Here is a 57,671-nt window from a genome sequence, read left to right on the forward strand (position 1 = left end):
GCTGAGCATGTCGCGGCCGCCGCTGTAGGCCCAGGCCAAGCGGATCGCCAGATCGTTGGCCTCGCTGCCACTGTTGACCAGGAACACCCGATCCATGCCCTCCGGCGCCAGTTTCAGCAAGCGCTCGGAGAACTCCGCGACTGCCGCATAGTTGAACCGCGAGTTGGTGTTGAGCAGTGACCATTGGCGTGCGGCGACGGCAGCCATGCGCGGATGACCGTGACCGAGCACCGCGACGTTGTTGAGCATGTCGAGGTACGAACGCCCCTGCATGTCGATCAGGTGATTGCGCCAGCCCCGTTCGATGCGCGGCGGATCGACGTAATAGTGTTTTTGCGTGCGGGCGAAACTGGCGTCGCGACGTTCCAGCAGGGTCTGTGCATCCAACTCCGGTGCGGCATCACAGGCCAGCCCCAGTAACACTGCCGGCGACGGACACAAAGCCTGCCAAGCCGGCGCCTGGGTCGGTGTGCAAAACAGCGGCGCATGCAGTTGCGCGCCTCGGCTCAATTGCACGATCAACGGTCCGCTGACCGCGCCCAACACCTGACCTTTGACCAGCGCTGCGCCAGCGTGCAGCGAAGGTGTCACGCCGCGCAGACAAACGCTCAGCTGCGGCCCATCCAGTTGTACCGCGCCGTCCGCCGCCAGATGCAGTACACCGGCAAACGGCGCTTCCACGGCAGTGCCGTTGGGCACGCGCAACTCAACGTGCAGTGGAAAAGTCTCCGGCTCATCGGCGCAATCGGGCCGGGTACGCGACAAACGATACTGACCATAGCGACTCGCCGCCAAACCATGCGCCGCTGCGGCTTCCGTCAGCAGACGCTGATCAATGCCCTCCTGCTCCCAGTTGCCGGCCTCGAAATGTGGACTCAATACGCCGAGGTCGATCAGCGCAAACTCACGTCCGACCAGACTCGGTAACAACGGCGCAAAACCTGCGCCATTGATTGCCGGCAAGCTCTGACCGACAGCGGTAAGAATCGCTGCCTCCATCAGCGCCAAAGGCACCGACGCAGCGACGCGGAATATTTCCCACTCGTGGCTGAGGTTGTCGCGGCTGTACGTATTGTTCGGGTCGATGCTGACCTGCTGCTCGCCACTGAGCACCAACACCGCCGCACGCGCCACGATCAATGGCCACAATGCCTGCAACTCTTCGTGCTGCAACGGATTGACCGCGTGATAAGCCCGCACCGCCGGCAGGATGACAAAGGGATCGCCAGCGGCGTGATGCAGCAACGCCGCGCAGGTGACCGACAGATCGGTGATGCGCCAGGTGCGCACCAGATCGCCGAAATCGATCACGCCTTGCAGTTGCCAACGACGCTGGGCGTCACGCGCCCAAACGGCGTTGTCATCGGTAATGTCCATATGGATCGCCTGCACCGGCAATTTGTCCAGCAATGGCTGCAAACGACGCTCGGCCTGTTCGGCGGTATCAGCGATCAACAGGCGTTGCCGCTCGTCCTTGATCACCGGCAATAAATGGCGGATCAACGCGCTGGCATGCCGAGCATCCCACTGCAACGTGCGCTCAAGGCCCGGATGGTCGAAACCCGCCAGTGCCAGATCCATTTCGCCGCAGAGCCGGCCAAACCCGGCCACCACTTCCTCGCCCAGATGATCGAGATCGGTCAGCGGCTGGCCTTCGATGTAATCGAGCAGGCGCACATGCACCGCTTCGCCGCCCGCTTGCAGCGACAACAGGTCCTGACCATTGTTGGCCGCAATCACCCGAGGCACGGGCACATGGGCATTCTCAGCCAGATATTTAAGCCCGGCGTGTTGGGCTTGCAACTCAACCAGGGCGTAATCGCCGCGGCAGATTTTCAGCACAAAGCGTCCGCGGGCACTGTCGACGCGGTAATTGAGGTCCTGCTGGCTGCCAAGCGCTTGCAAGGTGCCGCTGAGCCCGTAATGTTCTGCCAGCCATTGCAGCGCCTGCTCCTGGGAGACCTGCGGGCTGGGCAAACTGGCGCGATGAATCAACGTGGCGAGCGGCATGAAACGACCCCTGAAATTTTATTAGGCGCCTATATCGCCATTGCTTCCAAGGATGCGCAACCCCTAACCGTCGTGACACGGGTAGCCGCTATTTACATTCGAACACTCGCGCCCTCCGGCACTTTGCGCAAGAATGTCGGCTATTCACACTTATCTTTGGAAATCCTCATGAATGTAATCACCACCGATCTGCCCGGTGTTCTGATCATCGAACCAAAGGTTTTCGGTGACGAGCGCGGTTTCTTCTACGAGAGTTTCAATGCCAAGGCGTTTCAGGACGCGACCGGCCTGGATACGCAATTCGTGCAGGACAACCATTCGCGCTCGCAAAAAGGCGTGCTGCGTGGCCTGCATTACCAACTGGAAAACACTCAGGGCAAACTGGTCCGCGTGACTGTCGGCGAAGTGCTTGATGTTGCCGTGGACATTCGTCGTAGCTCGCCGCATTTCGGCAAATGGGTGGCGGTGCGCCTGTCGGCGGAAAACCACCGTCAACTGTGGGTACCGGAAGGCTTCGCCCACGGTTTCGTGGTGCTGAGCGAATTCGCCGAATTCCTCTACAAGACCACTGATTACTACACGCCGTCGGCGGAGCGCAGCATTCGCTGGGACGATCCGGATCTGGGCATCGACTGGCAGCTGGACGAGGCGCCGAAGCTGTCCGCCAAGGATCAGGTTGCAGCGCTGTTCAAGGACGCTGACGTCTTCGCCTGAGCCTAGGCATAATGCGCCTGTCCCTACAGGCGCATCCGGCTTATGAAACCAACCCTTCCCCGCAGGCCCCGCTGGCGCAGTCTCGCCCTGCTGGCCCTGTGTCTGGCGCCGCTGCTATGGCCGCTGGAACATCTGGCCGAGCGCTATTACCGCAGCGAACTGGCCGGGCAGAATCGCCAGACCCTCGACCTCTACGTCGCCAACCTGCTGGGCACCCTGCACCGCTACGAAGTGCTGCCGCAAATTCTTGGCGACCTGCCGGCCCTGCGTGCGGTGCTCGGCGCGCCTGACGATGGCGTGACCCAAGGCAACGCCAATCGCCTGCTGAAGAACATCGCCGCGCAGACCGGCGCCGAAGTCATGTACCTGATGGACACCAGCGGGCAAACGCTGGCCGCGTCGAACTGGGACAAGCACGACAGTTTCGTCGGCCGTAACTTTTCCTTCCGCCCGTATTTCAGCGAAGCCATGGCCGGTCGCCTCGGGCGCTTTTTCGGGCTTGGCACCACGTCGGCCAAACGCGGTTACTTCTTCGCCGCCGCCGTGCGCAATGGCGAAAAGATCATCGGCGTGCTGGTGATCAAGGTCGACCTCGACCATACCGAAAGCCTGTGGGGCAAAACCCCGGAACAACTGCTGGTGACCGACCACAACGGCGTGGTCATTCTCACCTCGCGCCCGGAATGGCGCTTTCGCTCGACGCGAGTGTTGAGCGATAGCGAACGCTCGGCCATCACCGCGATCCAGCCTTACCCGACCCGTGAGCCACGGCCACTGAACCTCAGCCCAACTGCGTGGCTGATCCAGACCCACGACATCGCCGAAACAGGCTGGAGCGTCAGCATTCTCGCCCCGCGCACCCTGATTGACCGCCCGGTACGCACGGTGGTCGCCATCGGCGGCGCGGCGTTGCTGGTGGTGATGCTGTTGCTCGGCCTGATGATGCAGCGCCGCCGCCACTATCTGGAGCGCATCGCGTTTGAAGCCAAGGCGCGCCGTGAACTGGAAGGCCGGGTCGCCGAACGCACCAGCGATCTTGAAGGCCTCAACCGCCGCTTGAAGCAGGAAGTGCTCGAACGCGAGCAGGCGCAGCAAGAGCTTGTCCGCGCGCAGGACGACCTGGTCCAGGCCGGTAAACTGTCGGCGCTGGGGACGATGTCGGCGAGCATCAGCCACGAACTCAATCAGCCGCTGGCGGCAATCCGCAGTTACGCCGAGAACGCCGAAGTATTGCTCGATCATCAGCGCACCGACGATGCGCGCGGCAATCTCAAGCTGATCAGCGAACTGACCGGACGCATGGCCTCGATCATCGCCCACCTGCGCGCCTTTGCCCGCCGCGACCGCCATGCCCCGGAAAGCGTCGCCCTGCAACCGGCACTGGACGATGCCCTGGCGCTGCTGGCCAAACGTCGGCGCAGCATGGAAGTCGAGCTGATTCGCGACCTGCCGGCCGCCACTCTATGGGTCGAGGCCGGCGAAACCCGCCTGCGCCAGGTGCTCGGCAATCTGTTGGCCAACGCTCTCGATGCGCTGACCGAGAAAGGCCCGCCGCGCAAACTCTGGCTGAGTGCCGAATCCACCACCGAGGGCGTCAATCTGTACATTCGCGACAACGGCCCGGGGTTTTGCATGGAAGCCCTCGGCCGCGCCAGCGAGCCCTTCTACACCACCAAGACCCGCACCCAGGGCCTCGGTCTGGGGCTGGCTATCTGTGAAACGCTGATGCGCGCCTTCGGCGGTGAACTGTCGTTCGCCAACCACAAGCAAGGCGGCGCCTTGATTACCCTGCGGCTGCGCGCCGGTGCGCCCGGGGTCAGCCTGCAACCGTCCGAGGATCGAAGTGCATGACCATCGACAATCGCATTCAGGTGGTGTTGATCGACGACGATCCGCACCTGCGTCAGGCCCTCGGCCAGACGCTGGATCTGGCCGGCCTGAAAATATTGCCGCTGTCCGAAGCCAAGGGTCTGGCCGCACAACTTGAGCGCGATTGGCCGGGCGTAGTGGTCAGCGACATCCGCATGCCGGGCATGGATGGCCTGGAGTTGCTGAGTGAATTGCATGCCCAGGATCCCGAGCTGCCGGTGCTGCTGATCACCGGCCATGGCGACGTGCCGCTGGCAGTGCAGGCGATGCGTGCCGGTGCCTATGACTTTCTCGAAAAACCGTTCGCCAGCGATGCTCTGCTCGACAGCGTGCGCCGCGCTTTGGCCTTGCGCCGATTGGTATTGGATAACCGCAGCCTGCGCCTGGCCTTGAGTGATCGCAACGAACTGAGCGCGCGACTGGTCGGCCATTCAGCGCCGATGCTGCGCCTGCGCGAGCAGATCGGAGCACTGGCGGCGACCAAGGCTGACGTATTGATCCTCGGCGAAACCGGGGCCGGCAAAGAGGTCGTCGCCCGCGCTCTGCATGATCTGTCGAGCCGGCGTAACGGCCCGTTCGTGGCGATCAACGCCGGCGCACTGGCCGAGTCGGTGGTGGAAAGCGAACTGTTCGGCCATGAGCCCGGCGCGTTCACCGGCGCGCAGAAACGCCGAATCGGCAAATTCGAATTCGCCAACGGCGGCACATTGTTTCTCGATGAAATCGAGAGCATGAGCATGGATGTGCAGGTGAAGTTGCTGCGCATGCTGCAAGAACGCGTGGTCGAACGCTTGGGCGGCAATCAGCTGATCCCGCTGGACATCCGCGTCATCGCCGCGACCAAGGAAGACCTGCGCCAAGCCGCCGATCAGGGACGCTTCCGCGCCGACTTGTATTACCGTCTCAATGTCGCGCCGCTGCGCATTCCGCCGCTGCGTGAACGTGGCGAAGATGCGCTGGTGCTGTTCCAGCATTACGCCGATGAAGCCAGTGCCCGCCACGGTTTGCCGCCGCATGAACTGCAACCGGCACAGCGTGCCTTGCTGCTGCGGCACACCTGGCCCGGCAACGTACGCGAATTGCAAAATGCTGCCGAACGTTTCGCTCTCGGTCTGGAGTTGGCGCTGGACAACAATGCCGTCGAAGGCAGCGGCGTGACCACTGTCGAAGTCATTAACGGCGGGCTCAGCGAGCAAGTGGAAAACTTCGAGAAGTCATTGATCGCCGCTGAACTGGCGCGCTCACACAGCTCGGTGCGCAGCCTCGCCGAAGCTCTGGGTGTACCGCGCAAGACCCTGCACGACAAACTGCGCAAGCACGGCCTGAATTTCGGCGACAGCAGTCATGGGGACGAAAACGAATGAGCAACAACCGCGCCTATCTAGAATCGGTCCTGCATCACGACATCCCCCTGACTCGAGACATGGGCCTCAAGGTGCTCGACTGGCGGGAACAACAGCTGAGCCTGTATTTGCCGCTGGATCGCAACGTCAATCACAAGAGCACCATGTTCGGCGGCAGCCTTTACTGCGGCGCGGTGCTGGCCGGTTGGGGCTGGTTGCATTTGCGTCTGAAAGAAGAAGGCATCACCGACGGGCACATTGTGATTCAGGAAGGGCAGATCAGTTATCCACTGCCGGTGACCGGCGATGCCGTGGCGATTTGTCCGGCGCCTGAAGCGAAGGCGTGGAAGAAGTTTCTGGCGATGTATCAGCGTTATGGGCGGGCGCGGTTGACGCTCGATACGCGGATCGTCAATCAGGGCAGCGAAGAAGACGCCGTGACATTTACCGGGCAGTACGTTTTGCACCGCTGAAGATCAACAACCCCTCACCCTAGCCCACTCCCCGAGGGAGAGGGGACTGACCGAGGTGTCTTGCGTTGTACATCGACCTGAAAGATCGCAGCGATTATGGATTCAGCAAACCTCGACCAAGTCAGCGCTGCTTTCCAATATCCCTCGGCTCCCTCTCCTGGGGGAGAGGGCTGGGGTGAGGGCGATTGCCGATCAGCCCACTTAACCCCGGGCCAACTCCAACAACCTTTGCCGCCAGGCCGCCTTCGCCGGCAGCGCCAAAAAGAACTCGTTCAGCAACGATTCCCGCGCCGGATAGCAGAACGCCTCACCGCGCAAATCCAGCACCTCACCGCCCGCCCCTTCCAGCACGCCCTGCGCCGCCGCCGTGTCCCACTGCGACGTCGGCGCCAGGCGCGGATAACAATCCGCCGCGCCTTCCGCCAACAGGCAAAACTTCAGCGAGCTGCCAATGTTCGCCAACTGCAACTCGCCCAGGCTGGCACTCAACCCGGCCAGCAGGCGCTCTTGTTCAGGACTGGAATGCCGACGGCTGGCAACCACGGTAAACGCCTCACCCGGCCCCGGGACATCACGCACCTGAATCGCAACCGGCGTGCCGCCCTGGTCACACCGCCAGGCGCCAAGTCCGGCCCCGCCGACGTAGTAACGACCATTGGTCGGCATCGACACCACGCCAAACACCACGCGTCCATTCTCGATCAACGCAATGTTGACGGTAAATTCTTCACTGCCGCTGATGAACTCCTTGGTGCCATCCAGCGGATCGACCAGCCACCAGCGCTGCCAACCGGCACGTACGCTCTGCGCAATGTTGGCGTCTTCTTCGGACAACACCGGAATGCTCGGATCCAGCGCCGTCAGCCCCGCAACGATAACGTGGTGCGCGGCCAGATCCGCTGCGGTCACCGGCGAGTCATCGGCCTTGGCCGTGACTTCAACGCCAGCGCGCCAGAACGGCAGGATCGCCTCGCCAGCCTGCAATGCCAGTTCAACCACTGGCGCCATCAACGGATGGGGAAAACTCATCGGCATCTCACTCATGACGGGAAGAACCCACGCTGGCTCAGCAGGTCACGGGTCAGATACAGCGCCGCCAGTGCGCGGCCCTCGGAGAATTGCGGGTTCTGCGCCAGCGTCGACAGGTCACGCAGGTTGATCTTGTCGACCCGCATCGGCTCAGGCTCGTCGCCCTCCAGTCGCTCTTCATACAAATCCGTGGCCAACACCACCTGAATTTTCTGGCTCATGTAACCGGGCGACAGCGACAGCTCGGTCAGATGTTCCAATTGCCGCGCGCCAAACCCGGCCTCTTCCTTGAGTTCACGCTCGGCTGCCGCCAGCACGTCTTCACCTGGCTCGATCAAGCCTTTGGGCAGAGACAATTCGTATTCGTCGGTGCCGCCGCAATACTCCTCAATCAACACCGCGTGTTCAGCGTCGAGCATCGCCACGATCATCACCGCGCCATAACCCGCGCCCTTGCCAACCAGACGCTCGTAGGTGCGCTCCACGCCATTGGAAAAACGCAGCTTGAGTTCTTCGACGCAAAACAGGCGACTGGTGGCGACGATTTCGCGGGCAAGTACGGTGGGTTTCTGGCGCATGCAAAGCTCCTTGGCGTGAACGCGCTACTATAACGCGGCTTTCCCGATTGTTTACGTCGGATATCTTTCTACCGCTCGAGACGTTGCCATGCCTTCATTACCGTGGTCCGACATCGATACCGTTCTGCTCGACATGGACGGCACGCTGCTGGATCTGCACTTCGACAATCATTTCTGGCTGGAACACCTGCCCCAGCGCTACGCCGAGCTGCACGGGGTGAGCCGGGCCATGGCCGAGATGGAATTGCAGCCGCTGTTCGAACGCCATGCCGGCCAGTTGCAGTGGTACTGCCTGGATTTCTGGAGCGCCGAGTTGAAGCTGTCGGTACGCGAGTTGAAACAGGAAACCGCGCACCTGATTGCCTTGCGTCCGGATGCTGATACCTTTCTGGAGGCGCTCAAGCGCGCTGGCAAGCGGGTGATCATGATCACCAATGCACATCGCGATTCGCTGTCACTGAAGCTTGAGCGAATTGAACTGGCACCGTATTTCGAGCGGCTGATCAGCTCCCACGATTACGGCTACCCGAAAGAGAACCCGCAGTTCTGGGATGCCTTGCAGGCGGATATCGGCTTTGAACCGGCGCGTAGCCTGTTCATCGACGACACCTTGCCGATTCTGCGCAGTGCGCGAGATTTTGGCGTAGCGCATTTGTTGGCGGTAAAGGAGCCGGACAGTCGCAAGGGACCGAGGGACACCGCCGAGTTTGCCGCCGTCGAAGATTACCGCAGCCTGATCGCCAACCTCTGATCCACTGTAGGAGCTGCCGCAGGCTGCGATCTTTTGATCCTCAAAACGCAAGATCAAAAGATCGCAGCCTGCGGCAGCTCCTATAGGGCGGTTTATTCAGGGATACGCAGTGTCTGGCCTGGATAGATTTTGTTCACATCCTTGAGCAGTGGTTTGTTGGCGTCGAAGATTTTCTGATACTTGTTGGCATCGCCATACACGCGCAGAGAAATCGCGCTGAGGGTGTCGCCCGACTTGACCACGACAAATTGCGCGGCAGTGACAACCGGCCCGCTTACGGTGATCTGATCATCCACACCGCTGACACCTGCAACGTTACCCAGCGCCAAAAGAATTTTTTCCTTCTCTTCCTGGCTCGAGGCTTCACCGGTGGCGATGACTTTTTCGCCTTCGACCTTTACCTGAATCTTCGAGGTATCAATCCCCGACAACGCGTCCTGCACGTGCTTGGTCAGCGCCTCACCGTTTGCCTGGGCCTTGTCAGGCGTCAGTGCATCGAGGATTTTCTCACCGGCATCTTTGATAAAGCTGAATAGGCTCATCGTGTTCTCTCCATGGAATAAAGGGTCAGTCGTCCAAGCCTAGACCACCGCGGACAAACCCGGTTCCAAGCCGACCAATGACCCTGTCCCCGCCCAAGCGGTAGAATCGCGCACCCCGCCAACAACCCTTCGGAGCGAAGATGGACATCAAGCAGCTGAAATTCCTCATCGCCCTCGACGAAACCCGCCACTTCGGCCAGGCCGCCGCGCGTTGCCACATCACTCAGCCAACCCTGTCGATGCGCCTGCGCAATCTCGAAGAAGAGCTCGATCTGCCACTGGTCAACCGTGGCCAGCGCTTCGAAGGTTTTACCGCACCGGGCGAGCGCGTGCTGGCGTGGGCACGGTCGGTGATGGCGGCTTATGACGGCTTGCACGCGGAAGCCGCGGCCTGTCGCGGTAACCTCATCGGCACGCTGCGGCTGGGCGTGGTGCCGCTGTCGAGCTTCGATCCGCTGCCACTGATGCAACGCCTGCATGCTGCGCACCCGAACCTGCGTTTCGAAATGTCGGCTCTAAGCTCCGAGCAAATTCTTGAGCACCTGGCAAACAACCGCATCGACCTTGGCGTGTCCTACCTGGATCGCCTGGACAATGAGCGCTTCGAATCGCTGGCTTTCAGCGAAACGCGCATGGGCCTGCTTTACGACCAGCGCACTTTTACCTTCGGCGAAGCGCCGTTGAGCTGGGAATCGCTGATTGAACTGCCGCTGGGCATGCTCACCAGCGGCATGCATTTTCGGCAGTCCATCGACCATAACTTCCACAGCCGTGGCCTGAGCCCGCAGCCGTTGCTGCAAACCGATGCCGTCCATCAATTGTTACAAGCTGTGCACGGCGGCTTTTGCTGCGCGATCATGCCGCTCGACGGCGGCCTCGAAAAATTAACCGATCACCTGCGCCTGCAACCGCTCGAAAACGCCCGGACCCTTGCCCCGCTTGGCTTGATCATGCGTCGCGGCGCCCCGCGTTCAGCGTTGGCCGAGGCCTGTTTCGCGTTGTATCGGGAATCGCCAATGGCTTCTTGATCGACGGCATCTATCGATAGATCGACAGTAGCGATTAGACGCGACATCTTGCCGCGCCTAGTCTTAACGTTGATCAATCCGTCGGTGATGCCATGAACGCCAAGCGCCCAGCCTGCGCGGCGCCTGCACTCGAAACGCCTGCGCCAGCCGCCAGCCAGACTTACAGTTACAGCGATCTACCCCGCGAAGAATCGGCCAGCACCGCGCTGGCCGAGGAAGTCGCGTTGGCGATTGCCTACAACGGCATCAGTCAGGCAGTGATGCTGGTGACGCCGACCGACCTTGAAGACTTCATCGTCGGCTTCAGCCTCGGCAGCGGCATCATCATCGACGCCACCGACATTTATGACCTGCAATTGACTGGCGCCGGTTCTGCGCAATACGCGCAAGTGACCATCGCCAATCGCGCCTTCTGGAACCTCAAGCAGCAGCGCCGGCAATTGGCGGGCACCAGCGGTTGCGGACTGTGCGGTGTTGAAGCGGTCGAGCAGGCCTTGCCTGATCTGAAAGTCCTGGCCGGTGCGCCGTTGCCACCGATCGCATGGCTCGACGGCCTGCGCCAGCGCATCAGTGCGTTTCAACCTTTAGGCCAGTACTGCGGCGCGGTACACGCCGCCGTGTTCATGGATGCCAGCGGCGAGTTGCTGCTCGGGCGCGAAGACATTGGCCGGCACAACGCCCTCGACAAACTGATCGGCGGGCTGATCCGGCAAAAGATATCCACAGAGGGCGGACTGGCGATTGTCACCAGCCGTTGCAGTCTCGAATTGATCCAGAAAGTCTTGCGCGCCGGCATCCAGACCCTGGTCAGCCTGTCTGCGCCCACGGGCCTTGCCGTGCAATGGGCCCGTCGACACAACCTCAATCTCATCCACCTGCCGCAGAAAAGTGCGCCGCGGGTGTATAGCCCCGCGATGGAGAATCAAGCGTGAGCCAACATCATCAAGCCGACCAGAAACCTGTCCCGCGCTACAAGCCTTACAAAGGCGCCGCCGGCGGCTGGGGTGCCCTGATCAGTGTGGCCCAGGCCTGGTTGACCAGCGACAACGCCCTGAAAAACCTGCGCATGATGCTCAAGACCAACCAGAACGGCGGCTTCGACTGCCCGGGTTGCGCGTGGGGCGATTCGCCGGAAAGCGGCATGGTCAAGTTCTGCGAGAACGGCGCGAAAGCGGTGAACTGGGAGGCGACCAAGCGTCGCGTCGATGCCAAGTTCTTCGCCAAGCACAGCGTGACCTCGCTGCTGGAGCAGAGCGACTACTGGCTGGAATATCAGGGTCGCCTGACCGAGCCGATGGTCTACGACGCCGAAACCGATCGCTACAAACCGATCAGTTGGGAGGATGCCTACGCGTTGATCGCCCGGCACCTGCAAAGCCTGCCGAGCCCGGACCTGGCCGAGTTCTACACCTCGGGTCGCGCCAGTAACGAAGCGGCGTACCTGTACCAACTGTTCGTCCGCGCCTTTGGTACCAACAACTTCCCTGACTGCTCGAACATGTGCCACGAGGCCAGCGGTGTTGCACTGGCGCAAAGCGTTGGTGTCGGTAAAGGCACTGTGACCTTCGACGACTTCGAACACGCCGATGCAATTTTCGTCTGGGGCCAGAACCCCGGCACCAACCACCCGCGGATGCTTGAGCCGCTGCGTGAAGCGGTAAAGCGCGGCGCCCAAGTGGTGTGCGTAAATCCGCTGAAAGAACGCGGCCTGGAGCGCTTCCAGCACCCGCAGCACCCGATCGAAATGCTCACCAACGGCGACAAGCCGACCAACACCGCGTATTTCCGCCCGGCACTTGGCGGCGACATGGCGGTGCTGCGCGGCATGGCCAAGTTCCTCCTGCAATGGGAACGCGATGCGCAGAAGGCTGGCGCGCCGGCGGTGTTTGATCACGACTTCCTCAATGAACACAGCGCCAATGTGCTGGAGTACCTCGGCGTCGTCGACGACACACCGTGGGAGCAGATTGTCGCGCAGTCCGGCCTGACGCTCGTCGAGATCGAGCAAGCCGCGCGGATGTACGCCAAAGGCAAGAACGTGATCATGTGCTGGGCGATGGGCATTACCCAGCATCGCCATTCGGTACCGACCATCCAGGAAATCGCCAACCTGATGTTGCTGCGCGGCAACATCGGCAGACCGGGCGCGGGCCTGTGCCCGGTGCGCGGTCACAGTAACGTGCAGGGCGACCGGACGATGGGCATCAACGAGCGTCCGCCGGTAGCGTTCCTCGATTCGCTGGAGCGTCGCTTCCAGTTCAAGGTGCCGCGCCACAATGGCCACAACGTGGTCGAGGCGATCCATGCGATGGCCGAGGGCCGCGCCAAGGTCTTCATCGGTCTGGGTGGCAACTTTGCCCAGGCCACACCGGACAGCCCGCGCACGTTTGAAGCACTGAGTAATTGCGACCTGACGGTGCAGATCAGCACCAAGCTCAACCGCAGCCACCTGGCTCACGGTAAAGACGCGCTGATCCTGCCGTGCCTCGGTCGTACCGACATCGATATCCAGACTGAAGGCGCGCAAGCCGTCACTGTCGAAGACTCGTTCAGCATGGTTCACGCCTCCAACGGCCAGTTGCAGCCGCTGTCGAACCAGATGCGTTCGGAGCCGTCGATCATCGCCGGCATCGCGGCCGCGACACTGGGCAGCAAACCGGTGGACTGGAACTGGCTGGTAGCCGATTACGGGCGCATTCGCGAGCTGATCGCCGACACCATTCCGGGCTTCAAGGACTTCGCCGAAAAGGTCAAGAACCCGGGTGGGTTCTATCTGGGTAACAGCGCCGGCGCACGCAAGTGGAACACCCCTTCGGGCCGCGCCAATTTCCGTGCGAACCTGCTGCCCAAGGATCTGGTGCACGAACGCACCCGCGCCACCGGGCAACTGCCGGACCTGATCCTGCAATCGATGCGCTCCCACGATCAGTACAACACGACGATTTATGGGCTGGACGATCGCTATCGTGGCGTCAAAGGTCAGCGTGATGTGTTGTTCGCCAACGAGGCCGACATCATTCGCCTGGGTTTCCGTCCGGGGCAGAAGGCTGACATCGTCTCGCTGTGGGACGATGGCCGTGAGCGTCGGGTGAAAGGCTTCACCTTGCTGGCGTTTGATATTCCGGCGGGGCAAGCCGCGGCTTACTACCCGGAAGTGAATCCGCTGGTGCCGTTGGAAAGCACCGGGGATGGCAGCCATACGCCGACATCGAAGTTCATTGCGATTCGGTTGGAAGCGGCGAGCGAGACTGGTTTGATCATGGCCAAGTCTGCTTAAGCCAAGGTCAAAAGATCGCAGCCTTCGGCAGCTCCTGCACCGATCCCGGTAGGAGCTGCCGAAGGCTGCGATCTTTTCGCTTTTGCCTTACAAACGCCCACAAAAAAGGCCGCTTTTTCACAAAAGCGGCCTGTCCGAAGTAGCTAAAGACCGGCGAAAATCGGTTAAGTTCCGCATATAAAACAGCAACTTGCGAAATTGTATACAAGTCGTGCTATTCGTCGGATTTCGATTGTCACGCTTGTTACACAGCCTCAGGATCGGCGCCGTCATCCCTTTGAGGCTCCTCTATGAAGTTCTCCCAGATTCTCTTGTTGTCCCTTGGCCTGGTCAGTGGTTTTGCGTCTGCAGGCGGCACCACCGAAGCAGGTGTGGGCGGCGCATTGGGCGGGGTTCTTGGCTCGGTCGTCGGTCAGTCTTTAGGCGGCAGCACAGGTTCAACCATTGGCGCAGCCTTGGGCGGCGCGGGTGGTAGCGCAGTCGGCGCCAACAAACACAGCCGTGGCGAAGCGGCCATTGGCGGCGCATTGGGCGCAGCCGGCGGTAACGTGGTTGGCCGCAGCATGGGCGGCACCACCGGCAGCCTGATCGGTGCCGCAGCAGGTGGCGGCGCCGGTGGCGCGCTGGGCAACTACATGGGCAACAAGAGCAATGACGATGATCGTCATTACGATCGCGGTCGTGATAACCGTCGCTACTACCGCGACGACCACCGTGGTCGTGGCCACGCCTATGGCCATCGCAAGCATCACAACTACTATCGCCACCGCTGATTGCTGAATCGCGGCAGGTCGATCAAAAGATCGCAGCCTGTGGCAGCTCCTACACAAATCAATGTAGGAGCTGCCGCAGGCTGCGATCTTTTTTGCTTTAAGCCACCACCAGACGCTCCAGAGCCTGCCGTAATTGACCTGGAATCGGCACCGGCTGATTGCTCGCCCGGTCAACGAACACATGCACGAATCGCCCGGCGGCACAGGCTTCGCTTTCGCCGACCTTGAACACCGCCAGCTCATATTGCACCGAACTGTTGCCCAGTTTGCCGACCCGCAAGCCGATCTCGATCAGATCCGGGAAGGCGATCGACGCAAAGTAATCGCACGCCGAACTGACCACAAACCCCACCACCTCACCGTCATGAATATCCAGTCCACCGACCTGGATCAGGTAGGTGTTCACCGCCGTATCGAAGAAGCTGTAATAGGTGACGTTGTTGACGTGACCGTAAGCGTCGTTGTCGTGCCAGCGCGTGGTGATCGGCTGGAAGTGTGGGTAGTCAGTGCGTTGTGGCATCGGGTTGGACATTGATCAGCAATCCCTGAAGGTATTTTTTGCGAGTCTAATTTAAAACCGAGGCGCGACCTTCGCGAGCAAGCCCGCTCCCACATTCGGAACGCATTTCAAGCGTGAGAGTGGGCTTGCTCGCGAAGGCGTCACCACAGGCACCAAATCACTCAGTGCTCGGCAAACCCCTTCCCCTGCGCCGCCAGCTCGCCAATCAACCGCGCCGGTTTCCATTGATCACCCTGCCGCGTCTCCAGCGCCAGCAAGCGCTGATGAATATCCGCCAGCCCCTGCTGATCCGCCCAGGCCATCGGCCCGCCTTTGTCTGCCGGGAAGCCATAACCGTTCAGATACACCAGATCTATGTCATGCGCCGACTCGGCAATACCTTCCTGGAGAATCTTTGCCCCCTCGTTGACCAACGCCAGCAGGCAACGCTCGAGAATTTCCTCCGGGCCGATCTCACGACGCTGGAAGCCCAACTCCTCACTGACGCGCAACACCAGCGCATCGACCTCTGGGTCATGCTCAGCCTGACGGCTGCCCGGCTCGTAATGGTAATAACCGTTGCCGGACTTCTGGCCAAATCGGCCCAGCTCGCACAATCGGTTATCCACTTGAACCTCCGGCGCGTCCTGCCCGATGCCAGCCAGCTCACGAGCCCGCCATTCGAGATCGATGCCGACCACGTCGTACATGCGAAACGGCCCCATGGCGAAACCAAAACCCTGCAACGCCGCATCGACCTGCTGTGGATAGGCGCCTTCGAGCAGCATCTTGCGCGCCTCCAGCACGTACGGATGCAACATTCGATTACCGATAAAGCCGTGACAGTTGCCCGACACCACGCTGACCTTGCCCATGCGCTGGCCGAGCATCAGTGCCGCCTCCAGCGCCGCCGGCGAAGTCTGCGCACCGCGGACGATTTCCAGCAGTTTCATGATGTGCGCCGGGCTGAAGAAATGCAGGCCCAGCACCTGCGCTGGACGCCGGGTAGCCGCAGCAATCGCATCGATATCCAGCGCTGACGTGTTACTCGCCAACAGCGCCTCGGGCTTGAGCAAGCCATCCAGCTCGCGGAAGATTTTCTGCTTGAGTTCAAGATTTTCGTACACCGCTTCGATCACCAGATCGACATCACGAATCGCCGCATAATCCGCCGCCGCACTCACCCGGGCGAGACGTGCATCGGCCTCGGCCTGATCAATCCGGCCCTGCCGCACGTTGTGTGCATATGTGTCGGCAACCGTAGCAAGTGCCTGCTCAAGCATCTGTGGATTGTTATCCACCCATTGCACGCTCACACCGGCGTTGGCCAGGCACATGACGATGCCCCGGCCCATGGTGCCCGCGCCGATCACGGCGGCCTGCTGAATATCGAATGTCTGGCTCATGTTGTTCTCTTATTGGCGATCCGAAGACAGACACCAACCATAGTCAGCCGGCCAGGGTTTTTGAAGTTTATTACCGTGATGATCGACATTCAGCGGATGGATACAACTCGCGATGCTGCGATTTTTTGATCTTGAAAAATCAACGATCAAAAGATCGCAGCCTGCGGCAGCTCCTACACGGATTGCAGGTGTTGTCGGGACCACTCGCGGACTTCGGCGTAGGGGTATTCTTCCAGCGCTGCATAGCCGGAAATTGTCCGCGCCTTGAGCTTGGTGAACAACGGCACGCTGATCCCGCATAGAAATCGCGTCAACCGCTCTGCTGTCGGCACGCTGCCGGTGTGTTGTTCATGCCTGTGGATAAAATCACTGCACAGCGCCGCGAAATTGTTATCCACAAGCGCTGGCAACTCGGGCGGTGCCGGTAATCGCGCGATATGCCCATGACACACGGAACAATGCCCGCAGCGCTCGGGAGCGTTGTGGTCGCCGAAGTATTCGGCCAGGCGATAACCCAGACAACGTTCGGTGGCGAACACCTCGAGCATCGCGTGAATCCGTGCAACTTCGGCCTGCTCATGCCGGGTGAAATAATCGTGCAACTCAGCGCTCAGGACGTCGCTGTCGAAATCACTGTGCAGCAGGCTGTAGACCTCGGTCATCTGCTTGCTTTCAAGCTCGACCCAGCCCTTCTCCTGGAAGTAATCCAGCGCCTTTACCACACGATTGCGTTCCGCCGCGTACTGCGTGTACATCGCCTCGAAACTCACCGTGGCCCACGTACGTGCGCGGCTTGAGGTCTGAATGATCGCAGCGACAAAATCCTTGCGCTCGCCTTCGAAGCGCTCAAGCAAGGCGTCAGGCTCCAGCAAATATTTGAAGCGGTATTCGGCGTAATACGCATAGCGCGGCGCGATCAGGCCACGCAGTTCCAACTGCACCAGCAAGGTCTTCAGCGGCAACGAGCGAATGTTGCTTTGATCCGCCAGCGGTCCGAGCAAAAACTCCCACTGCCCTTCCGGCACCGACGCTTTCAATTCTTCGAGCACATGGCGAATGCCGTCGCGCTCCGGTGTGTCGCCGTAGACGAAGTTTTCCAGCACGTTGAGGCTGTCACGGTTGGCCAGCACCAGACAGTCCGATGGCTGCCCGTCCCGCCCCGCGCGACCGATTTCCTGACTGTAGTTTTCGATGGACTTGGGCAGGTCGAAATGCACCACATTACGGATGTCGCTTTTATCGATGCCCATGCCGAAAGCGATGGTGGCGACGATGCAATTGGACTGCCCGGCCATAAAGCGCTTCTGGATACCCTCGCGCTTTTCGTGAGGCAAACCGGCGTGATAAGCCTCGGCCTGAATGCCGTTGCGCTCGAGGTGTTCGGCGATATGTTCGGCGGTTTTCTGCAAGGTCACGTAGACAATGCTTGGCTGGTTCGCACGCTCGGCCATCCACTCCACCAGGCGCCGACGCTTGTCCGCACCACGCACCGGCTCGACCAGCAGATTGAGGTTGGGCCGGTAGAAACCGGTGGTCACCACATCGTCGGCGGCGATGGCGAATTTGGCCTGCATGTCAGCGATGACTTTCGGTGTCGCCGTGGCCGTCAGCAACAAGGTTTGCGGGATGTTGAACTGACGCTGGTAGTCCGGCAGCTTCAAGTAATCGGGGCGGAAGTTATGGCCCCACTCCGAGATACAGTGCGCCTCGTCCACCACCAGCAACGAGATCGGTACCTGCTGCAAAAAGTTGCGGAAGCGTTCGTTCTTCAAACGCTCGACGGAAATCATCAGGATCTTCAGCTCACCCGAACGGGCACGCGCCATGACGTCATTGGCGTCTTCGCGGCTCTGTGCCGAATCGATGCTGCCCGCCGAAATTCCGTGGCGTTGCAGGAATGCCAGTTGATCCTGCATCAACGCCAGCAATGGCGAGACCACCAGTGTCAGGTGTGGCAGCAACAGCGCCGGCACCTGATAGCAAATCGATTTGCCGGAACCTGTCGGAAAAATCGCCGCTGCCGAACGCCCGGCCAGCACTGCGCCGATCGCAGCCTCTTGTCCGGGTCGAAACTGTGGAAAACCAAAAACCTGTTCCAGGGTGTTGTGCATTCGCTGTCACTCCGTTGACCGCTGTCATGCCAACAGCCTAGCGGGCGATCGCAGCGAGTCGAGAAAAAGGTCAGGGCCAAATCGATTCGCAATGATACAGAGGATCCACCAACCTTGGTGGCCGCGAGCCTGCTCGCCAAGAGGCCGATCGAGCCGACACGAGACTCACGGTTGCAACACGGCCACCCGCAGTTGCTCGTCGAGCACCCGCCCATGCAGATCCAGGCTTTTGCTCGCCCACAACGCGTGTTCCGGGCTGATATCGCCGGTAAATGCTGCCGATAACTGACGCAGATCGGCAACACTGCGCACCCGCGGACAAAATGGCTGCCCGTCACAGTCCTGACTGGCGTGGCGATAGGTAACGAGCAAGCGATCCCACAGATTGTCACGCACATGCCTGACCGATTTGAGCTGTACGTGCGAAACGCCCAAACGTTGCTCAAGCCCGGACTCGTCCAGCGCTTCGCTGGCCAGCAAGGCTTTGCCGAACATCAACACTTCGGCGCGAGAGGCGGTGTCGACATTGGTCTGGCTGGCGAGTGTTTCTGGCCAACCGGTGCGGTCGAGATGATTGAGCACCAGCGCATTGCCGGCTTCCGCGGCGACCGTCATGCGGCAACCACTGGCCCATAGCAACACAATCGAGGCCATTCGTAGCCATTGCATACCTAATTCCCTTTAAGTGTGTATCGGACGTTTGGAAACGTCCCACAGATTCTGGCGCGCACCATACAGAGGTTTACCGCGAAACGCCTGACAAACCCGTAGGAAATTTTACGCGTAGGGGTTTTGCCTGAAAAACCCCATGAATACGCGTAGGGCAAATGCCCGCACCACGGAAAAACCCCTACGAATTCTGTCCACTTCGGCGGTCTTGTTCGCCCGCTTAACGCTCTTCTATAGTGGCCGGCGCGGCTGAAATACCCCACCGGCGCGAACGAGCGCCTTTGTAAAGGACCCGCCCCACCATGATCATCCGCTATCGCCCGCTCAAGACCTGCTACAGCGAAAACCCTGTATTGGTCATCGACACTCACGCCAGCCACGGCGACCTGCTCGATGCTGCAGACCAGCGTCTGCGCGCTGCCAGTGATTTGCTGGAAACGCTCTATTGTTTGTGTTTCAAACAATCTGACGTAAAAGACATTCCCAACATCGTCAACGCACTTTATTTATTGATCAAAGATGGCTGCGACCTGCTTGAAGTTGCCAAGCAAACGCCTTCTTGAGCAAAACAATCCGCAAAACTACAAAACCGGAAACAACACATCGCTTTATTTATTCAACCCAATAACACTAAGTTGTTTGCTCTTATATAAACCAAGGGCAACACCATGACAGTTTTAACCATATTTTTTTGTGGCACCGGCTCCAACAAGTTTGACACTACCCATGAGAATTTCTGGAACGGTGAAATCGTTTCGACCCTGGCCTCGAATCATGTCGGCCGTGAGTACGCCGAGTTTATCGTGGTCGACGGCCCTGGCAGCGGCAACTTGCAAGCCGACGACCTGTTTACCAAAACCAAGGAATACGGCCTGACCGGCACCCTGTTTGGCACAGGCTGGGAGGAAAACGTAATGCACGCCATGAACATCATCAAAGGCAAGTGCGACTGGCAGCGTCAGCAACTGACCGAGGCGGAATACAACCGCCTGAAGGCTGCCGGTATTCCAATTGAAGATGTAAAGATCGAAGGTTCCTGGTTCTGGCGTAAATATAACTACGGCGACCGTAGCGTTACCCAGCAGAAGTTACAGGAACAAATCATCAAGACTTTCCGTAAAGACGGCATCATTCCGACAAAGGTTAATCTGGTCGGCTGGAGCCGCGGTGGTATTAGTTGCCATATGTTGGCCAATGCAATGTTCAAGGACAGCGCACTGAAAAATATCCCGGTAAACATTTTTGCTATTGATCCCGTCCCTGGTATCAGCAACTTTCAGGATGAGCGGGTCAAGCTGGCCAGCAACGTCAAGGAATACGTCGGTTTCTACGCCCGCGACGAGCGCTCGAAAGGCTTCAGCTGTGTCATCCCGCAAACCGCCACAGGCACCAAAACCTCGGTCTATCCAATGGCCGGCCGCCACGCCACCCTGGCCGGCAACGCTACCGCCGGCGGCGGCGTACCGACCAACAGCAGCGACATGAAGGCGCTTGTCGACCCTGGCCGCATCGTCCGCCATCTCGCTGAAACATGTCTCAAGCGTTGGGGCGTGTCTCTGACGAGAACACTTAACCTCAGCGACGCCGACCTGAAGACGCTCACCGCCAACGTCGTTCGTGACGAAGCGAAATACAAACTGATGCACAACCTTTCCTACACCTACTTCACCGAACTGGACAAGGGTGAGCGCTACGTTTCGCTGGGCAGCAAAGGCGTGCCGTTCTCGACGGTGAAAGGTGCGATTTACACGCCGGCGACCGGTCTGGCGACCAGTGTGCTGGATATTTCGGCGTATGCGCATTTGCGTTGAAAGGTCACTCACTGTCTTCGTTACTGAAGAAAACGCCAAAACAAGACGCATAACAGGAAAAACGCCCACAAAAAAGCCGCCCCCGAAGGGCGGCTTTTTCATTCGCAACAAACCAATCTTACAACTTCGGCCCTGCAGCCTTGATCGCGTCGCTCACTTCGAACTTCTTGAAGTTCTCGATGAACAGACCGGCCAATGCCTTGGCAGCCTCGTCGTACGCAGCCTTGTCAGCCCAGGTGTTGCGTGGGTTGAGCAGGTTGGTTTCAACGCCCGGTACGGCCAGTGGCACGTCGAGGTTGATGGTGTCGAGATGCTCGGTGGCAGCACCGATCAGCGCGCCGCTCTGGATCGCTGCGATCACCGCACGGGTGGTCGGGATGTTGAAGCGTTTGCCGACGCCGTAGCCGCCGCCGGTCCAGCCGGTGTTGACCAGGTAAACCTTGGAGCCGAAACCGCGGATGCGCTTGATCAGCAGCTCTGCGTATTCGCCAGCCGGACGCGGGAAGAACGGCGCGCCGAAGCAGGTGGAGAAGGTCGACTTGATGCCGCTGCCGGAACCCATTTCAGTCGAGCCCACCAGAGCGGTATAGCCGGACAGGAAGTGGTAGGCCGCTTGTTCTTCGTTGAGGATCGACACTGGCGGCAGTACGCCGGTCAGGTCGCAAGTCAGGAAGATAACGGCGTTTGGCTCGCCGCCGAGGTTCTGCTCGGAACGCTTGGCAACGTGCTCCAGCGGGTAGGCCGCGCGGCTGTTCTGGGTCAGGCTGACATCGGCATAGTCGGCGTGCTTGGCGTCGTCGATGACGACGTTTTCCAGCACAGCGCCGTGCTTGATGGCTTTCCAGATAACCGGCTCGTTCTTCTCGGAGAGGTCGATGCACTTGGCATAGCAACCGCCTTCGATGTTGAACACCACGCCTTCGCCCCAGCCGTGTTCGTCGTCACCGATCAGGTAACGGCTTTCGTCGGCCGACAGGGTGGTTTTACCGGTGCCCGACAGACCGAAGAACAGGGTCACGTCGCCTTCTTCGCCGATGTTGGCAGCGCAGTGCATTGGCAGCACGTCAGCGGCCGGCAGCAGGAAGTTCTGCACGGAGAACATGGCTTTCTTCATTTCACCGGCGTAACGCATGCCGGCGATCAGCACTTTCTTCTGGGCGAAGTTGAGGATCACGCAACCGTCGGAGTTGGTGCCGTCACGCTCAGGCACGCACTCGAAGTTGGCGACGTTGAGCACTTGCCACTCTTCACGGCCAGCCGGGTTGTACTGGGCCGGGTTGATGAACAGGCAACGACCGAACAGATTCTGCCAGGCAGTCTGGGTGGTCATTTTCACGGCCAGGTAGTGATCTTCGGCCGCGCCTACATGTACGTGGGAAACGAAGTGCTCTTGCGCGTTGTTGAACGCTTCAACGCGGTCCCACAGGGCATCGAACTTGTCGGCCGGGAACTTGCGGTTGATCGGGCCCCAGGCGATAGCGGCCTGGGTGGAAGGCTCTTCAACGATGAAACGGTCAACTGGCGAACGACCGGTGCGGTGACCAGTGCGAACAACCAAGGCGCCGGTATCGGCAAGCTCGCCCTCACCGCGATTCAAGGCTTCTTTTACCAGATCATCAACACTCAGATCGGTGTACACGGCGTTATTGGCTTGCGTCATGAGATTCCCCGTCGGCCAGTGGCCGAGTGTGCTCCAAACGTTTTGTAGTAGAAAGTCGTGCACTACTACCGCGACAAAAAGTGGGCCGGATTATGCCAGAAACGCCCAAAAAGAGTAGGGTCCTCCCGTCGTAACGGCGATATTCCGTCGCTGAGCAGTGAATTTACCTGCGCTGAACCGTTTTAGTGCCGGGTATCTGACGGCGTGTCGACGCCTGCGCCAGCGAACAATTGAGCAACATCCGTGGCATCGAACAGGTAGCGCTCGTTGCAGAACTGGCAATCGACCTCGATGTTGCCGCCGTGTTCGACCACCAATTGCTGCGCATCTTCCAGACCGAGACTGACCAGCGCATTGCCGGAGCGTTCCCGCGAGCAACTGCAACGGAAGCGCAGTTTCTGCACATCGAACAGACGAACCTGCTCTTCGTGGTAGAGGCGATGCAGCACGGTTTCGTTGTCGAGGCTGAGCAACTCATCGGCGGTCAGGGTGGTGGCCAGTGCGGTGATGTGCTGCCAGCTGGCGGCGCGATCTTCTTCGTCTTTCAAACGGTCTGCCGGCAATTGTTGCAGCAGCAAGCCACGGGCACGACGACCGTCAGCGAACAGCTTGAAGCGAGTGCCAACCTGTTGCGACATGACGAAATAGTTGGTGAAGCAATCGGACAGTGTTTCGCCGTCGAGATCGACGATGCCTTGGTAGCGCTGGCCAACTGTCGGGTCGACGGTCAGGGCCAGAACGCCGTTCGGCATCAGGTCGGCGAGGGTCGCATCCGCCGCGATCTGATCGGCGTGATAACGCGCCAGACCACGGATGTCGCGGTCGCTGGAGCACTCGATCATCAGCATCGGGATCGGCCCTTCGGAACGCGCCTGCAGAATCAGCAGTCCATCGAACTTGAGGGTGCCGACCAGCAACGAGGCGGCCGCCATCAGTTCGCCGAGCAATTGCGCAACCGGTTCCGGGTACGGGTGCTTGGCAAGGACTTCGGCGTAGCTGCGCTCAAGCGCGACCAGTTCGCCACGGGTGTCGCTGTCATCAAAGATGAAGCGTTGGGTGAAATCGGTATCCGGTAGGTCGGTCATAGGTCTGGGTATCTGAATGTGGTGACAAAATGGTTACAAAACGTGAAAATTTACGCTTCTCGGCATAATTTTTGTTGCTGACTGTTCAGCCATTGGAGGCATTTTATGAACAATCCGGGTTTGTTCCAATCAAGGTGGAACCTCGGCCGGCTGGTTCTGTGCAACGTCGTGCCATTAGCGCTACTGGCTTTCTGGTTATGGCCTACGGGCAACTCGCTGTGTGTGATTTTCGACGAGTGGCTGTTTCGCTCACTCAATGCACCACTGGCCAGCAACCCGATATGGCTCCACATCTGGGCAATTGCAAGTATGCGTCCGTTCGACATCGTCGTTGGCCTAATCCTGCTGACCCTGCTGATCAAGGGCGACTGGGTGTTCAAGGCGATTGACGTACGCCGGGCTTTTTTCGGTTTTCTTTCGATCCTGCTGTTGATGGTGGTGATTCGCGCACTGTTTTCCAAGTTCGCCGACCATATGGATTGGCAGCACAGCAGTCCGTCAATGGTGCTCGAAGGTGCCGTGCACATCAGCGATTACTTCCCGGATCTGGAAAAAACCTGGGAAGTGAAAGATCGCTCGAGCCAGAGCTTTCCCGGTGACCATGCTTCGGTACTGCTGATCTGGGCACTGTTCATGGGCGTGTTCAGCCGTACGGCCGGGCAGTTTTTAGCGGTGTGGGGCTTGGCTGTTCTGTTCATGCTGCCGCGCCTGGTGGCGGGTGCGCATTGGGGGCAGGACGATTACATCGGTGGCGTATTGCTGGCGGTGTGGGCATTGGGCTGGGGTTATTACACGCCGTTTGCCTATCACGCATCGAACTTCTGGCTGAAGATGACCGCGCCGGTTTTCGCGCTGCTGGGCAAGTTGCCGGTGGTTTCGCGGATGAGTGTGGTGTCTGCTCGTTGATGGGATGAATGCTAAAAGATCGCAGCCTGCGGCAGCTCCTACATGGGAATGCATTTTCCTGTAGGAGCTGCCGCAGGCTGCGATCTTTTTATTCGTTGCTGCTGCCGCGAAACTTGAACAAATCCCGCCGCTGTTTCTTGCTCGGCTTGCCATCGGTGCTCACACCCAAAGCACCCGCCTTGCGCATCGCCGCAGTTGCTTCGCGCTTGGCGATACTCACCTCGGTTTCCGAATACAACGCCTGCGCTTCAGGCGCGCCGCGGCGCACGATCGACAACGCCTCGACCTTCACTGTACGCACTTCAAAACCGGTGCGGATCTCGAACTCATCGCCAATGCGTGGCTCTTTGCCAGGCTTGCAGCGCTCGCCGCGACAATGCACCTTGCCACTCTCGATCGCTGCTTTGGCCAAGGCGCGGGTTTTAAAAAAACGCGCTGCCCACAGCCACTTGTCGAGACGGACCTTGTCGTCCTCTGCGCTTTTTTGTGCCATGGCGTTTCCTCATTCTGAAATATTGATGAACTGTACTACCGTTTCAGTCATGTCATGAATGACCCTGTCCCGGATTACAATGCGCGCGTTCCGGCGCCTGCTTCAGGGGCCGGAAATCCGGGCTGTAGATATCTGTCGCCTTTTAACCCTTATTCTGCGTGAATACCGCGAATCCGGCCTCGTGTGGGCTGAGCGGTTGCCACGGTTGAGCATTTTTTTGAAGACATTTGACCATTTGACCGTTGTCGGTCTGCGCGAGTGGGTGGCGCTCCCGGATTTGGGAGTCGCTGGCCTGCGGGCGAAAATCGACACCGGCGCCAGCACCTCCAGCCTGCATGCCACCGACATCGAACCGTTCGAACGCGACGGCGAAAAGTGGGTGCGCTTTACTGCGCACCTGGGCACGGTGGTGCAGTTGCGTCACCGCCGTTGCGAAGCACCGCTGGTGACCCGCAAGACCATCAAAAGCTCCAACGGCCATGCGCAGGTGCGCTACGTGATCAGCACTACTCTGGCCCTGGGTGATCGGGTCTGGCCGGTCGAGTTCACACTCGCCTGCCGCAAGTCCATGCGTTATCGCCTGTTGCTCGGCTCCAAAGCCCTGATCGATGGCCAGTTGGTGGTCAATCCAGGCATCAAATATGTACAAGACAAGCCGGTGTTCCCGGTATCTACCTCCTCCACAGGTGTTGCATGAAGATCGCTGTGCTGTCGCGGAACCCGCGTCTGTATTCCACCCGCCGTCTGGTCGAAGCCGGAACCGAGCGCGGGCATGAAATGGTAGTGATCGACACCTTGCGCGCCTACATGAACATCGCCAGCCACAAGCCGCAGATCCACTATCGCGGCAAACCGCTGGAAGGCTTCGACGCGGTGATCCCGCGGATTGGCGCGTCGGTGACGTTTTACGGTTGTGCGGTGTTGCGCCAGTTCGAAATGATGGGCGTGTTCCCGCTCAACGAGTCGGTGGCGATTGCCCGTTCACGGGACAAACTGCGTTCGCTGCAATTGCTCTCGCGTCGTGGTATCGGTCTGCCGGTGACTGGCTTTGCGCACTCGCCGGACGACATTCCCGACCTGATCGACATGGTCAACGGCGCCCCGCTGGTGATCAAGGTGCTGGAAGGCACTCAGGGCATCGGAGTGGTGCTGTGTGAAACCGCAACGGCAGCGGAATCGGTGATCGAGGCGTTCATGGGCCTGAAGCAGAACATCATGGTTCAGGAATACATCAAGGAAGCCGGCGGTGCGGATATCCGTTGCTTCGTGGTCGGCGACAAAGTGATCGCGGCGATGAAGCGTCAGGCCAAGCCGGGTGAGTTCCGTTCCAACCTGCATCGCGGCGGCAGCGCGAGCCTGATCAAGATCACTCCGGAAGAACGCATGACCGCGCTGCGTGCAGCCAAGGTCATGGGGCTGGCGGTAGCGGGTGTGGATATCCTGCGCTCCAATCACGGGCCACTGGTGATGGAAGTGAACTCGTCGCCAGGTCTGGAAGGGATCGAGACCACCACCGGCAAGAACGTGGCGGGGATCATCATTGAGCATCTGGAAAAGAATGGTGGGCCGAATATGACCCGGACCAAAGGCAAAGGCTAGAGCGAAGAGCAAGAGCCCCTCACCCTAACCCTCTCCCATAGGGAGAGGGGACCGATTGGGGGATGCTTAAAAGATACACCGACCGGATCCTGCTGTGCCGAATCCACAATCGCCCCAGTCTTTCAGGTCGATGTATGACGCCAGACACCTCGGTCGGCCCCCTCTCCCTCTGGGTGAGGGTTGGGGTGAGGGTTTTATGTTTTAAACGGCATCCCGAGGCAGCATCAACCCAAGCGGCAACCTTACCCGCGCCTCCAGCCCGCCGCCGGACCGATTGCGCAACTCGACATTGCCGCCATGCATCGAAGCAATCCGCTTCACGATCGCCAGACCCAACCCGGTCCCCTTGCCACCACGGGCACGGTCACCGCGGGTAAACGGGTTGAAAATCGCCTCAAGCTCCGAAGGATCAATTCCCGCCCCCCGGTCCATCACACTCAGCACCACATAAGGCGCACTGGTGTCGCCGGACACATAGGCCGCCACTTCAACGCCGCTGCCGGCATGGTGCAAAGCATTGCCGATCAGGTTGTTGAGCAAGCGTTTCATCGACACTCGACGTAGCGGGAACGGCTGGATCGGCTCCAGGCGCAAGCGCACTTTCTCTTCGTTCTGGTTGTAAGGTGCTGCCACCTCACGCACCAGATCGCTGAGATCCACCTCTTCCACCGACTCGTCGCGACCATCGCGAATGAACGCGAGGAACTGGTCGAGAATCGCGTCCATGTCTTCGATGTCACGCACCATGTCGTCAGTCAGATCGGTGTGGTCGCCCATCAGCTCCAGCGACAAGCGCAACCGCGTCAACGGTGTGCGCAAATCGTGGGAAACCCCGGCCAGCATCAGCTCTCGCTCACGCCCCGCCTGTTCGACGTCCTCAGCCATCTGGTTGAAGGCACGGTAAACTTCGGCCATCTCGCTTGGCGTGTCACTGATCGGCAAACGCACACTGCGGCCCTGACCGAGTTGCCGCGCGGCATACACCAGGCGTTTCAGCGGTTGATTGAGCTGACTGACGAAAATCCACGCCGACGCAGTCGAGAGCAGGCCGATGGCGAGGAACCAGCCGAGTACGTTCCAGATTTTCTGGCCGCGCAACGGATGTGGGTACAGCGGCACTTTCAGCCAGCCATCCCCCAAGCTCGGCGCACGCACCCACAGCGCTGGCGGCGAGTGCATACGCAAACGCACTTCGGTGTCGGCACCGAGTTCGGCCTGCATCTGTCGCTGGTAGATTTCACTGTACGGCCAATGCTGTTCGCCTTCCGGTACACCGGCACCGACAACCCGGATCAGGGTCGCGGCATCGGCGATCTTCGCGCGGTTTTCTTCATCGGCGGCCCAATAGGCGCGCAACGTCAGGGCGACGCCGTGACTGTACTGACGATCCACCAGCACGTCCTCGTTCATCAACAGATAAACCAGGGTCAGCGCCTTGGAAAACAGCACGACGATGAGCACCAGCCAGAGGGTGCGAGAGAAAAAACTTTGGGGGAACCAGACGGGGGTTTTCATCTATAACCGCTACACACTTGCAGGAGCGAGCAATGCTCGCATATTGCGGATTGCGAGTCTGCGCCCGGGTCATTCAACCCGGGCCTGACAGACCCGCTCCTACAAATCGCCGATCACTTGGTGGCGGCGCCATCCGGTACGAACACGTAGCCCACGCCCCAGACAGTCTGGATGTAGCGCGGTTTCGACGGATCGGGCTCGATCATCCGGCGCAGACGGGAGATCTGCACGTCGATGGAACGCTCGAGGGCATCCCACTCGCGGCCACGGGCCAGATTCATCAGTTTGTCGCGGGTCAACGGCTGACGCGCGTTCATCACCAACGCCTTGAGAACCGCGAACTCACCGGTGGTGAGCATGTGCACCTCGTCACCGCGCTTGAGTTCGCGAGTGGCCAGGGACAACGTGTAATCGCCGAAGGTGACGTTTTCGTCTTCGCTGCCCGGCGCACCAGGAACCGACGGTGCCTGACGACGCAATACCGCTTTGACCCGAGCCATCAGCTCGTCCGGGTTGAACGGCTTGGCCAGATAATCGTCCGCGCCCAGTTCCAGGCCCTTGATCCGGCTCAGCTCGTCGCCCTTGGCGGTAAGCATGATGATCGGAATCTGATTGTTCGCGCCACGCAGGCGGCGGCAAGCCGTCAGGCCGTCTTCGCCCGGCAGCATCAGGTCGAGGACGACCAGATTGAATACTTCACGCGATAACAGACGATCCATCTGCTCGGTGTTCGGTACGGCGCGGGCACGGTAGCCCTTGCTGACGAAGAAACGCTCCAGCAGGCTGCTCAGCCCCGGATCGTCATCAACGATAAGAATTTTTTCGCCTTCAGCAGTTTGTGCAGTGCTGCTCATTGGATGCTCCTTTTAGCTCGGCGCGCATTATGGCGTAGCTGTCGTTATACGCACCGTGTGCATTGTTAGCAGATTTTTCCTTCACTGCCAGAAAACCGGGGTTTATGCCTACAGACTGCAACGCCCCCGAATGTCAGAACGCTGGTTATAATGCGCGGCGTTTTGTGCCAGGCAACGTCTGAATCGTTACCGTAAATGGCCGGCACTTTTTCCGGCACTGTGCAGTAACTGTTCGATTTCACGGGTCAATGGTCTGCCTTTTGACCCAGGCAGCGGCAATCTTCAAGCCGCTCAACCAGACTCCGGGCCTTTATTTCCGTGCCTGCGAGCCTGCTTTCACAATATGTCAGGTGGTTTTATGGACAGCATCAACAGCCGCATCGCCGAGGAACTCGGCGTACGCCCACAACAGGTCGAAGCGGCCGTCGCGCTACTCGATGAAGGCTCTACCGTTCCCTTCATCGCCCGTTACCGGAAAGAAGTCACCGGCAGTCTCGATGACACCCAGTTGCGTCATCTGGAAGAGCGCCTGCGCTACCTGCGAGAACTCGACGAACGGCGTATCAGCATCCTCGCCAGCATCGAAGAGCAAGGCAAACTCACCCCTGCCCTCGAACGCGATATCAAACTCGCCGACACCAAGACTCGCCTCGAAGACTTGTACCTGCCGTACAAGCAGAAGCGCCGCACCAAGGGCCAGATCGCCCTGGAAGCCGGACTTGGCGACTTGGCCGACGGCCTGTTCAACGACCCGAACCTGGCCCCGGAAACCGAAGCCGCACGCTTTGTCGACGCCGAAAAAGGCGTGGCCGATGTCAAGGCAGCCCTCGAAGGCGCCAAATACATCCTCATGGAACGCTTCGCCGAAGACGCCAGCCTGCTGGAAAAACTGCGCAGCTACCTGAAACAGGAAGCCACCCTCAGTGCCCGCGTCATCGCCGGCAAGGAAGAAGAAGGCGCCAAGTTCCGCGACTACTTCGAACACGATGAGCCGCTGAAAAGCATGCCGTCGCACCGTGCGCTGGCGATTTTCCGTGGCCGTAACGAAGGCATTCTCAGCTCCGCGCTGAAAGTCGGCGACGAGCTGCCGGGCACAATGCACCCATGCGAGGGCATGATCGGCCAGCAATTCAACATCCAGAACCAGAACCGTCCGGCCGACAAATGGCTCGGTGAAGTGGTGCGCTGGACGTGGAAGGTCAAGCTCTATACCCACCTGGAAACCGACCTGCTCGGCGAACTGCGTGACGGCGCCGAAACCGAAGCGATCAACGTGTTTGCGCACAACCTGCACGACCTGCTGTTGGCCGCCCCGGCTGGCCCGCGCGCAACCCTGGGCCTCGACCCGGGCCTGCGTACCGGTTGCAAGGTGGCCGTGGTCGATTCGACCGGCAAAATGCTTGATCACGCCACGGTTTACCCGCACGTGCCGCACAACAAATGGGATCAGACCATCGCCATTCTGGCTGCCCTGTGCGCCAAGCACTCGGTCGATCTGATCGCCATCGGCAACGGTACCGCCAGCCGCGAGACCGACAAACTGGCGATCGAGCTGATCAAAAAATACCCAGCCATGAAGATGACCAAAGTCATGGTCTCCGAGGCCGGTGCATCGGTGTACTCGGCGTCAGAACTGGCGGCGAAGGAATTCCCGGATCTGGACGTGTCGATCCGTGGCGCCGTCTCCATCGCCCGTCGTCTGCAGGATCCACTGGCCGAGCTGGTGAAAATCGATCCGAAATCCATCGGTGTCGGCCAATACCAGCACGACGTTTCGCAGCTGAAACTGGCGCGCGGTCTGGACGCTGTGGTCGAGGACTGCGTAAACGCCGTTGGCGTTGACGTGAACACCGCTTCGGTGGCGCTGCTGGCGCGTATCTCCGGCCTCAACTCGACGCTGGCGCAGAACATCGTCGCTCACCGCGATGAGCACGGCGCGTTCAAAACCCGTGCAGCACTGAAGAAAGTCGCCCGCCTGGGCGAAAAAACCTTCGAACAGGCTGCCGGTTTCTTGCGCGTGATGAACGGCGATAACCCGCTGGATTCGTCGGCGGTTCACCCGGAAGCCTATCCGCTGGTGCAGCGTATTGCCGCTGAAACCGACCGCGACATCCGCTCGCTGATCGGCGACGCAAGCTTCCTCAAGCGTCTGGATCCGAAGAAGTTCACCGACGAGACCTTCGGTCTGCCCACCGTCACCGACATTCTGCAAGAACTGGAAAAGCCGGGCCGCGACCCGCGTCCGGAGTTCAAGACTGCGGAGTTCCAGGAAGGCGTTGAAGATCTGAAAGACCTGCAACTGGGGATGATCCTCGAAGGCGTCGTCACCAACGTGACCGCGTTCGGTGCATTCGTCGACATCGGCGTGCATCAGGACGGTCTGGTGCACATCTCAGCGCTGTCGGAAAAATTCATCAAGGACCCACGCGAAGCGGTGAAGGCCGGTGATGTGGTGAAAGTGAAGGTCATGGAAGTCGACATCCCACGCAAACGCGTTGGCCTGTCGATGCGCATGGGCGACACCCCAGGCGAGAAAATCGACGGTGCGCGTGGTTCGCGTCCGGGCTCGGCGCAACGCCAGCCTTCGAACAACGCGCCGCGCAAGGAAACAGCAACCGCCGCACCAGTGAATAATGCGATGGCCTCGCTGTTCGCCAACGCCAAGCAGTTGAAGAAACGCTGATGGAAATTCCGGCCGGGCTCGTCGAGAGCGCGTTTTTCAAGCTGTTGGGCTGCCGCCTGCACAGCCTGGAAACCGGGGTGGCGCAAGTTGCCCTGGGGCTGGAACCCGAACTGCGCAATCGCGGCGGCAAATTGCACGGTGGCGCGCTGTTCAGTCTGGTCGATATCGCCATGGGGCTGGCCTGTTCCAGCACCCACGGCTTCGATCAGCAAAGCGCGACCATCGAGTGCAAGATCAACTATATCCGCGCCGTTTCCGACGGCGAGGTGCTGTGCACGGCGCGGGTGATTCACCCGGGTCGGCGCACGTTGGTGGTTGAAGCCGACGTGATGCAGGGCGACAAACTGGTCGCAAAAGCGCAAGGCACGTTCGCTGTCCTGTAGCTACCGGTCACCATTTTGGGTTAATTTCGGCGCAATGAATCCTGTAGGAGCTGCCGAAGGCTCGGGCCGCGGCAGCTCCTACAGGGTATGTGTGCGGCTGACCGGCTAGAAAAACCAGGCGATAACGCCAGTTTCAACTTCACCCTTGTAGACCGTCCTGCCCACCCCCATATTGGGGCGACTGACGCGTGAAGGAATCCAAATTGAGCGAACTTCTCAACCGCCGCCTGGCTCTGCTCGGCGAGCGCGCTAACCTCTCTCTGCTCGAGCAGTGCCTGCACGGTATCGAACGTGAATGCCTGCGCGTGACCAGCGAAGGTCGCCTGGCGCAAACGCCGCACCCCGAAGCCTTGGGTTCCGCGCTGACCAACGAACAGATCACCACCGACTACTCCGAGTCGCTGCTGGAATTCATCACGCCTGCCCTGCCGGATCCTGCCGACACGCTGGCGAGCCTGGACAAGATTCATCGTTTTGCCTACAGCAAGCTCGGCAACGAGTACCTGTGGAGTCCATCGATGCCGTGCCCGTTGCCGGCCGAGGAAGACATTCCGATCGCCTATTACGGCACCTCCAACATCGGTCAGCTCAAGTACGTCTATCGCAAGGGCCTGGCCCTGCGCTACGGCAAGACCATGCAATGCATTGCCGGGATTCACTACAACTTCTCGCTGCCGGAAAAGCTCTGGCCGTTGCTGCGCGAAACCGAAGGTTTTGTCGGCACGGATCGCGACTTCCAGTCGTTTTCCTACATCGCACTGATCCGTAATTTCCGTCGCTACAGTTGGCTGCTGATGTACCTGTTCGGTGCGTCGCCAGCGCTGGATGCAGGGTTCCTGCGTGGTCGTTCGCATCAACTCGAACAACTCGATCCGGACACCCTGTATCTGCCGTACGCGACCAGCCTGCGCATGAGCGACCTCGGTTACCAGAGCAACGCCCAGGCCGGTTTGACGCCGTGCTACAACGATCTGGCGAGCTATACCGACAGCTTGCGCAAAGCCGTGGCCACGCCGTACGCACCGTACGTTGAAGTCGGCACGCATCAGGATGGCGAGTGGGTTCAGCTCAACACCAACATCCTGCAGATCGAAAACGAGTACTACTCCAACATCCGCCCGAAACGCGTGACCTACACCGGCGAGCGGCCGATTCAGGCGCTGGTGGCCCGTGGCATTCAGTACGTTGAAGTACGTTGTCTGGACATCAATCCGTTCCTGCCGATGGGCATCGACCTCACCGAGTCACGCTTCCTCGATGCGTTCCTGCTGTACTGCGCGCTCAATGACAGTCCGTTGCTGACCAACACCTCGTGCGGCAACGCGACGTCGAACTTCCTCAGCGTGGTCAAGGAAGGTCGTCGTCCGGGCCTGCAATTGCAGCGTGACGGTGAATCTGTCGAGATGAAAACCTGGGCCGCCGAACTGCTGGAGCAAATCGCGCCACTGGCGGCGTTGCTGGACCAGAGCCATGGCGGCGATGCGCACAGCAAGGCGCTGGATACGCAACTGGCCAAGGTCAGCGATCCGTCCCTGACGCCATCCGCGCAGGTGCTGGCGGCGATGGCTGAGCATAAGGAAAGCTTTGCGCAGTTCTCGTTGCGTCAGAGTCAGGCGCATGCCGAGTTTTTCCGCAGCGAGCCGTTGGCGGCGGATGAACAGGCGAAGTTTGAGGAGTTGGCGCGTACGTCGCTGGCTGCGCAGGCTGAGCTGGAGCAGAACGAGGTGGGCGATTTTGATGTGTTTGTCGGGTCATATCAGGCGAGCATTTTGGCGATCAGCAATTAAGCGTTGGCAGTAAAAAAGATCGCAGCCTTCGGCTCCTACACTTGATCGTTCCCACGCTCCGCGTGGTAACGCCTCAAGGGACGCTCCGCGTCCAGGTGACGCGGAGCGTCACCGGCTGCATTCCCACGCAGAGCGTGGGAACGATCTGAGCCCTTCTTAGATTTTTCCGCTCATAAGCTCATTCGAAAAAGTTATTTATTTACTGATTCTTAGATCATTTAGTCTCCTTTCACGCCGACGCTCGGTCGCCTGATATGGAGCTGTTCAATGAAACTGAATTTCCCGCTTCGCCTGCTCGCCGTTGCCTCTCTGGCTGCTGCGAGTTTCCTGGCCCAGGCCGCCGACCTCACCGTCGCCTACCAAACCACCGTTGACCCGGCGAAAGTCGCCCAGGCCGACGGCGCTTACGAAAAAGCCACCAAAGCCGATATCGCCTGGCGCAAGTTCGACAACGGCGCCGACATCATCGCCGCCATCGCTTCCGGCGACGTGCAGATCGGCTACCTCGGTTCGAGCCCATTGACCGCTGCGATAACTCGCAAAGTCCCGGTCGAAACCTTCCTCATCGCCACCCAGATCGGCGCCGCCGAAGCACTCGTTGCTCGCGACGGTTCCGGCATCAAGACCCCGCAAGATCTGGTCGGCAAGAAAATCGCCGTGCCGTTCGTGTCTACCGGTCACTACAGCCTGCTCGCGGCGCTGAAGCACTGGAACATCGACCCATCGAAAGTCACCATCCTCAACCTCGCGCCACCGGCCATCGTTGCCGCATGGAAGCGTGGTGATATCGACGCCACCTACGTTTGGGATCCGGCACTCGGCGTGGCCAAGGAAAACGGCAAAGTGCTGATCACTTCCGGCGAACTGGCCAAATTCGGCGCGCCGACCTTCGATGCGTGGATAGTGCGCAAAGACTTCGCTGAGAAGCACCCGGAAATCGTTACAGCGTTCGCCAAGGTCACCCTCGACGCCTACGCCGATTACCGCAAAGACCCGAAAGCCTGGCTCGCCGATCAATCCAACGTCGACAAACTGGTGAAACTCTCCGGCGCCAAGGCCAGCGACATTCCGCTGCTGCTGCAAGGCAACGTCTACCCGCTCGCGGCGGATCAGGTCGTTACCCTCGGCGCGCCGACCACCAAAGCCATCACCGACACCGCCGCGTTCCTCAAGGAGCAAGGCAAGGTCGAAGCCGTTCTGCCGGACTACGCGCCGTACGTCAGCGCCAAATTCATCACCAACTGATCGGGAGTTAACTGCGATGGCCTTGCTACAGCTGGAGCGCATCAGCGCACAGTACCCGGGCAGCCCGGAACCGGTGCTGGCGGATATTTCTCTGACCCTGGGGCCTCAGCAATTGCTGGTCGCCCTCGGCCCGTCCGGCAGTGGCAAGACTTCGTTGTTGAACCTGATTGCCGGTTTCGTTGAACCGAGCGCCGGGCGCATCACCCTCGACGGCGTACCGGTCAAAGGCCCGAGCGCCGAACGTGGCGTGGTGTTCCAGGACGACGCCTTGCTGCCTTGGCAGGACGTGCTGGCCAACGTTGCATTTGGTCTGGAACTGGCCGGCGTCGCCAAGGACAAACGCGAAAAGATCGCCCGTGAAATGCTCGCGCTGGTTGATCTCTCCGGTTTCGAAAGCCGCCGGATCTGGCAGCTTTCCGGTGGCCAGAAGCAGCGTGTCGGCCTCGCCCGCGCCCTCGCCGCTGATCCGCGTGTATTGCTGATGGACGAACCCTTCGGCGCCCTCGACGCGTTCACTCGCGAACAGATGCAGGAATTGTTGCTGCAAGTCTGGCAGCGCACCGCCAAGCCGGTTTTCCTGATCACCCACGACATTGAAGAAGCGGTGTTCCTCGCCACTGACCTGATTCTGCTCGCGCCGAATCCGGGGCAGATCGTTGAACGCCTGCATCTGGATTTCGGTCAGCGTTACGCCGCTGGCGAGTCCGCCCGCGCGATCAAATCCGATCCACGTTTTATCGAAACCCGCGAACACGTGCTGAGCAAAGTGTTCTCGCAACGCAGCGCCGGGCAACGGCAGGAGCGCGCATGAGCAGTTACGACGTTTCCTCGGCTGCGGTAAAACCGGTCAGCGCATCGGTGGCGATTCCGGTGCGCCGCAGCCTCAGCACGCGCTGGATCAGCTTGCTGACCTTGTTTGCATTGTTAGCGATCTGGTGGGCGGTGACTGCCACCGGTTTGATCGAACCGCTGTTCCTGCCGCCGCCTTCCGCCGTGCTGCAAAAAGGCTGGTTGTTGGCGACCACGGGCTATATGGATTCGACCTTGTGGCAGCACCTGGGTGCGAGCCTGAGCCGCATCGGTCTGGGCCTCGGTTTTGCGATTCTGACCGCCGTGCCGGTGGGCATTGCCATCGGTGCCAACCGCATCGCCCGTGGTGTGCTCGATCCGTTGATCGAGTTCTACCGCCCGATTCCACCGCTGGCCTATCTGCCGCTGATCGTGATCTGGTGCGGCATCGGCGAGTTGTCGAAAGTGCTGCTGATCTATCTGGCGATTTTCGCGCCAATCGCCATCGCTACGGCGACCGGCGTGCGCACGGTTGATCCGGCGAAATTGCGCGCGGCGCAGTCGCTGGGTGCAACGCGTTTACAGCTGATTCGTCATGTGATTCTGCCGAGCGCCCTGCCGGACATTCTCACTGGCGTGCGCATTGGTCTAGGGGTTGGCTGGTCGACGCTGGTCGCGGCCGAATTGATCGCCGCCACCAGCGGCTTGGGTTTCATGGTGCAGTCAGCCGCGCAGTTCCTGGTCACCGATGTGGTGGTGCTGGGGATTCTGGTCATCGCCCTGATCGCCTTCGCCATGGAAATGGGCCTGCGCGCCCTGCAGCGCAAACTGGTGCCGTGGCACGGCCAGGCCCACTAAAGCATTTTTTTGAATCACCCCCTGTAGGAGCTGCCGCAGGCTGCGATCTTTTGATCTTGTTTTTAAAAAGATCAAGATCAAAAGATCGCAGCCTGCGGCAGCTCCTACAGGGAGGTGGTTATCTGGAATTGAAGAGAAAGACCATGAGCAGCCTCAACATCACCCCGTTAAGCTCGGCCCTCGGCGCGCAGATCAGCGGCGTCGACATCAGCCAGCCGCTGTCCCTGGAACACCGCGACGCCATCGAGCAGGCGCTGCTCAAATACCAGGTTCTGTTCTTCCGCAACCAGCCGATCGAACCACCGCAACAGGCACGCTTCGCCGCCTATTTCGGCGATCTGCACATTCACCCGATCTACCCGAACGTGCCGGAACAGCCGGAAGTGCTGATCCTCGACACCGCCGTCACCGACGTGCGCGACAACGCGATCTGGCACACCGACGTGACCTTCCTGCCGACGCCGGCAATGGGCGCGGTACTCAGCGCAAAATTGCTGCCGGAGTTTGGTGGCGACACGCTGTGGGCCAGCGGGATTGCCGCGTATGAAGCGCTGTCGGCGCCGATGAAAGGTTTGCTCGAAGGGCTGACCGCCACGCACGATTTCACTCGCTCGTTTCCGCTGGAACGCTACGGCAATACGCCGCAAGCGCTGGCGCAGTGGGAAGAAGCGCGACGCAAGAATCCACCGTTGTCGCACCCGGTGATACGCACGCATCCGGTCAGTGGGCGGCGCTCGTTGTTCGTCAATGAAGGCTTCACGTCGAAGATCAATGAGCTGTCGGAAACCGAGAGCGAGGCGATTCTGAAGTTTCTGTTCGCCCATGCGACGCGACCGGAATTCACCATTCGCTGGCGCTGGCAGCAGGACGATATTGCGTTCTGGGACAACCGCGTGACCCAGCATTACGCAGTGGATGACTACCGGCCGGCGCGGCGAGTGATGCAGCGAGCGACGGTGTTGGGGGATGTACCGTTTTTTCGTTGAGCCTTATTGAAGCAAAAGCCCCTCACCCTAACCCTCTCCCGGAGGGTGAGGGGACTGACCGAGGTGTCTGTACAAGCTACATCGACCTGAAATATCGGGTTGAACTCAAGCTTTGAAAGGCATGAAGATCGGCTCCCTTTCCCCCTCGCCCCCCTGGGGGAGAGGGCTGGGGTGAGGGGGTTGGATCTTGCTGATACAACCCAATCGTCATCACTGCGCCGTCGAAGGCTTCTCCCACAGATTGATCCCGCCCTCTTGGGCAAAGCGGTCAATCTCCGCCAGTTCTTCAGCACTGAAACTCAAATTCTTCAACGCGCCGACGTTCTCGATAATCTGCTCCGGCCGGCTCGCGCCGATCAGTGCCGAGGTCACCCGGGGATCACGCAGCGTCCACGCCAGCGCCAGTTGCGCCAGGCTCTGACCACGACGCTTGGCGATCTCGTTCAGCGCGCGCACGTGAGCGATGTTGGCGTCGGACAAGTGCGAAGCCTGCAGCGAGCCACCGCCCGGACGATTGACCCGCGCATCCGCCGGCACGCCGTTGAGGTATTTGTCGGTGAGCAGACCTTGCGCCAGCGGTGTGAAAGCGATCACGCCGGTGCCGAGTTCATCGGTGGTATCGAGCAGATCCTTTTCCACCCAACGATTGAGCAGGTTGTACGCCGGTTGATGGATCAACAGCGGCACTTTCCATTCTTTCAACAGCGCGGCCATTTCGCGGGTTTTCACGCCGGAATACGACGAGATACCGATGTACAACGCCTTGCCCTGTTGCACGGCAGCGGCGAGGGCACTGGCGGTTTCTTCCAGCGGGGTGTCCGGGTCGAAGCGGTGCGAATAGAAGATATCCACATAGTCCAGACCCAGGCGTTGCAGGCTCTGGTCGAGGCTGGCCAGCACGTATTTGCGCGAGCCGCCGCCCTGGCCGTAAGGGCCGGGCCACATGTCCCAACCGGCCTTGCTGGAGATGATCAGCTCGTCGCGATACTGCTTGAAGTCTTCACGCAGCAAACGGCCGAAATTGATCTCGGCGCTGCCGTATGGCGGGCCGTAGTTGTTGGCCAGGTCGAAGTGGTTGATGCCCAGATCGAACGCGGTACGCAGCAACGCGCGCTGGGTGTCGATCGGCGTGCTGTCGCCGAAGTTGTGCCACAGCCCCAGCGACAGCGCCGGCAGCACCAGACCACTGCGCCCGACGCGGCGGTAAGGGATGGAGTCATAGCGGTTTTCGGCAGCGGTGTAAGTCATCGAATCCTCTCTTGTCTGTCTTTTAGTCATCTGAAACCGAATACCTTTGTGGCGAGGGGATTTATCCCCGTTGGGTGGCGAAGCCGCCCCAAAACCTGAAACCTCGATGAATCAGGTGCGCCGTATGCGCTGGTTTTACGACTGCTCCGCAGCCGAACGGGGATAAATCCCCTCGCCACAAAAGCTCTACCAGTCATGCAAAGCGATTTACAGGTCGGGCGAGGCCAAGGTTCTGGCGCAACGTCCGGCCCTCGTATTCCGTTCTGAACAACCCACGACGTTGCAGTTCCGGGACCACGCTGTTGGCGAAGTCTTCGAGCCCGCCCGGCAGGTGCGGCACCAGCACGTTGAAACCGTCCGCCGCACCCTGCTCGAACCATTCCTGCAAACGATCAGCGATCTGCTGCGGCGTACCGACCAGGCTGTAATGCCCGCGCCCGCCAGCTATCTTGCGCCCCAGTTCGGCAAGGCTCAGGTTCTCCCGCCCCGCCAACTCAGTGAGCAATTTCTGCCGGCTCTGCTGACCGCTTTCCGTCTGCGGCAACTGCGGCAACGGTCCGTTCAGCGGGTACTTCGACAAATCGAAGTTGCCCAGCATACGCCCAAGCAAGGCGACGCCAACCTCGGGTTCGACTAATTGCTGAAACGTTTCACATTTTTCCTGCGCTTCGGCTTCGGTGCGGCCGACCACGACAAAAACCCCGGGCATGATTTTCAGCGATTCGGCGCTGCGCCCGTATTTCGGCAAGCGCCCTTTGAGGTCGGCGTAGAACGCCTTCGCATTGGCCAGCGAAGTCTGCGCGGTGAACACCACCTCAGCCGTTTGCGCCGCCAACTCGCGGCCGAGTTCGGAAGATCCGGCCTGAACGATCACCGGTTGCCCCTGTGGCGAGCGCGCAACGTTCAACGGGCCTTTGACCCTGAAGTGTTCCCCGACGTGATCCAGCACGTGCAACTTCGCAGGGTCGTAATACGCCCCGCTCGCCTTGTCGCGCACAAACGCATCGTCCTCCCAACTGTCCCAGAGCCCGGTGACCACCTGATGAAACTCGCGCGCACGACTGTAGCGTTCGGTATGGCCAATATGTTCGTCGCGGCCGAAATTCAGCGCCTCGGCAGCATTGTCCGAGGTCACCAGATTCCACCCCGCTCGCCCGCCCGACAAATGATCGAGCGAAGCGAATTTGCGCGCCACGTGATACGGCTCGTTGTAACTGGTGGTCGCCGTGGCTATCAGGCCAATGTGCTCGGTCACTGCACTCAGCGCCGAGAGCAACGTCAGCGGTTCAAAGTGATCGGAGCGCGCCATGCGACTGGCGATGTTCTGGGTCGGCGCGGCGACGCTGTCAGCGACAAACAACGCATCGAATTTCGCCGCCTCGGCAATCTGCGCCAGCCGTTTGTAATGGGCGAAATCCAGACCCGCATTCGCCGGCACATCCGGATGACGCCACGCCGCCACGTGGTGCCCGGTGGCCATAAGGAACGCGCCGAGTTTCAACTGTCTGCTCATCTCAGAAATCCTTGCGCAGTTGCACACCGAAATAGCGCTCGTCATCCCGTGGCACGGCGCGGTAGATGTAGTTGCCGCCGCTGGCGAGAACCGGCGAGTAAGACTTGTCGGTGAGGTTCTTGCCCAGCAGCGCGACGCGCCAGCCATTGCTGTAATCGGCGAGCGCAACACTGGCGTTCCACAGACCGTAGGCGCCTTGTTTGGTGTCGACGTTCTGGCTGATGTCGTACTGCACTTCGCTTTGCCAGCTGTAGTCGGTGCCGAGTTCGATATCCAGGCCGTTATCCAGCGGGATGCTGTAGTCGGCGCGCACGTAGCTTTTCCAGTCCGGGCTGAACGGCAGCGGTTTGCCGTTGACGTTGCACGACGCCGCCGCACCGGCCGGGCAGGCGAATTCGTCGATGCGCGCGCGGGTGTAAGCGAGTGCACCGGACAGCTTCAATTGTTGGGTCGCTTGCAGGGCGTAATCGAGTTCGACGCCTTCGGTGCTGACGCTGCCGGCGTTGATCAGCCGCGTCACCACTTGCCCGGCGACGGTGTCGAAAAAATTCGCCTGGTAGTTGTCGTACTCGCTGTGGAACACCGCGAGGTTGGTGGTCAGGCGATTGTTCCAGGAAGTGGCTTTGATCCCCGCCTCCCAAGTGTTGGAGGTCTCCGGTTTCAGCGCTTCGGTGTCGCGCGGCTGCATGTTGAAAAACACGTTGTAGGCCGGGCCTTTGTAGCCGCGCGAGTAGGTCAGGTAAGTGGTGACGGCATCGCTCAAGTCGTACTGCAAACCGAGGCGGCCAGACCAGCCATCTTCGTCGACGGAACCTGAGCTGCTGGTCGACGGCTGGATGCCGCTGACGGTGGTCGCCGAAGTCGAAACGCGACGGTGATCGTATTCGAGATCATCGTGGGTGTAGCGCAGGCCGGCGATACCGCGAAAGTCAGACGTGAAGTTCAGCGTGCTCTCACCGAACACCGCGTAACTGTCGCTGGTGGTGCTGTAGTGGGCGACGCCACGGTCGGTGCGCGTGGTCGTTGTCAACGTGCGCTGATAGGTTTCTTCATCCTTGCCGTGCATGTAGAACAGGCCGCCAACGTATTCGAGGAATTCGCCCTTCGGCGAAGCCAGGCGCAGCTCTTGCGAGTATTGATCGAAGGCCAGATCGCCTTTGTCGGCCGTACCGGGGAACGCTGCCGTCACCGTGCCGAGGCGGTCGCCGTCCTGATACTGAGTGTTGTCCCAGCCACGCCACGCAGTGATCGACGTCAGCGTGTAATCGCCCAATTGCCAGTCGAACTGACCGGACAAACCTTTGTTGATGTCCTCGACGTGAGTACGGGTGTCGGTGTTGATGTCGCGGTTGTGGCTGGAGGCATATGCCGGACTCAGCGCGTTGGCAAAGGCCGGGGTCAACGACTTGCTGACCACGCCGTTGGGGCCGTCGTCATGGGCCTGCATGTAGTCGGCAATCAGCGTGAAGGTAACGTCGTCATTCGGGGTGAATTCGAGTTTGCCGCGCACGCCACGATGGTTGTAGCCGTTGACCTCCTGACCGTTGTGCTGGTTGTCGACGTTGCCGTCGTAGCTGCCGAACAGCGTGCTGATCGAGCCTTTCAACGTCTCCGGAATCAGGCTGCCACCAATGCCGAAACGGGTGCGATTTTCGTTGCCGCTGTAGTACGACTGATCGATGTAACCGTGAGTCTCGGCGGTCGGCGCCTTACTGGTGATGTTGAGCACGCCGGCCGAGGCGTTCTTGCCGAACAGCGTGCCTTGCGGACCGCGCAAAACCTCGACGCGCTCCAGATCCAGCAGGTCCATGGTTGCCTGTCCCGGACGTGCATACACCACGCCGTCGATCACCGTGGCCACGGTCGGCTCAACGCCTGGAGAGGTGGAAATCGTGCCGACGCCACGTACGAATAACGAGGTGTCCTTGTTCGACGCGCCAGTGCGGAAATTCAGCGACGGCACTTGCTGAACGATGCTCGCCACACCGTTGCGGTTATCGCGCTCAAGCTGTTCGCCGTCGATCACCGAGACCGCGACCGGCACTTTTTGCAGCGACTCTTCGCGGCGGGTAGCGGTGACGGTCACCGACTTCAGTGTCGGCTCTTGCTCGCTATTGTCAGCGGCGAATGCGTTGGGCAACGGCAGCGCCGCCAGCCCTGTCAGTAACCAGCCAGCGGCGCGAATCGACTGCGCCAGTGTGTGTGTCGCCCCAGCAATGTTGTGCATGCTTTGCCCGCTCGAAAATGGTCCTGATCCGCTGCCGTTCTGCGACGACAGCGCCTGAATCGGTGTCTTGGGCATTCGCTCGAGCGAGTAGCAGACAACGCGCTATGTTAGCGCTAACATCGACAGTATTGGCAAGCCGCACATAGAGCGTCCAATACTGAAAAATTAGTTTTATATGCGATTTGGTTTTTAACAAGGATCGACCCGTGAGCGAAGAAAAGCCCCGCAAGCGCCGTGGTGCCGGACGTGTGACCCTCAATGCCGTGGCGCGTGAGGCCGGGGTTTCGGCGATCACCGTGTCGCGTTATTTCAATCAGCCGGAACAGGTTTCACCCGAGCGCCGCGAGCGGATTGCGGCAGTGGTGGCCGAGTTGGGTTACGTACCGAATCTGGTGGCCGGCGGGCTGGCCTCGGCGCGGGGGAAAATCGTCGGCATGGTCATTCCGAACATCTCAGGGCCGATCTTCGCCAACACCATTCAAGGCTTCAGCGACACGCTCAGCCGTCATGGCTATCAGCTGTTGCTGGCGTCGAGTTACTTCAGCACCGAGCAGGAAGAAAACGCGGTGCGCGCGTTTCTCGGCTGGTCGCCGGCGGCGTTGGTGCTGACCAGTCACTTTCACAGTGCCGGTACCGAAAAGATGATTGCCGAAGCCGATGTGCCGGTGATCGAAACCTGGGATTACCAGCCGGATCGCGAGCCGATGCAGATCGGGTTTTCGCATTTCGACGTGGGCGTGGCGGCGGCGAAGTATCTGCTGGGAAAAGGTTATCGACGTATCGCCTTCGTGCAGAACAGTGCTGCGGGCGACTTCAGCGCCCTGGAGCGTCGCGACGGTTATGCCGCGACCGTGCGTCAATCAAAACTGGAGCCGTGGGTGTTCGCACCTGACGCTGATCGCACTCCATTCGAGGCCGGCAAACAGGCGATGGACGCCCTGATGAACGCCTCACCGCCTCCCGACGCGATCATCTTCGCCAACGACAACCTCGCCGCCGGCGGCCTGCTCGCCGGGCAACGCGCCGGTTTGAAAATCCCTGAAGACTGCGCCGTTCTCGGCTTCGGTGATTACCCGTTCGCCGAGATGCTGCTGCCGAGCCTGAGCACGATCAAACCACCGGCGCTGGAGATCGGCGTACTGGCCGCGACACGAGTGCTGGAAAGCCTTGGGGTATTACCAAGCGAGGAGGTGCAACGGCTGAATCTGCTGCAGTGCCAGGTGATCGAACGCGAAAGCACCTGAAACGGACATCTGCGTAGGAGCTGCCGCAGGCTTCGATCTTTTGATCTTTAAAAACAAGGCAAAAGATCGCAGCCTTCGGCAGCTCCAGGGGCATCTTTACACCGAGAGTTCGCGCAGGGCGGCTGCCGCGAGGAAACCGGAGCGGGAGCGATAGCGCTGGTCACGCCGCACAGTCTGGTCAATACGCTCAAGCAACTGCTCAGGCAGCGTGGCGTTAAACCGCACTGACTTGCCGAAATACGGGGTGATATCAAAATCGACCACACCCCAGATCCCTCCCGCGTAATCCGGATTATCGAGATGAGCATCAATGTCCTTCACTTGCGGCAACGGTGCGGCGTCGGCGACCAAACCCTCATAGTGAAGCGCCAACGCTTCCTGAGTATTCTCAAACGCCTCAGCGACCGTAGTGCCCGCAGAGAAACAGCCCGGTACATCCGGGATGATCACGCCGTAGTCTGAGTCGGCATCCGATCAACGGCAGGCGCGGCCAAGCAAGCAAAACACGTCGCCGACCGAACTCTGTGCAGGAGTCGCAAAATGTGTGCAGTAGAGAAGCAGGACGGGCAGTGGCGGGAGCTGGATTGGCTATGCTCTAAAGGACACCGAGGTGGCCCCATCGCGGGCAAGCCCGCTCCCACAGGGTTCTGCGTCGTTCACAAATTTGTGTCCAACCCCGAAACCTGTGGGAGCGGGCTTGCTCGCGATGGCGGCCGATCTGGCACCGCACATCCCGCAGGCACCACCATGCACACCGCCATCATCATCTTCTTCGGCCTGGTTCTGCTCGCCCTGATGCTCTACATCGGCGAACGCATCGGCTTCAGCCGTCAGACCATGGCCTACAGCTTCGCCGCTCTGTGGCTGGCGTTGACGGTGATTAATGGCGCGGTGGGCGTGGTGCATGCGGGCCAACCACTCGGTTCGGAAATAGCGATTGGCAGTGCGGTATTCGGGGTGCCGATGGCGGCGATGGTGTTGTTCATGGTGCTGAGCGCCGAGTCGTAAATCGTCCCGGCGCCCAGCTGCCAATCAACGCACCAGATGCAGGAACTGCATGTGGCGTTCGTACTGGTCGAGGATGTCGTTGATGATCTGCTCTTTGGTGTAGCCGACCAGATCGTAGTCCTGACTGCCCTCGCTCAAATGCACTTCGGCGCGGTAATAGCGGCGGTTGTTGAGCTGCTTCGAACCCATCCCGCCACGCGCGAACGACGGCGTGAAGTAGCCGCGCATCTGCACCTGGTAGATGAACGGATGCGCATCACCATGGCCGATTTCGAGGCTGACGCTGTCATTCGCCGGATCCGGCTGAGTGACCACGTTCAGGCCTTTCTCGACGAACACCGCCGTCACTTCTTCAATCGCCGGGCGCACCGTGGTGTCCATGAAACGGTACACCTCGTCACGCGACGGGAAGTGTACGGCCTGACTCAGGCGCTGACGCCAGCCGCCCGTGCCGCGCCGCGAACCGGAGACCGGTGCCAGCGAATGCAACTGCGCGATCTGCTTCTGCGACTCCAGATAGAACGCCTTGTGCAGGCCCCACATCATCAGCAATAGAATCAGCGAGAACGGCAACGAGGTCAGCACCACCGCTGACTTCAGCGCATCGATGCTGCCAGAGAACAGCAACGCACTGGTGATCAGTGCCGTCATCGCGCCCCAGAACACCCGCAGCCATTTCGGCCCGTCTTCGTCCGGATTGCCGCCCTTGGCCGACAGGGTCGAGAGCACAACGGTGCCGGAATCGGCAGAGGTGACGAAGAACACGAAGCTGATGAACACCGTCACGGCGATGACGGTTTTGCTCCATGGATAGGTTTCCAGCAGCAGGTAAATGCTCATCGACGGGTTGTCGATGGCCGACATGCCGAGCGCGCTCATGCCGTGATTGAGCACCTGATCGATGGCGCTGTTGCCGAAGATCGACATCCACGCGAGGGTGAAACCGAGCGGAATCAGCAGCACGCCGAAAACGAATTCGCGGATGGTCCGGCCACGGGAAATCCGTGCGATGAACAGGCCCACGAACGGCGACCACGCAATCCACCAGGCCCAATAGAACACAGTCCAGCCGCCGAGCCAGTCGCTCGGTTTGTCGTAGGCGTAGAGGTCGAAACTCTTCATCGGCAAAGCGCCGAGGTAGTCACCGATGTTCTGGATCAGCGTGTTGAGCAGGTGCTGCGTCGGCCCGGCGAACAACACGAACAGCAGCAGCGCACAGGCCAGCAGCATGTTGATGTCGGACATCACCCGCACGCCTTTATCGACACCGGAGACGGCAACGATGATCGCCGCGCCCATCATCAGCGTGATCAGGCCGACCTGAATCCACTGGGTGTGCGCGATGCCGAACAGGTAGTCGAGGCCGGAGTTGAGGTGCAGCACACCAAAGCCCATGTCGGCACCGAGACCGAACACCGTGGCGATGATGCCAAAACCATCGACTGCGTAACCGATCGGGCCGTTGATGCGCTTGCCGATCAGCGGATACAGCGCCGAACGCAGAGCCAGCGGCAGGTTGTGGCGGTAAGCGAAATAGGCCAGCGCCATGCCGACGAAGGCGAACACGCCCCAGCCATGCAGGCCCCAGTGCAGAAACAGAATCTGCATCGCCTGGCGCGCCGCATCCGCCGTGCCCGCCTCGCCTTGTGGCGGCTGGAGCATGTGGGTCAGCGGTTCGGATACGCAGAAGAAAAACAGCGTGATGCTGATCCCGGCGGCGAACAGCATGCCGGCCCAGGACAGGTAACTGAATTCGGGTTCGTCGTGGTCGGCACCGAGTTTTATCTTGCCGTAGCCGGATAAGGCGGTGACCACCACGAAGACCAGATACAGGGTCATCGCGAGCATGTAGTACCAGCCGACCGTGTTGGCCGCCCAGTTTTGCGCTTCCAGCAGCCAGGCGCCGGCCTGTTCAGGCATGGCGATAACAACCAGACCGAAGAGCAGAATGACCGTCGCGGCGAAGTAGAACACCGGCGGATTCATGCGCACCAGACCGCTGGCGGGGGTAGACGATGCACTCATGAAACGTGCACCTCGAGGGGTTGAAACGTGGCTGAAATGATCGGACTCAGCAAAGGCAAGCCTCCTGTTGTGAGCGGGCAGCGAACCACCGGTTTAACTTGAATGAACGTTCAAGTTAAACATGGATAGGGTGGTAAGGACTAATCGCAGGGCTGGGCGGTAGTTTTCCTACAGTAGCCCAAGGAGGGTCAAAAGCCCCTCACCCTAACCCTCTCCCAAAGGGAGAGGGGACTGATTGGGGAATATTTGAGCGATACGCCGACGTGGTCCTGCTTTACCGAATCCAGAATCGACTCGGTATTTCAGGTCGATGTATGACGCAAGACACTTCGGTCGGCCCCCTCTCCCTCTGGGAGAGGGCTGGGGTGAGGGGAAGCTGTTAAAGCCCTACTTCTGCGTGCCGTCATCATGCTGCAAGTTGGCCTGGGTCAGATTGCACCCGGCCGGCACACTGCGCGTCAGCCACACGTTGCCGCCAATGGTCGATCCTTTGCCGATGGTGATCCGCCCGAGAATCGTCGCCCCGGCATAAATCACCACATCATCCTCAACGATCGGATGGCGCGGATGGCCCTTCTGCAACTGGCCGTCTTCGTCCGCCGGGAAGCGCTTCGCCCCCAGCGTCACGGCCTGATAAATCCGCACGCGCTCGCCAATGATCGCGGTCTCGCCGATCACCACGCCCGTGCCGTGATCGATAAAGAAGCTGCGGCCGATCTGCGCCCCCGGATGGATATCGATGCCAGTCGCCGAGTGGGCGATTTCCGCGCTGATTCGCGCCAGCAATGGCAGCCCGGCGCGATACAAATGGTGCGCCAGACGATGGTGAATCACTGCCAGAATCCCTGGGTAGCAGAGCAGCACTTCATCGACACTGCGCGCCGCCGGGTCACCGTGATAGGCGGCTAGCACATCGGTGTCGAGCAGGGCGCGCAAGCCCGGTAAGGCCAAGGCGAAATCCTGGACGATCTGAATTGCGCGGGCCTCGACTTCGCTGTCGACTTGCGCGCTGTGGCGGGCGACGTAACGCAGCTCCAGGCGGGTTTGTGCCAGCAGGGCATTCAGCGCGACATCAAGGGTGTGGCCGACGTAGAAATCTTCACTCTCTTCGCGCAGATCCACCGGCCCCAGACGCATCGGGAACAATGCGCCACACAGCGCTTCGAGAATCTCCGCCATCGCTGCCCGCGACGGCAACTCGCGACCACCCTGCTCGCCGGACGCCCGGCCGTTCTGTGCCCGCCATTGATCCCGCGCGCTGCGCAGTTGACTGACGATGGTCTGCAATTGCCAATGGCTGGAACGCTCGCTCACGGTAAAGACTCCTCACGGGCGGCCGGACTGTCTGGCCGCGTCCACGGCGCCTACTTTACGGCATGCTCGCGAGGGCGAATTAAGAACCGATAGTGCTGGGCTCAGTTTATTTGGCTATAAGCGATTCGCGGTTGCCCGGGTAAAAGCGCATGCCTATAGTCCTTTCATCTTCCTCCGCCAGTACGGAACCATGTCTAAACAACCGATCAAACAACAGCTGGATCGCTTTGACCGTCTCGACCTGCTCGGTCATCCGACGCCTTTGGAAAAACTCGAGCGCCTGTCCTCCTGGCTCGGCCGCGAGGTGTACATCAAGCGTGATGACCTGACGCCGCTGGCCATGGGTGGCAACAAGCTGCGCAAGCTCGAATACCTCGCCGCCGACGCCCTCGCGCAAGGCGCCGATACGCTGATCACCGCCGGTGCGCTGCAATCGAACCACGTTCGCCAAACTGCTGCACTCGCTGCCAAACTTGGCCTCGGCTGCGTGGCGCTGCTGGAAAACCCGCTGGGCACCGATGACAGCAATTACACCGGCAATGGCAACCGCCTGCTGCTGGATCTGTTCGACACCAAGGTCGAACTGGTCGACAACCTCGACAATGCTGACGAACAACTCGCGGCCCTTGCCGTGCGTTTGCGCAGCAACGGCAAGAAACCGTACCTGGTGCCGATTGGCGGCTCGAATGCGCTCGGTGCATTGGGTTACGTACGCGCAGGGCTGGAACTGGCCGGGCAAATCAAAGACACCGGCATCGATTTCGCTGCAGTGGTGTTGGCCTCGGGCAGCGCCGGAACTCACAGCGGTCTGGCATTGGCGTTGAGCGAAGTGTTGCCGCAATTGCCGGTGATTGGCGTGACCGTTTCGCGCAGTGAAGAAGACCAGCGACCGAAGGTGCAGGGCCTCGCCGAACGCACGGCGGACCTGCTCGGCGTCGAGTTGGCGGCGAGTTTCAAGGTTGAGTTGTGGGACGAATACTTTGGCCCGCGTTATGGCGAACCGAATGCCGGGACGTTGGCGGCGGTGAAGCTGTTGGCGAGTCAGGAAGCGGTGTTGCTGGATCCGGTTTATACCGGCAAGGCGATGGCGGGATTGCTGGACGGGATCGGGCGTCAGCGCTTTGATGAGGGGCCGATTATTTTCCTGCACACCGGCGGTGCGCCGGCGTTGTTTGCCTACAGGGATTTTCTGTAAGCAAGATCAAAAGATCGCAGCCTGCGGCAGCTCCTACAGGTGATCCCGTGTAGGAGCTGCCGCAGGCTGCGATCTTTTTCCAGAGACAACGCATATTCCAATAAAGAATAACATTTCAAATATTTAGTATTTTCAAGTCTAACGCAGTCATCATATAGTCTCGCCGCAGGCGAATTTCGCGCAAGACGCATAAGCTGCTTTAGGGCACGATAACGCAGTCGCGCGAATAACAAATTCGCCAACTTTCCTTCAGCGTCTTCCATAAGAAAACACAGGGGCTCGTCATGAATTTTTCCGCACTACGTCGCAATCTGCTGGTTGGTTCGCTGGGCCTGGCGCTGAGCGCCGGTCTGATCGGCCAGGCAGTGGCCGGTGAGCAGCTGCAACAGATCAAGGACAAGGGCGTTATCAACGTCGGCCTGGAAGGCACTTACCCACCGTTCAGCTTCGTCGATGCCGACGGCAAACTGTCTGGCTTCGAAGTCGAGCTCTCCGAAGCGCTGGCGCAAAAACTCGGCGTCAAAGCCAAGATCCAGCCAACCAAGTGGGACGGTATTCTGGCCGCGCTGGAATCCAAGCGCCTCGACGTCGTGGTCAACCAGGTAACGATCTCCGACGAGCGCAAGAAGAAGTATGACTTCTCTGAGCCTTACACCGTTTCCGGGATTCAGGCATTGGTGCTGAAGAGCAAAGAAGCGGCACTGAACATCAAGACCGCTGCTGACCTGTCCGGCAAGAAAGTCGGTGTAGGCCTGGGCACCAACTACGAGCAATGGGTCCGCGCCAACGTGCCGGGCGCCGATGTGCGCACCTACGATGATGATCCGACCAAGTTCGCCGACCTCAACAACGGCCGTACCGACGCCATCCTGATCGACCGTCTGGCCGCACTTGAATACGCCAAGAAAGCCCCGAAAACCGTCGCCGCCGGTGAAGCTTTCTCGCGTCAGGAATCCGGTATCGCCGTGCGTAAAGGCGAGCCTGAGCTGCTGGCAGCCCTGAACAAAGCCCTCGAAGAGCTGCGGGCCGACGGCACCCTTGAGAAGCTGTCGACCAAGTACTTCAACGCAGACGTCACTAAATAATGGAAGAAGCTTTCCAACTCGCACTGGACTCCGCGCCCTTCCTGCTCAAGGGCGCGTATTACACGGTAGTCCTCAGCCTCGGCGGCATGTTCTTCGGCTTGCTGCTGGGTTTCGGCCTGGCGCTGATGCGCCTGTCGCGCTTCAAATCGGTGAGCTGGCTGGCGCGCATCTACGTGTCGTTCTTTCGCGGCACGCCGTTGCTGGTGCAACTGTTCGTGATCTATTACGGCTTGCCGCAATTGGGTCTCGAACTGGATCCGTTGCCAGCGGCGTTGATCGGCTTCTCGCTGAACATGGCCGCTTACGCCTGTGAAATTCTGCGCGCCGCGATCGGTTCGATCGAGCGTGGTCAGTGGGAAGCTGCTGCGAGCATCGGCATGACCCGCGCGCAAACCCTGCGCCGGGCCATCCTGCCGCAAGCGATGCGCACGGCGTTGCCGCCGCTGGGCAACAGCTTCATTTCACTGGTCAAGGACACGGCACTGGCCGCCACCATTCAGGTGCCGGAGCTGTTCCGCCAGGCCCAGTTGATTACCGCCCGGACTTTCGAAGTCTTCACCATGTATCTTGCCGCCGCGCTGATCTACTGGATTCTGGCCACGGTGCTTTCGCACTTCCAGAACAAGTTGGAAGAGCGGGTCAATCGGCACGACCAGGAGTCCTGACGCGATGATTGTCGTGGAAAAACTGACCAAACAATTCAAGGGTCAGGTCGTGCTCAACGGCATCGACCTCGAGGTCAAGGAAGGTGAAGTAGTCGCGATCATCGGCCCCAGCGGCTCGGGGAAAACGACGTTTCTGCGCTGCCTGAATTTCCTTGAACAACCCACCAGCGGCCGGATCAAGGTCGGCGATATCGAGATCGATACCAGCCGCCCGCTGAACCAGCAGCAAGCGCTGGTGCGCAATCTGCGCCAGCACGTTGGCTTCGTGTTCCAGAACTTCAACCTGTTCCCGCATCGCACCGCTTTGGAAAACGTCATCGAAGGCCCGATCGTGGTCAAGAAGATGCCGCGCGACGTAGCCATTGCCCTGGGCAAAAAGCTCATGGCCAAGGTCGGTCTCGCCGGCAAGGAAGACGCTTATCCACGTCGCCTCTCCGGCGGTCAGCAACAGCGCGTGGCGATTGCCCGGGCGCTGGCGATGGAGCCGGAAGTGATCCTGTTCGACGAACCGACTTCGGCCCTCGATCCGGAACTGGTCGGCGAAGTGCTGGCGACCATTCGTGGCCTCGCCGAAGAGAAACGCACCATGGTCATCGTCACCCACGAAATGGGCTTTGCCCGCGACGTGGCCAACCGCGTGGTGTTTTTCGACAAGGGCGTGATCGTCGAACAAGGCGAAGCGAAAGCGTTGTTTGCCAATCCAAAAGAAGAACGCACTAAACAGTTTCTCAGCAAGTTTCTCAATCACGCCTGAGAATCCAGATGTATCAAACGGCAACTTCCACGGATGGAAGTTACGTTATCCCGCCTGAACAACCTGCTTCAACAAACACTAATCAAACACGTTCTATTTAGAACACATATATGTTCTGCAACAGATAATCCGCGCTAAAAATATGTCCATCATTTAAAGATAGGGTTCCCGTAGCGACTTATCGAAACCGCGGAAAACCACTGAGATTTGTGGCTCAATTCGCCAACAGACCTAGGCATAAGGCCTCATCAGCGTAGGACACTTCTGATTAGCACGTAATTCACGGATTAACTAAGCACATCTATTGACACCCCTTCCCGCACACTCTTATCTAGTCGCCAACCGGCGCCACTTAGTTTAATCAACGCACATTCAACCTTGATCAAGGTTCTCGGCTGTATTGCCAGTTGATTCACGCCTTTGTTCTTCAGAAACGGACTTCGTTGCAAGCTTCAAGGAGAGAAATCGATGACTCACACTTCGCACACCCCCGAGCTGGCAGCGCCAATCCTGGCGCCCGCGCAAAAAACCGGCATCAATCTGGCTGCTGCCGCCCATCTGTCGGTCGACGTGGCGCCCTATCCCGAGATGGATTGCGGGGACCTGATCGAACTGTTCTGGAACAAATGTTATGTCGCTTCGAAGGTCCTGACCGTCGAGGATGTCGGCGCCCCGGTCAGCCTGCGGGTGCCGGAGAGTTTCATCGCCAACGGCACGGCACGTATCCACTACCGGGTCATGCAGGTTGGCCAGGGTCAGGCGCTGTCGGCGGCGACCCGGGTGCAAGTCAAACTCGATTGTCCCGGAGGCCTGCCATCGGCATTGTGCAGCGACGAAAACCAGCAACTGCAAGCCGTCACGATCCCCGACACCATCCGCCGTCAGGGGGTTAATCCGAACCAGATCAAACGCGGCGTACCGCTGACCATCGAGCCTTACGTGAACATGGCCGAGGACGATGAAATCACCTTGCGCTGGGGCGATGTGCGCATGGACCTGGTACCGGTCACGGCGGCAGACGTCGGCTTGCCGATTCAGGTCTGGGTGCCGCCGGCGGTCATCGTCGAGGCCGGTGAAGATCTGCGCCTCGACGTGACGTACTGCGTCATCGACCGGGTCGGCAACAACTCGCGCTGGGCGCCTCCGCGGACGTTGAAGATCGGCTGTGTGAACCCTTACCTGAAAGTGCCGCTGAGGCCCGCCCTCAAAGCCGCCGAGCCACGCAATTGAATAAACGCAAATCCCCTGTGGCGAGGGGATTTATCCCCGCTCGGCTGCGAAGCAGTCGTAAACCCATAACACGCGGTGTATCTGATGCACCGCGTTACCTGATTTTGGGGCCGCTTCGCAGCCCAACGGGGATAAATCCCCTCACCACAGGGATCGCATTGGCGCTTACAAATATTGTTAACCAACCCGACCATCACCCCTTCTATGCATATTCCTAAAAGTTAGTTTATTTAATATTTATACGCGCTTAGGGTATATGAACCGGACCACCGGACATTCTTTCGTTCGCCGCACTTTTGCGGCGTTTTTCATGAGATGTGAGGTAGGTAGTATGGTCCGGAACACAATCACCCCAGTGCGAATCGCCAGGGCATTGCGTGCAGCCAAGGAGCGGCACTGATGTCCAGTCTGGCAGACGCAAACGTCCAGTCTGATCTGGACATCGCCCCGTTGTTGTTGCCCGCGCAGGTCTTGCGCAACGACGCCCAAGCCATCAAGGCCGCGCATGATCTGGCGCAAGTCGCCCGTGTGCAGGCCGCCAAGCGTGACCGTCAGCGCAAGTTGCCGTGGTCGGAAATCGAACAGTTCACTCGCAGCGGTCTGGGCAGCATTGCCATCCCGCGTGAATACGGTGGCCCGCAGGTTTCGTTCGTCACCCTGGCCGAAGTGTTTGCGATCATCTCCGCCGCCGATCCGGCGCTGGGACAGATTCCGCAGAACCAGTTCGGCATCATCAATCTGGTGCTTGGCAGTGCGACCCAGGAGCAGAAAAAACAGTTGTTCCAGAGTGTTCTGGAAGGCTGGCGAATCGGCAACGCCGGCCCTGAGCGTGGCACTAAAAACACCCTGGAATTGAAAGCGCGGATCACCGCCGACGGTGACGATTATGTGATCAATGGCCAGAAGTTCTATTCCACCGGCGCGCTGTTCGCACACTGGGTTGCGGTGAAAGCGCTCAACGATGACGGCAAGCAAGTGCTGGCCTTCGTCCGTCGCGGCACGCCGGGTTTGCGCATCGTTGATGACTGGTCGGGCTTCGGCCAGCGCACCACCGCCAGCGGCACGATCCTGCTCAACAATGTGCGCGTCGAGTCGAGCCTGGTGGTCGACAACTGGAAGATCAACGACATCCCCAACACCCAAGGCGCGGTGTCGCAGTTGATTCAAGCGGCGATTGATGCCGGCATTGCCCGTGGCGCCATCGACGACACCATCGAGTTCGTCAAAACCCGGGCGCGGCCGTGGATCGACGCCAAGGTTGATCGCGCCAGTGATGACCTCTATGTGATCGCCGATATCGGCAAACTGAAAATCGAACTGCACGCCGCCGAAGCGCTGCTGCGCAAGGCCGGCAAAGTGCTCGATCAGGTGCACGCCGCGCCGCTCACCGCCGAATCCGCCGCCCGCGCTTCGATTGCCGTGGCCGAAGCGAAAGTGCTGACTACCGAGATATCTCTGCTCGCCAGCGAAAAACTGTTCGAACTGGCCGGCAGCCGCGCCACCCTCGCCGAATTCAACCTCGACCGCCACTGGCGCAACGCCCGCGTGCACACGCTGCACGACCCGGTGCGCTGGAAATATCACGCGGTCGGCGCGTATCGCCTGAACGGCACTTTACCGGCTCGCCATTCCTGGATCTGAGACGACCAGACATCTGGAGAAACACCTATGACGATTTCCCATCACGTCGCGGTCATCACCAGCGATGAGCAAGCCCTGATCGTCGCCAGCGACCTGGCCGAAGATTTCAAACGCGACAGCGCCGTGCGCGACCGTGAACGTCGCCTGCCACTGCCAGAACTCGACGTGTTTTCCCGCTCCGGCCTGTGGGGCATCAGTGTGCCGAAGGAATACGGCGGCGCCGGCGTGTCCAACGTAACCCTGGCCAAAGTCATCGCCCTGATCGCTCAGGCCGACGGCTCGCTCGGGCAGATTCCGCAGAACCATTTCTACGCACTGGAAGTGCTGCGCGTAAACGGCAGCCACGCGCAAAAACAACGGCTGTACGCCGAAGTACTCGCCGGCCAGCGCTTCGGCAATGCCCTTGCGGAACTGGGCACGAAAACCGCGCACGACCGCGTCACCAGCCTCAAACGCGACGGTGACGGCTACCGCATCAACGGTCGCAAGTTTTATGCGACCGGTGCGATTTATGCGCAGCGCATTCCGACCTCGGTCGTCGATGAAAACGGCGTGCAGCAACTGGCCTTCGTCCCGCGTGACGCCAAAGGTCTGACCGTGATCGATGACTGGAGTGGTTTCGGTCAACGCACCACCGGCAGCGGCTCCGTGGTGTTCGAAGACGTCTACGTTGCCGCCGAAGATGTACTGCCTTTTCAAAGTGCGTTTGAGCGTCCGACCACCGTCGGCCCGTTGGCGCAGATCCTTCACGCCGCCATCGACACCGGCATCGCCCGCGCTGCTTACGAAGACGCCCTGCATTTTGTGCGCAGCAAAACCCGGCCATGGATCGATTCCGGCAATGACAAAGCCACCGAAGACCCGCTGACACTGAAAAGCTTCGGCCACTTGAGCATTCGCCTGCACGCCACCGAAGCCTTGCTTGAACGTGCTGGCGAATTCCTCGACGCCGCGCAAGCCGAGACCAACGCCGATAGCGTTGCAGCCGCATCCATTGCGGTCGCCGAAGCACGCGCGATCAGCACCGAAATTTCCCTCGCTGCGGGCAGTACACTGTTCGAACTCGCCGGCAGCCAGGCCACGCTGATCGAGCACGGCCTCGACCGCCACTGGCGCAACGCCCGCGTGCACACCCTGCACGACCCGGTGCGCTGGAAATATCACGCGGTGGGTAACTACTACCTCAACGATGAAAACCCGCCGTTGCGGGGGACCATCTGATGAGCGCTACGAAAAAGAAGATCCTGCTGAACGCGTTCAACATGAACTGCATCGGCCATATCAACCATGGCTTGTGGACGCATCCGCGCGATACCTCGACCCGCTACAACACGATTGAATACTGGACCGAACTGGCACAGTTGCTCGAGCGTGGGCTGTTCGACGGATTGTTCATCGCCGACATCGTCGGCGTGTACGACGTCTACCAGAATTCGGTCGATGTGCCGCTGAAAGAGTCGATCCAGTTGCCGGTCAACGACCCACTGCTGCTGGTTTCGGCCATGGCTGCGGTAACCAAGAACCTTGGCTTCGGCCTCACCGCCAACCTCACCTACGAGCCGCCGTATCTGTTCGCCCGCCGCATGTCCACGCTCGATCATCTGAGTCGCGGCCGCGTGGGCTGGAACATCGTCACCGGTTACCTCGACAGCGCTGCGAAAGCCATGGGCCTGAGCGAGCAAGTCGAACATGACCGTCGCTACGATCAGGCCGATGAGTACCTGCAAGTGCTCTACAAACTCTGGGAGGGCAGTTGGGAAAACGGCGCGGTGCTCAATGACCGCGAGCAACGCATCTATGCGCAGCCGGAGAAAGTGCACAAGGTCGAGCACAAGGGCGAGTTCTATCAGGTCGAGGGTTATCACCTCTGCGAGCCGTCGCCGCAGCGTACGCCAGTGCTGTTTCAGGCCGGCAGTTCCGATCGCGGTTTGCTCTTTGCCGGGCGTCACGCCGAGTGCGTGTTCATCAGCGGCCAGAACAAGCCATCGACCAAGGTTCAGGTCGACAAAGTGCGCGCCAGCGCTGTTGAAGCGGGGCGCAATCCTGAGGACATCAAGGTGCTCATGGGCCTTAACGTGATTGTCGGCGCGACTGAAGAAGCCGCGTGGGCCAAGCACGCCGAGTATCTCAGCTACGCCAGCGCCGAGGCCGGCGTCGCACATTTCTCGGCGTCGACCGGTATCGACTTCTCCCAATACGAAATCGACGAACCGATCCAGTACGTAAAGAGCAACGCCATTCAGTCAGCGACGAAAAATCTGCAGAACAACGACTGGACCCGCCGCAAGTTACTCGACCAGCACGCCCTCGGTGGTCGCTACATCACCGTGGTCGGATCGCCTGAGCAAGTGGCGGACGAGCTGGAATCGTGGATCGCAGAAACCGGTCTCGATGGTTTCAATTTGACCCGGATTGTTACGCCAGAGAGCTATGTCGATTTCATTGAACTGGTGATTCCCGAGTTGCAGCGGCGCGGGTCGTACAAGACCTCGTATGACAGCGGCAGCTTGCGCGAGAAGCTGTTTCACGGGGAGGCGCAGCTACCTGAGCAGCACACCGGCTCCCACTATCGCCAATAACTCTTTGTACTGATCATTCCCACGCTCTGCGTGGGAATGCAGCCCGGGACGCTCCGCGTCCCAACAGCGGACGCAGAGCGTCCATAGAGGCATTCCCACGCAGAGCGTGGGAACGATCTGTGAAAAATTCATGCACTGACTGGAAAACCCATCATGACCAAGAAAACTCTGTCCCACCCAGTCAAAGCACTGGCCCTGGCCCTCGGCCTGTTCAGCT

At 59.9% G+C, this 57,671-nt stretch carries 50 protein-coding genes and 1 pseudogene (2 of these 51 only partly in view); 32 read left to right on the forward strand and 19 right to left on the reverse strand.

Going from position 1 to position 57,671, the window contains the following annotated elements; all coding sequences use genetic code 11:
* A protein-coding gene (locus tag QOL84_RS17925) for an aminotransferase (RefSeq protein ID WP_283438047.1) crosses the window boundary here: on the reverse strand, window positions 1-2,010 show its 5' portion. 903 nt of this gene lie to the left of the window's left edge; only the first 2,010 of its 2,913 coding nucleotides appear in the window; its start codon is at window positions 2,008-2,010; its stop codon lies off the left edge, out of view.
* 168 nt (window positions 2,011-2,178) lie between these two features.
* On the opposite strand from QOL84_RS17925, the gene rfbC reads away from it, so the two are divergent.
* From rfbC to QOL84_RS17945, 4 genes are read left to right on the forward strand one after another with little or no spacing between them, the layout of a single operon-like run.
* Complete coding sequence (gene rfbC / locus QOL84_RS17930; RefSeq protein WP_283438048.1) at window positions 2,179-2,724, forward strand: dTDP-4-dehydrorhamnose 3,5-epimerase; 546 nt, start codon at window positions 2,179-2,181, stop codon at window positions 2,722-2,724.
* Window positions 2,725-2,766: 42 nt separating this feature from the next.
* Complete coding sequence (locus QOL84_RS17935; RefSeq protein WP_129387663.1) at window positions 2,767-4,575, forward strand: sensor histidine kinase; 1,809 nt, start codon at window positions 2,767-2,769, stop codon at window positions 4,573-4,575.
* On the forward strand, window positions 4,572-5,957 hold the full coding sequence (locus QOL84_RS17940) for a sigma-54-dependent transcriptional regulator (protein WP_283438049.1): 1,386 nt from the start codon (window positions 4,572-4,574) through the stop codon (window positions 5,955-5,957). The genes QOL84_RS17935 and QOL84_RS17940 overlap by 4 nt, the downstream gene beginning before the upstream one ends.
* Window positions 5,954-6,409, forward strand: coding sequence for a YiiD C-terminal domain-containing protein (locus QOL84_RS17945; protein WP_283438050.1), 456 nt, complete (start codon window positions 5,954-5,956; stop codon window positions 6,407-6,409). The genes QOL84_RS17940 and QOL84_RS17945 overlap by 4 nt, the downstream gene beginning before the upstream one ends.
* Before the next feature lie 201 nt (window positions 6,410-6,610).
* On the opposite strand, the gene cysQ is transcribed toward QOL84_RS17945, so the two are convergent.
* The gene (gene cysQ / locus QOL84_RS17950; protein WP_283438051.1) at window positions 6,611-7,438 is read right to left on the reverse strand and encodes a 3'(2'),5'-bisphosphate nucleotidase CysQ; all 828 of its coding nucleotides are present in this window, start codon (window positions 7,436-7,438) and stop codon (window positions 6,611-6,613) included.
* A gap of 11 nt (window positions 7,439-7,449) precedes the next feature.
* Window positions 7,450-8,016 (reverse strand): ADP compounds hydrolase NudE, encoded by a 567-nt coding sequence (gene nudE / locus QOL84_RS17955; RefSeq protein WP_129387654.1) that lies wholly within the window; start codon window positions 8,014-8,016, stop codon window positions 7,450-7,452.
* A gap of 88 nt (window positions 8,017-8,104) precedes the next feature.
* Between nudE and yrfG the strand changes: the two genes are divergently transcribed.
* Window positions 8,105-8,767, forward strand: a complete 663-nt coding sequence (gene yrfG / locus QOL84_RS17960; RefSeq protein WP_283438052.1) for a GMP/IMP nucleotidase — start codon at window positions 8,105-8,107, stop codon at window positions 8,765-8,767.
* Between the two features lie 92 nt (window positions 8,768-8,859).
* On the opposite strand, the gene lysM is transcribed toward yrfG, so the two are convergent.
* Complete coding sequence (gene lysM, locus QOL84_RS17965) at window positions 8,860-9,309, reverse strand: peptidoglycan-binding protein LysM (RefSeq protein ID WP_283438053.1); 450 nt, start codon at window positions 9,307-9,309, stop codon at window positions 8,860-8,862.
* Window positions 9,310-9,449: 140 nt separating this feature from the next.
* On the opposite strand from lysM, the gene QOL84_RS17970 reads away from it, so the two are divergent.
* The 4 genes from QOL84_RS17970 to QOL84_RS17985 all read left to right on the forward strand — a co-directional run bounded on the left by QOL84_RS17970 (window position 9,450) and on the right by QOL84_RS17985 (window position 14,387).
* On the forward strand, window positions 9,450-10,337 hold the full coding sequence (locus tag QOL84_RS17970; protein ID WP_129387644.1) for a LysR family transcriptional regulator: 888 nt from the start codon (window positions 9,450-9,452) through the stop codon (window positions 10,335-10,337).
* Between the two features lie 92 nt (window positions 10,338-10,429).
* Window positions 10,430-11,269, forward strand: coding sequence for a formate dehydrogenase accessory sulfurtransferase FdhD (gene fdhD, locus QOL84_RS17975; RefSeq protein ID WP_283438054.1), 840 nt, complete (start codon window positions 10,430-10,432; stop codon window positions 11,267-11,269).
* Window positions 11,266-13,614, forward strand: coding sequence for an FdhF/YdeP family oxidoreductase (locus QOL84_RS17980; RefSeq protein WP_283438055.1), 2,349 nt, complete (start codon window positions 11,266-11,268; stop codon window positions 13,612-13,614). The genes fdhD and QOL84_RS17980 overlap by 4 nt, the downstream gene beginning before the upstream one ends.
* Before the next feature lie 290 nt (window positions 13,615-13,904).
* On the forward strand, window positions 13,905-14,387 hold the full coding sequence (locus QOL84_RS17985) for a glycine zipper domain-containing protein (RefSeq protein WP_129387636.1): 483 nt from the start codon (window positions 13,905-13,907) through the stop codon (window positions 14,385-14,387).
* Between the two features lie 97 nt (window positions 14,388-14,484).
* On the opposite strand, the gene QOL84_RS17990 is transcribed toward QOL84_RS17985, so the two are convergent.
* The 4 genes from QOL84_RS17990 to QOL84_RS18005 all read right to left on the reverse strand — a co-directional run bounded on the left by QOL84_RS17990 (window position 14,485) and on the right by QOL84_RS18005 (window position 19,072).
* Window positions 14,485-14,919 (reverse strand): acyl-CoA thioesterase, encoded by a 435-nt coding sequence (locus QOL84_RS17990; RefSeq protein ID WP_129387633.1) that lies wholly within the window; start codon window positions 14,917-14,919, stop codon window positions 14,485-14,487.
* Between the two features lie 149 nt (window positions 14,920-15,068).
* On the reverse strand, window positions 15,069-16,292 hold the full coding sequence (locus QOL84_RS17995; protein WP_283438056.1) for a 3-hydroxyacyl-CoA dehydrogenase: 1,224 nt from the start codon (window positions 16,290-16,292) through the stop codon (window positions 15,069-15,071).
* 173 nt (window positions 16,293-16,465) lie between these two features.
* Window positions 16,466-18,403, reverse strand: a complete 1,938-nt coding sequence (locus tag QOL84_RS18000) for a RecQ family ATP-dependent DNA helicase (protein WP_283438057.1) — start codon at window positions 18,401-18,403, stop codon at window positions 16,466-16,468.
* 165 nt (window positions 18,404-18,568) lie between these two features.
* Entirely contained in the window at window positions 18,569-19,072 is a 504-nt protein-coding gene (locus tag QOL84_RS18005) for a polysaccharide deacetylase (protein WP_283438058.1), read from the reverse strand.
* 302 nt (window positions 19,073-19,374) lie between these two features.
* Between QOL84_RS18005 and QOL84_RS18010 the strand changes: the two genes are divergently transcribed.
* Together QOL84_RS18010 and QOL84_RS18015 are read left to right on the forward strand one after the other, a co-directional pair.
* Window positions 19,375-19,635, forward strand: coding sequence for a hypothetical protein (locus tag QOL84_RS18010; RefSeq protein WP_129387621.1), 261 nt, complete (start codon window positions 19,375-19,377; stop codon window positions 19,633-19,635).
* A 105-nt stretch (window positions 19,636-19,740) separates the two neighbouring features.
* Window positions 19,741-20,883: a hypothetical protein gene (locus tag QOL84_RS18015; protein ID WP_283438059.1), complete on the forward strand. Its 1,143-nt coding sequence runs from the start codon at window positions 19,741-19,743 to the stop codon at window positions 20,881-20,883.
* A 118-nt stretch (window positions 20,884-21,001) separates the two neighbouring features.
* Here the strand turns inward: QOL84_RS18015 and QOL84_RS18020 are convergent, their stop codons facing one another.
* The gene (locus QOL84_RS18020) at window positions 21,002-22,543 is read right to left on the reverse strand and encodes a phosphoenolpyruvate carboxykinase (protein ID WP_129387615.1); all 1,542 of its coding nucleotides are present in this window, start codon (window positions 22,541-22,543) and stop codon (window positions 21,002-21,004) included.
* 182 nt (window positions 22,544-22,725) lie between these two features.
* Window positions 22,726-23,628 (reverse strand): Hsp33 family molecular chaperone HslO, encoded by a 903-nt coding sequence (gene hslO / locus QOL84_RS18025; RefSeq protein ID WP_129387612.1) that lies wholly within the window; start codon window positions 23,626-23,628, stop codon window positions 22,726-22,728.
* A gap of 105 nt (window positions 23,629-23,733) precedes the next feature.
* Here hslO and QOL84_RS18030 point away from each other — a divergent pair, with 105 nt between their 5' ends.
* Window positions 23,734-24,534 (forward strand): phosphatase PAP2 family protein, encoded by an 801-nt coding sequence (locus QOL84_RS18030; protein ID WP_283438060.1) that lies wholly within the window; start codon window positions 23,734-23,736, stop codon window positions 24,532-24,534.
* A gap of 88 nt (window positions 24,535-24,622) precedes the next feature.
* Here the strand turns inward: QOL84_RS18030 and QOL84_RS18035 are convergent, their stop codons facing one another.
* Window positions 24,623-25,027, reverse strand: coding sequence for an RNA-binding S4 domain-containing protein (locus QOL84_RS18035; RefSeq protein WP_283438061.1), 405 nt, complete (start codon window positions 25,025-25,027; stop codon window positions 24,623-24,625).
* Window positions 25,028-25,244: 217 nt separating this feature from the next.
* On the opposite strand from QOL84_RS18035, the gene rimB reads away from it, so the two are divergent.
* Entirely contained in the window at window positions 25,245-25,724 is a 480-nt protein-coding gene (gene rimB / locus QOL84_RS18040; RefSeq protein WP_007917936.1) for a retropepsin-like aspartic endopeptidase RimB, read from the forward strand.
* Window positions 25,721-26,626 carry a 30S ribosomal protein S6--L-glutamate ligase gene (gene rimK / locus QOL84_RS18045; RefSeq protein ID WP_007949201.1) on the forward strand — a complete coding sequence of 302 codons (906 nt, stop codon included), beginning with the start codon at window positions 25,721-25,723 and terminating at the stop codon, window positions 26,624-26,626. Before rimB ends, rimK begins: the two co-directional genes overlap by 4 nt.
* A 201-nt stretch (window positions 26,627-26,827) precedes the next feature.
* Here the strand turns inward: rimK and QOL84_RS18050 are convergent, their stop codons facing one another.
* Both QOL84_RS18050 and ompR read right to left on the reverse strand, forming a co-directional pair.
* A complete protein-coding gene (locus QOL84_RS18050) occupies window positions 26,828-28,141 on the reverse strand; it encodes an ATP-binding protein (protein ID WP_129387603.1) in 1,314 nt (437 codons plus the stop codon).
* Window positions 28,142-28,254: 113 nt separating this feature from the next.
* Complete coding sequence (gene ompR, locus QOL84_RS18055; protein WP_129387599.1) at window positions 28,255-28,995, reverse strand: osmolarity response regulator transcription factor OmpR; 741 nt, start codon at window positions 28,993-28,995, stop codon at window positions 28,255-28,257.
* Between the two features lie 358 nt (window positions 28,996-29,353).
* Here ompR and QOL84_RS18060 point away from each other — a divergent pair, with 358 nt between their 5' ends.
* The 7 genes from QOL84_RS18060 to tauD all read left to right on the forward strand — a co-directional run bounded on the left by QOL84_RS18060 (window position 29,354) and on the right by tauD (window position 37,726).
* Window positions 29,354-31,678: a Tex family protein gene (locus QOL84_RS18060; RefSeq protein ID WP_129387596.1), complete on the forward strand. Its 2,325-nt coding sequence runs from the start codon at window positions 29,354-29,356 to the stop codon at window positions 31,676-31,678.
* Complete coding sequence (locus tag QOL84_RS18065) at window positions 31,678-32,061, forward strand: PaaI family thioesterase (RefSeq protein ID WP_187679402.1); 384 nt, start codon at window positions 31,678-31,680, stop codon at window positions 32,059-32,061. The genes QOL84_RS18060 and QOL84_RS18065 overlap by 1 nt, the downstream gene beginning before the upstream one ends.
* A gap of 203 nt (window positions 32,062-32,264) precedes the next feature.
* A complete protein-coding gene (gshA, locus tag QOL84_RS18070) occupies window positions 32,265-33,848 on the forward strand; it encodes a glutamate--cysteine ligase (RefSeq protein ID WP_283438062.1) in 1,584 nt (527 codons plus the stop codon).
* Between the two features lie 267 nt (window positions 33,849-34,115).
* Window positions 34,116-35,093: a taurine ABC transporter substrate-binding protein gene (gene tauA, locus QOL84_RS18075; RefSeq protein WP_159812001.1), complete on the forward strand. Its 978-nt coding sequence runs from the start codon at window positions 34,116-34,118 to the stop codon at window positions 35,091-35,093.
* 16 nt (window positions 35,094-35,109) lie between these two features.
* The gene (gene tauB / locus QOL84_RS18080) at window positions 35,110-35,904 is read left to right on the forward strand and encodes a taurine ABC transporter ATP-binding subunit (RefSeq protein ID WP_038359812.1); all 795 of its coding nucleotides are present in this window, start codon (window positions 35,110-35,112) and stop codon (window positions 35,902-35,904) included.
* Window positions 35,901-36,740: a taurine ABC transporter permease TauC gene (gene tauC / locus QOL84_RS18085; RefSeq protein WP_158958179.1), complete on the forward strand. Its 840-nt coding sequence runs from the start codon at window positions 35,901-35,903 to the stop codon at window positions 36,738-36,740. The genes tauB and tauC overlap by 4 nt, the downstream gene beginning before the upstream one ends.
* 143 nt (window positions 36,741-36,883) lie before the next feature.
* Window positions 36,884-37,726 (forward strand): taurine dioxygenase, encoded by an 843-nt coding sequence (tauD, locus tag QOL84_RS18090; RefSeq protein WP_283438063.1) that lies wholly within the window; start codon window positions 36,884-36,886, stop codon window positions 37,724-37,726.
* Window positions 37,727-37,936: 210 nt separating this feature from the next.
* On the opposite strand, the gene mgrA is transcribed toward tauD, so the two are convergent.
* The 3 genes from mgrA to QOL84_RS18105 form a co-directional block, all read right to left on the reverse strand.
* Window positions 37,937-38,974, reverse strand: coding sequence for an L-glyceraldehyde 3-phosphate reductase (gene mgrA / locus QOL84_RS18095; RefSeq protein ID WP_283438064.1), 1,038 nt, complete (start codon window positions 38,972-38,974; stop codon window positions 37,937-37,939).
* A 193-nt stretch (window positions 38,975-39,167) separates the two neighbouring features.
* Complete coding sequence (locus QOL84_RS18100; protein ID WP_283438065.1) at window positions 39,168-40,487, reverse strand: LLM class flavin-dependent oxidoreductase; 1,320 nt, start codon at window positions 40,485-40,487, stop codon at window positions 39,168-39,170.
* Window position 40,488: 1 nt separating this feature from the next.
* Window positions 40,489-42,714, reverse strand: a complete 2,226-nt coding sequence (locus tag QOL84_RS18105; RefSeq protein ID WP_283438066.1) for a TonB-dependent receptor — start codon at window positions 42,712-42,714, stop codon at window positions 40,489-40,491.
* Window positions 42,715-42,920: 206 nt separating this feature from the next.
* Here QOL84_RS18105 and QOL84_RS18110 point away from each other — a divergent pair, with 206 nt between their 5' ends.
* Entirely contained in the window at window positions 42,921-43,958 is a 1,038-nt protein-coding gene (locus QOL84_RS18110) for a LacI family DNA-binding transcriptional regulator (RefSeq protein ID WP_283438067.1), read from the forward strand.
* 96 nt (window positions 43,959-44,054) lie between these two features.
* On the opposite strand, the pseudogene QOL84_RS18115 reads toward QOL84_RS18110, so the two are convergent.
* Window positions 44,055-44,429 (reverse strand): annotated as a pseudogene (locus QOL84_RS18115) (type II toxin-antitoxin system HicB family antitoxin); the annotation flags it as partial.
* Between the two features lie 276 nt (window positions 44,430-44,705).
* On the opposite strand from QOL84_RS18115, the gene QOL84_RS18120 reads away from it, so the two are divergent.
* Window positions 44,706-44,966, forward strand: coding sequence for a hypothetical protein (locus QOL84_RS18120; RefSeq protein ID WP_283438068.1), 261 nt, complete (start codon window positions 44,706-44,708; stop codon window positions 44,964-44,966).
* Window positions 44,967-44,990: 24 nt separating this feature from the next.
* On the opposite strand, the gene betT is transcribed toward QOL84_RS18120, so the two are convergent.
* Both betT and epsC read right to left on the reverse strand, forming a co-directional pair.
* Window positions 44,991-46,952 carry a choline transporter BetT gene (betT, locus tag QOL84_RS18125; protein WP_164979464.1) on the reverse strand — a complete coding sequence of 654 codons (1,962 nt, stop codon included), beginning with the start codon at window positions 46,950-46,952 and terminating at the stop codon, window positions 44,991-44,993.
* A gap of 426 nt (window positions 46,953-47,378) precedes the next feature.
* Window positions 47,379-48,305: a serine O-acetyltransferase EpsC gene (epsC, locus tag QOL84_RS18130; RefSeq protein ID WP_283438069.1), complete on the reverse strand. Its 927-nt coding sequence runs from the start codon at window positions 48,303-48,305 to the stop codon at window positions 47,379-47,381.
* A gap of 190 nt (window positions 48,306-48,495) precedes the next feature.
* On the opposite strand from epsC, the gene QOL84_RS18135 reads away from it, so the two are divergent.
* From QOL84_RS18135 to QOL84_RS18175, 9 genes are all read left to right on the forward strand, one after another.
* Window positions 48,496-49,500 carry a D-cysteine desulfhydrase gene (locus QOL84_RS18135; protein ID WP_283438070.1) on the forward strand — a complete coding sequence of 335 codons (1,005 nt, stop codon included), beginning with the start codon at window positions 48,496-48,498 and terminating at the stop codon, window positions 49,498-49,500.
* A gap of 284 nt (window positions 49,501-49,784) precedes the next feature.
* Window positions 49,785-50,585, forward strand: a complete 801-nt coding sequence (gene tcyJ, locus QOL84_RS18140) for a cystine ABC transporter substrate-binding protein (RefSeq protein ID WP_283438071.1) — start codon at window positions 49,785-49,787, stop codon at window positions 50,583-50,585.
* A complete protein-coding gene (tcyL, locus tag QOL84_RS18145; RefSeq protein ID WP_007918741.1) occupies window positions 50,585-51,250 on the forward strand; it encodes a cystine ABC transporter permease in 666 nt (221 codons plus the stop codon). The genes tcyJ and tcyL overlap by 1 nt, the downstream gene beginning before the upstream one ends.
* A 4-nt stretch (window positions 51,251-51,254) precedes the next feature.
* A complete protein-coding gene (gene tcyN, locus QOL84_RS18150; protein ID WP_283438072.1) occupies window positions 51,255-52,004 on the forward strand; it encodes an L-cystine ABC transporter ATP-binding protein TcyN in 750 nt (249 codons plus the stop codon).
* Window positions 52,005-52,472: 468 nt separating this feature from the next.
* The gene (locus QOL84_RS18155; protein ID WP_283438073.1) at window positions 52,473-53,234 is read left to right on the forward strand and encodes a hypothetical protein; all 762 of its coding nucleotides are present in this window, start codon (window positions 52,473-52,475) and stop codon (window positions 53,232-53,234) included.
* A gap of 399 nt (window positions 53,235-53,633) precedes the next feature.
* The gene (locus QOL84_RS18160; protein WP_283438074.1) at window positions 53,634-54,875 is read left to right on the forward strand and encodes an SfnB family sulfur acquisition oxidoreductase; all 1,242 of its coding nucleotides are present in this window, start codon (window positions 53,634-53,636) and stop codon (window positions 54,873-54,875) included.
* A gap of 27 nt (window positions 54,876-54,902) precedes the next feature.
* Window positions 54,903-56,096 carry an SfnB family sulfur acquisition oxidoreductase gene (locus QOL84_RS18165; RefSeq protein ID WP_283438075.1) on the forward strand — a complete coding sequence of 398 codons (1,194 nt, stop codon included), beginning with the start codon at window positions 54,903-54,905 and terminating at the stop codon, window positions 56,094-56,096.
* Window positions 56,096-57,454, forward strand: coding sequence for an LLM class flavin-dependent oxidoreductase (locus tag QOL84_RS18170; RefSeq protein ID WP_283438076.1), 1,359 nt, complete (start codon window positions 56,096-56,098; stop codon window positions 57,452-57,454). Before QOL84_RS18165 ends, QOL84_RS18170 begins: the two co-directional genes overlap by 1 nt.
* 153 nt (window positions 57,455-57,607) lie before the next feature.
* A protein-coding gene (locus tag QOL84_RS18175) for a MetQ/NlpA family ABC transporter substrate-binding protein (RefSeq protein ID WP_283438077.1) crosses the window boundary here: on the forward strand, window positions 57,608-57,671 show its beginning. 746 nt of this gene lie beyond the right edge of the window; the window shows 64 of its 810 coding nt (coding positions 1-64); it begins with the start codon at window positions 57,608-57,610; its stop codon lies off the right edge, out of view.

This window comes from Pseudomonas helmanticensis (assembly GCF_900182985.1).
In the GTDB taxonomy this organism is placed as follows: domain Bacteria; phylum Pseudomonadota; class Gammaproteobacteria; order Pseudomonadales; family Pseudomonadaceae; genus Aquipseudomonas; species Aquipseudomonas helmanticensis.

Coding starts and splice junctions, on each gene's coding strand:
- rimK (WP_007949201.1), top strand. CDS start 25,721: ATGAAGATCGCTGTGCTGTCGCGGAACCCGCGTCTGTATTCCACCCGC.
- nudE (WP_129387654.1), bottom strand. CDS start 8,016: ATGCGCCAGAAACCCACCGTACTTGCCCGCGAAATCGTCGCCACCAGT.
- QOL84_RS17985 (WP_129387636.1), top strand. CDS start 13,905: ATGAAGTTCTCCCAGATTCTCTTGTTGTCCCTTGGCCTGGTCAGTGGT.
- QOL84_RS18120 (WP_283438068.1), top strand. CDS start 44,706: ATGCACACCGCCATCATCATCTTCTTCGGCCTGGTTCTGCTCGCCCTG.
- QOL84_RS18010 (WP_129387621.1), top strand. CDS start 19,375: ATGATCATCCGCTATCGCCCGCTCAAGACCTGCTACAGCGAAAACCCT.
- QOL84_RS18160 (WP_283438074.1), top strand. CDS start 53,634: ATGTCCAGTCTGGCAGACGCAAACGTCCAGTCTGATCTGGACATCGCC.
- betT (WP_164979464.1), bottom strand. CDS start 46,952: ATGAATCCGCCGGTGTTCTACTTCGCCGCGACGGTCATTCTGCTCTTC.
- tauC (WP_158958179.1), top strand. CDS start 35,901: ATGAGCAGTTACGACGTTTCCTCGGCTGCGGTAAAACCGGTCAGCGCA.
- mgrA (WP_283438064.1), bottom strand. CDS start 38,974: ATGACTTACACCGCTGCCGAAAACCGCTATGACTCCATCCCTTACCGC.
- QOL84_RS18060 (WP_129387596.1), top strand. CDS start 29,354: ATGGACAGCATCAACAGCCGCATCGCCGAGGAACTCGGCGTACGCCCA.
- tcyL (WP_007918741.1), top strand. CDS start 50,585: ATGGAAGAAGCTTTCCAACTCGCACTGGACTCCGCGCCCTTCCTGCTC.
- yrfG (WP_283438052.1), top strand. CDS start 8,105: ATGCCTTCATTACCGTGGTCCGACATCGATACCGTTCTGCTCGACATG.
- tcyJ (WP_283438071.1), top strand. CDS start 49,785: ATGAATTTTTCCGCACTACGTCGCAATCTGCTGGTTGGTTCGCTGGGC.
- QOL84_RS18170 (WP_283438076.1), top strand. CDS start 56,096: ATGAGCGCTACGAAAAAGAAGATCCTGCTGAACGCGTTCAACATGAAC.
- tauA (WP_159812001.1), top strand. CDS start 34,116: ATGAAACTGAATTTCCCGCTTCGCCTGCTCGCCGTTGCCTCTCTGGCT.
- ompR (WP_129387599.1), bottom strand. CDS start 28,995: ATGAGCAGCACTGCACAAACTGCTGAAGGCGAAAAAATTCTTATCGTT.
- lysM (WP_283438053.1), bottom strand. CDS start 9,309: ATGAGCCTATTCAGCTTTATCAAAGATGCCGGTGAGAAAATCCTCGAT.
- QOL84_RS18105 (WP_283438066.1), bottom strand. CDS start 42,714: ATGCACAACATTGCTGGGGCGACACACACACTGGCGCAGTCGATTCGC.
- QOL84_RS18020 (WP_129387615.1), bottom strand. CDS start 22,543: ATGACGCAAGCCAATAACGCCGTGTACACCGATCTGAGTGTTGATGAT.
- fdhD (WP_283438054.1), top strand. CDS start 10,430: ATGAACGCCAAGCGCCCAGCCTGCGCGGCGCCTGCACTCGAAACGCCT.
- QOL84_RS18030 (WP_283438060.1), top strand. CDS start 23,734: ATGAACAATCCGGGTTTGTTCCAATCAAGGTGGAACCTCGGCCGGCTG.
- QOL84_RS18000 (WP_283438057.1), bottom strand. CDS start 18,403: ATGCACAACACCCTGGAACAGGTTTTTGGTTTTCCACAGTTTCGACCC.
- tauD (WP_283438063.1), top strand. CDS start 36,884: ATGAGCAGCCTCAACATCACCCCGTTAAGCTCGGCCCTCGGCGCGCAG.
- QOL84_RS18005 (WP_283438058.1), bottom strand. CDS start 19,072: ATGCAATGGCTACGAATGGCCTCGATTGTGTTGCTATGGGCCAGTGGT.
- QOL84_RS18065 (WP_187679402.1), top strand. CDS start 31,678: ATGGAAATTCCGGCCGGGCTCGTCGAGAGCGCGTTTTTCAAGCTGTTG.
- cysQ (WP_283438051.1), bottom strand. CDS start 7,438: ATGAGTTTTCCCCATCCGTTGATGGCGCCAGTGGTTGAACTGGCATTG.
- QOL84_RS17935 (WP_129387663.1), top strand. CDS start 2,767: ATGAAACCAACCCTTCCCCGCAGGCCCCGCTGGCGCAGTCTCGCCCTG.
- tauB (WP_038359812.1), top strand. CDS start 35,110: ATGGCCTTGCTACAGCTGGAGCGCATCAGCGCACAGTACCCGGGCAGC.
- QOL84_RS17945 (WP_283438050.1), top strand. CDS start 5,954: ATGAGCAACAACCGCGCCTATCTAGAATCGGTCCTGCATCACGACATC.
- QOL84_RS18155 (WP_283438073.1), top strand. CDS start 52,473: ATGACTCACACTTCGCACACCCCCGAGCTGGCAGCGCCAATCCTGGCG.
- QOL84_RS17995 (WP_283438056.1), bottom strand. CDS start 16,292: ATGAGCCAGACATTCGATATTCAGCAGGCCGCCGTGATCGGCGCGGGC.
- QOL84_RS18135 (WP_283438070.1), top strand. CDS start 48,496: ATGTCTAAACAACCGATCAAACAACAGCTGGATCGCTTTGACCGTCTC.
- hslO (WP_129387612.1), bottom strand. CDS start 23,628: ATGACCGACCTACCGGATACCGATTTCACCCAACGCTTCATCTTTGAT.
- QOL84_RS17940 (WP_283438049.1), top strand. CDS start 4,572: ATGACCATCGACAATCGCATTCAGGTGGTGTTGATCGACGACGATCCG.
- QOL84_RS18165 (WP_283438075.1), top strand. CDS start 54,903: ATGACGATTTCCCATCACGTCGCGGTCATCACCAGCGATGAGCAAGCC.
- tcyN (WP_283438072.1), top strand. CDS start 51,255: ATGATTGTCGTGGAAAAACTGACCAAACAATTCAAGGGTCAGGTCGTG.
- QOL84_RS18100 (WP_283438065.1), bottom strand. CDS start 40,487: ATGAGCAGACAGTTGAAACTCGGCGCGTTCCTTATGGCCACCGGGCAC.
- QOL84_RS18035 (WP_283438061.1), bottom strand. CDS start 25,027: ATGGCACAAAAAAGCGCAGAGGACGACAAGGTCCGTCTCGACAAGTGG.
- QOL84_RS17970 (WP_129387644.1), top strand. CDS start 9,450: ATGGACATCAAGCAGCTGAAATTCCTCATCGCCCTCGACGAAACCCGC.
- QOL84_RS18015 (WP_283438059.1), top strand. CDS start 19,741: ATGACAGTTTTAACCATATTTTTTTGTGGCACCGGCTCCAACAAGTTT.
- QOL84_RS17990 (WP_129387633.1), bottom strand. CDS start 14,919: ATGTCCAACCCGATGCCACAACGCACTGACTACCCACACTTCCAGCCG.
- QOL84_RS18050 (WP_129387603.1), bottom strand. CDS start 28,141: ATGAAAACCCCCGTCTGGTTCCCCCAAAGTTTTTTCTCTCGCACCCTC.
- rfbC (WP_283438048.1), top strand. CDS start 2,179: ATGAATGTAATCACCACCGATCTGCCCGGTGTTCTGATCATCGAACCA.